Annotated in this window: 49 protein-coding genes and 7 pseudogenes (1 of these 56 running past the window's edge); 24 read left to right on the top strand and 32 right to left on the bottom strand. The window is 59.4% G+C overall.

All coding sequences use genetic code 11. The annotated features are described in order from the left end of the window. Positions 1-248 carry the 5' portion of a low affinity iron permease family protein gene (locus tag JQ633_RS33660; protein WP_211990124.1) on the bottom strand. Its footprint begins 151 nt before the window's first position, so only the first 248 of its 399 coding nucleotides appear in the window; its start codon is at positions 246-248; its stop codon lies off the left edge, out of view. A gap of 362 nt (positions 249-610) precedes the next feature. On the opposite strand from JQ633_RS33660, the gene JQ633_RS33655 reads away from it, so the two are divergent. From JQ633_RS33655 to JQ633_RS33640, 4 genes are read left to right on the top strand one after another with little or no spacing between them, the layout of a single operon-like run. Further along, positions 611-1,192 (top strand): phosphatase PAP2 family protein, encoded by a 582-nt coding sequence (locus JQ633_RS33655; protein ID WP_211990123.1) that lies wholly within the window; start codon positions 611-613, stop codon positions 1,190-1,192. Continuing rightward, positions 1,179-1,784 (top strand): cupin domain-containing protein, encoded by a 606-nt coding sequence (locus tag JQ633_RS33650; protein WP_211990122.1) that lies wholly within the window; start codon positions 1,179-1,181, stop codon positions 1,782-1,784. Before JQ633_RS33655 ends, JQ633_RS33650 begins: the two co-directional genes overlap by 14 nt. Then, positions 1,781-2,128: a DUF3147 family protein gene (locus JQ633_RS33645; protein WP_211990121.1), complete on the top strand. Its 348-nt coding sequence runs from the start codon at positions 1,781-1,783 to the stop codon at positions 2,126-2,128. The genes JQ633_RS33650 and JQ633_RS33645 overlap by 4 nt, the downstream gene beginning before the upstream one ends. After that, positions 2,125-2,601 (top strand): DUF3147 family protein, encoded by a 477-nt coding sequence (locus JQ633_RS33640; protein ID WP_211990120.1) that lies wholly within the window; start codon positions 2,125-2,127, stop codon positions 2,599-2,601. The genes JQ633_RS33645 and JQ633_RS33640 overlap by 4 nt, the downstream gene beginning before the upstream one ends. 25 nt (positions 2,602-2,626) lie before the next feature. Here JQ633_RS33640 and JQ633_RS33635 read toward each other — a convergent pair whose 3' ends face one another. After that, positions 2,627-3,142, bottom strand: a complete 516-nt coding sequence (locus tag JQ633_RS33635; protein WP_211990119.1) for a ferritin-like domain-containing protein — start codon at positions 3,140-3,142, stop codon at positions 2,627-2,629. A gap of 88 nt (positions 3,143-3,230) precedes the next feature. On the opposite strand from JQ633_RS33635, the gene JQ633_RS33630 reads away from it, so the two are divergent. Both JQ633_RS33630 and JQ633_RS33625 read left to right on the top strand, forming a co-directional pair. Next, positions 3,231-3,383, top strand: coding sequence for a hypothetical protein (locus JQ633_RS33630; protein ID WP_211990118.1), 153 nt, complete (start codon positions 3,231-3,233; stop codon positions 3,381-3,383). Between the two features lie 106 nt (positions 3,384-3,489). Further along, positions 3,490-4,342, top strand: a pseudogene (locus tag JQ633_RS33625) (ROK family protein). Between the two features lie 45 nt (positions 4,343-4,387). Here the strand turns inward: JQ633_RS33625 and JQ633_RS33620 are convergent. From JQ633_RS33620 to JQ633_RS33605, 3 genes and pseudogenes are all read right to left on the bottom strand, one after another. Further along, a pseudogene (locus JQ633_RS33620) lies at positions 4,388-4,582 on the bottom strand (DUF6496 domain-containing protein); the annotation flags it as partial. 723 nt (positions 4,583-5,305) lie between these two features. Then, positions 5,306-5,581, bottom strand: coding sequence for a hypothetical protein (locus tag JQ633_RS33610; protein WP_211990115.1), 276 nt, complete (start codon positions 5,579-5,581; stop codon positions 5,306-5,308). Between the two features lie 905 nt (positions 5,582-6,486). Then, complete coding sequence (locus tag JQ633_RS33605) at positions 6,487-7,791, bottom strand: Nramp family divalent metal transporter (RefSeq protein WP_349631663.1); 1,305 nt, start codon at positions 7,789-7,791, stop codon at positions 6,487-6,489. Between the two features lie 170 nt (positions 7,792-7,961). Between JQ633_RS33605 and JQ633_RS33600 the strand changes: the two genes are divergently transcribed. The 3 genes from JQ633_RS33600 to JQ633_RS33590 all read left to right on the top strand — a co-directional run bounded on the left by JQ633_RS33600 (position 7,962) and on the right by JQ633_RS33590 (position 14,010). After that, entirely contained in the window at positions 7,962-9,338 is a 1,377-nt protein-coding gene (locus JQ633_RS33600) for a carbohydrate porin (protein ID WP_211990114.1), read from the top strand. 2,114 nt (positions 9,339-11,452) lie between these two features. After that, the gene (locus JQ633_RS33595) at positions 11,453-12,958 is read left to right on the top strand and encodes an FAD-dependent oxidoreductase (RefSeq protein WP_211990113.1); all 1,506 of its coding nucleotides are present in this window, start codon (positions 11,453-11,455) and stop codon (positions 12,956-12,958) included. Between the two features lie 5 nt (positions 12,959-12,963). Beyond that, positions 12,964-14,010, top strand: a complete 1,047-nt coding sequence (locus JQ633_RS33590) for an ATP-dependent DNA ligase (RefSeq protein WP_211990112.1) — start codon at positions 12,964-12,966, stop codon at positions 14,008-14,010. A 49-nt stretch (positions 14,011-14,059) separates the two neighbouring features. Here the strand turns inward: JQ633_RS33590 and JQ633_RS33585 are convergent, their stop codons facing one another. Beyond that, a complete protein-coding gene (locus tag JQ633_RS33585) occupies positions 14,060-14,968 on the bottom strand; it encodes a DUF305 domain-containing protein (protein ID WP_249159847.1) in 909 nt (302 codons plus the stop codon). 509 nt (positions 14,969-15,477) lie between these two features. After that, positions 15,478-15,684: a DUF2188 domain-containing protein gene (locus JQ633_RS35310; protein WP_249159857.1), complete on the bottom strand. Its 207-nt coding sequence runs from the start codon at positions 15,682-15,684 to the stop codon at positions 15,478-15,480. A 69-nt stretch (positions 15,685-15,753) separates the two neighbouring features. On the opposite strand from JQ633_RS35310, the gene JQ633_RS33580 reads away from it, so the two are divergent. Both JQ633_RS33580 and JQ633_RS33575 read left to right on the top strand, forming a co-directional pair. Further along, a complete protein-coding gene (locus tag JQ633_RS33580) occupies positions 15,754-16,149 on the top strand; it encodes a hypothetical protein (RefSeq protein ID WP_211990111.1) in 396 nt (131 codons plus the stop codon). A 183-nt stretch (positions 16,150-16,332) separates the two neighbouring features. Beyond that, positions 16,333-17,613, top strand: coding sequence for a DUF892 family protein (locus JQ633_RS33575; protein ID WP_211990110.1), 1,281 nt, complete (start codon positions 16,333-16,335; stop codon positions 17,611-17,613). 215 nt (positions 17,614-17,828) lie between these two features. Here the strand turns inward: JQ633_RS33575 and JQ633_RS35635 are convergent, their stop codons facing one another. The 10 genes and pseudogenes from JQ633_RS35635 to JQ633_RS33530 form a co-directional block, all read right to left on the bottom strand. After that, positions 17,829-18,674: a hypothetical protein gene (locus tag JQ633_RS35635; protein WP_433995716.1), complete on the bottom strand. Its 846-nt coding sequence runs from the start codon at positions 18,672-18,674 to the stop codon at positions 17,829-17,831. Then, complete coding sequence (locus JQ633_RS33565; protein ID WP_211990109.1) at positions 18,619-19,248, bottom strand: hypothetical protein; 630 nt, start codon at positions 19,246-19,248, stop codon at positions 18,619-18,621. The genes JQ633_RS35635 and JQ633_RS33565 overlap by 56 nt, the downstream gene beginning before the upstream one ends. A gap of 14 nt (positions 19,249-19,262) precedes the next feature. Next, a complete protein-coding gene (locus JQ633_RS33560; RefSeq protein WP_211990108.1) occupies positions 19,263-19,583 on the bottom strand; it encodes a PepSY domain-containing protein in 321 nt (106 codons plus the stop codon). A 1,564-nt stretch (positions 19,584-21,147) separates the two neighbouring features. Continuing rightward, positions 21,148-21,225 (bottom strand): hypothetical protein, encoded by a 78-nt coding sequence (locus JQ633_RS35630; RefSeq protein ID WP_433995718.1) that lies wholly within the window; start codon positions 21,223-21,225, stop codon positions 21,148-21,150. A gap of 352 nt (positions 21,226-21,577) precedes the next feature. Then, positions 21,578-21,772 (bottom strand): annotated as a pseudogene (locus JQ633_RS35625) (recombinase family protein); the annotation flags it as partial. Between the two features lie 5 nt (positions 21,773-21,777). Next, positions 21,778-22,134: pseudogene (locus tag JQ633_RS35305) on the bottom strand (SOS response-associated peptidase); the annotation flags it as partial. A 991-nt stretch (positions 22,135-23,125) separates the two neighbouring features. Beyond that, a complete protein-coding gene (locus JQ633_RS33545; RefSeq protein WP_211990107.1) occupies positions 23,126-23,383 on the bottom strand; it encodes a hypothetical protein in 258 nt (85 codons plus the stop codon). 75 nt (positions 23,384-23,458) lie between these two features. After that, positions 23,459-23,944: a hypothetical protein gene (locus JQ633_RS33540; protein ID WP_211990106.1), complete on the bottom strand. Its 486-nt coding sequence runs from the start codon at positions 23,942-23,944 to the stop codon at positions 23,459-23,461. 265 nt (positions 23,945-24,209) lie between these two features. Continuing rightward, on the bottom strand, positions 24,210-24,782 hold the full coding sequence (locus tag JQ633_RS35560) for a hypothetical protein (protein WP_349631662.1): 573 nt from the start codon (positions 24,780-24,782) through the stop codon (positions 24,210-24,212). Positions 24,783-25,263: 481 nt separating this feature from the next. After that, entirely contained in the window at positions 25,264-26,442 is a 1,179-nt protein-coding gene (locus tag JQ633_RS33530; RefSeq protein ID WP_211990105.1) for a zinc-dependent alcohol dehydrogenase, read from the bottom strand. Between the two features lie 120 nt (positions 26,443-26,562). On the opposite strand from JQ633_RS33530, the gene JQ633_RS33525 reads away from it, so the two are divergent. Then, on the top strand, positions 26,563-27,348 hold the full coding sequence (locus tag JQ633_RS33525) for an SDR family NAD(P)-dependent oxidoreductase (RefSeq protein ID WP_211990104.1): 786 nt from the start codon (positions 26,563-26,565) through the stop codon (positions 27,346-27,348). Between the two features lie 245 nt (positions 27,349-27,593). Beyond that, positions 27,594-27,956 (top strand): VOC family protein, encoded by a 363-nt coding sequence (locus JQ633_RS33520; protein WP_249159845.1) that lies wholly within the window; start codon positions 27,594-27,596, stop codon positions 27,954-27,956. Between the two features lie 214 nt (positions 27,957-28,170). Here the strand turns inward: JQ633_RS33520 and JQ633_RS33515 are convergent, their stop codons facing one another. The 3 genes from JQ633_RS33515 to JQ633_RS33505 form a co-directional block, all read right to left on the bottom strand. Then, a complete protein-coding gene (locus JQ633_RS33515) occupies positions 28,171-28,677 on the bottom strand; it encodes a hypothetical protein (RefSeq protein WP_211990103.1) in 507 nt (168 codons plus the stop codon). A 786-nt stretch (positions 28,678-29,463) separates the two neighbouring features. After that, on the bottom strand, positions 29,464-29,910 hold the full coding sequence (locus JQ633_RS33510; protein WP_211990102.1) for a hypothetical protein: 447 nt from the start codon (positions 29,908-29,910) through the stop codon (positions 29,464-29,466). Between the two features lie 1,996 nt (positions 29,911-31,906). Then, on the bottom strand, positions 31,907-32,812 hold the full coding sequence (locus JQ633_RS33505) for an NAD(P)/FAD-dependent oxidoreductase (protein WP_211990101.1): 906 nt from the start codon (positions 32,810-32,812) through the stop codon (positions 31,907-31,909). Positions 32,813-35,011: 2,199 nt separating this feature from the next. Between JQ633_RS33505 and JQ633_RS33500 the strand changes: the two genes are divergently transcribed. Beyond that, positions 35,012-36,502 (top strand): ATPase domain-containing protein, encoded by a 1,491-nt coding sequence (locus JQ633_RS33500; RefSeq protein ID WP_211990100.1) that lies wholly within the window; start codon positions 35,012-35,014, stop codon positions 36,500-36,502. After that, positions 36,499-39,045 carry an ATP-binding protein gene (locus JQ633_RS33495; RefSeq protein ID WP_349631661.1) on the top strand — a complete coding sequence of 849 codons (2,547 nt, stop codon included), beginning with the start codon at positions 36,499-36,501 and terminating at the stop codon, positions 39,043-39,045. The genes JQ633_RS33500 and JQ633_RS33495 overlap by 4 nt, the downstream gene beginning before the upstream one ends. A 116-nt stretch (positions 39,046-39,161) precedes the next feature. Here JQ633_RS33495 and JQ633_RS33490 read toward each other — a convergent pair whose 3' ends face one another. Together JQ633_RS33490 and JQ633_RS33485 are read right to left on the bottom strand one after the other, a co-directional pair. Beyond that, positions 39,162-39,968 carry a class I SAM-dependent methyltransferase gene (locus JQ633_RS33490; RefSeq protein ID WP_211990099.1) on the bottom strand — a complete coding sequence of 269 codons (807 nt, stop codon included), beginning with the start codon at positions 39,966-39,968 and terminating at the stop codon, positions 39,162-39,164. A gap of 100 nt (positions 39,969-40,068) precedes the next feature. Next, on the bottom strand, positions 40,069-41,031 hold the full coding sequence (locus tag JQ633_RS33485; protein ID WP_211990098.1) for a Bug family tripartite tricarboxylate transporter substrate binding protein: 963 nt from the start codon (positions 41,029-41,031) through the stop codon (positions 40,069-40,071). A 127-nt stretch (positions 41,032-41,158) separates the two neighbouring features. Between JQ633_RS33485 and JQ633_RS33480 the strand changes: the two genes are divergently transcribed. Both JQ633_RS33480 and JQ633_RS33475 read left to right on the top strand, forming a co-directional pair. Next, complete coding sequence (locus tag JQ633_RS33480) at positions 41,159-42,115, top strand: LysR family transcriptional regulator (protein ID WP_211990097.1); 957 nt, start codon at positions 41,159-41,161, stop codon at positions 42,113-42,115. A gap of 1,546 nt (positions 42,116-43,661) precedes the next feature. Next, positions 43,662-44,246 (top strand): DUF2939 domain-containing protein, encoded by a 585-nt coding sequence (locus JQ633_RS33475; RefSeq protein ID WP_211990096.1) that lies wholly within the window; start codon positions 43,662-43,664, stop codon positions 44,244-44,246. A gap of 10 nt (positions 44,247-44,256) precedes the next feature. On the opposite strand, the gene JQ633_RS33470 is transcribed toward JQ633_RS33475, so the two are convergent. The 6 genes and pseudogenes from JQ633_RS33470 to JQ633_RS35295 all read right to left on the bottom strand — a co-directional run bounded on the left by JQ633_RS33470 (position 44,257) and on the right by JQ633_RS35295 (position 47,550). Then, positions 44,257-44,445 (bottom strand): hypothetical protein, encoded by a 189-nt coding sequence (locus tag JQ633_RS33470; RefSeq protein ID WP_211990095.1) that lies wholly within the window; start codon positions 44,443-44,445, stop codon positions 44,257-44,259. Then, positions 44,442-45,041, bottom strand: coding sequence for a DNA ligase (locus JQ633_RS33465; protein WP_211990094.1), 600 nt, complete (start codon positions 45,039-45,041; stop codon positions 44,442-44,444). The genes JQ633_RS33470 and JQ633_RS33465 overlap by 4 nt, the downstream gene beginning before the upstream one ends. Positions 45,042-45,212: 171 nt before the next feature. Next, positions 45,213-45,566 (bottom strand): hypothetical protein, encoded by a 354-nt coding sequence (locus tag JQ633_RS33460; protein ID WP_211990093.1) that lies wholly within the window; start codon positions 45,564-45,566, stop codon positions 45,213-45,215. Positions 45,567-46,554: 988 nt separating this feature from the next. After that, a complete protein-coding gene (locus tag JQ633_RS33455) occupies positions 46,555-46,818 on the bottom strand; it encodes a hypothetical protein (RefSeq protein WP_211990092.1) in 264 nt (87 codons plus the stop codon). Next, entirely contained in the window at positions 46,802-47,038 is a 237-nt protein-coding gene (locus JQ633_RS33450; protein WP_211990091.1) for a hypothetical protein, read from the bottom strand. The genes JQ633_RS33455 and JQ633_RS33450 overlap by 17 nt, the downstream gene beginning before the upstream one ends. Before the next feature lie 105 nt (positions 47,039-47,143). Beyond that, positions 47,144-47,550: pseudogene (locus tag JQ633_RS35295) on the bottom strand (hypothetical protein). Positions 47,551-48,126: 576 nt separating this feature from the next. Between JQ633_RS35295 and JQ633_RS33445 the strand changes: the two are divergent. From JQ633_RS33445 to JQ633_RS33430, 4 genes are all read left to right on the top strand, one after another. After that, the gene (locus tag JQ633_RS33445; RefSeq protein ID WP_211990090.1) at positions 48,127-48,579 is read left to right on the top strand and encodes an Hsp20 family protein; all 453 of its coding nucleotides are present in this window, start codon (positions 48,127-48,129) and stop codon (positions 48,577-48,579) included. Between the two features lie 82 nt (positions 48,580-48,661). After that, positions 48,662-48,985 (top strand): hypothetical protein, encoded by a 324-nt coding sequence (locus JQ633_RS33440; RefSeq protein WP_211990089.1) that lies wholly within the window; start codon positions 48,662-48,664, stop codon positions 48,983-48,985. 10 nt (positions 48,986-48,995) lie between these two features. Then, complete coding sequence (locus JQ633_RS33435) at positions 48,996-49,325, top strand: hypothetical protein (RefSeq protein WP_211990088.1); 330 nt, start codon at positions 48,996-48,998, stop codon at positions 49,323-49,325. Further along, the gene (locus tag JQ633_RS33430) at positions 49,318-49,491 is read left to right on the top strand and encodes a hypothetical protein (protein WP_211990087.1); all 174 of its coding nucleotides are present in this window, start codon (positions 49,318-49,320) and stop codon (positions 49,489-49,491) included. Before JQ633_RS33435 ends, JQ633_RS33430 begins: the two co-directional genes overlap by 8 nt. 461 nt (positions 49,492-49,952) lie before the next feature. Here JQ633_RS33430 and JQ633_RS33425 read toward each other — a convergent pair whose 3' ends face one another. Then, positions 49,953-50,180, bottom strand: a complete 228-nt coding sequence (locus JQ633_RS33425; RefSeq protein ID WP_211990086.1) for a hypothetical protein — start codon at positions 50,178-50,180, stop codon at positions 49,953-49,955. Positions 50,181-50,257: 77 nt separating this feature from the next. On the opposite strand from JQ633_RS33425, the gene JQ633_RS33420 reads away from it, so the two are divergent. Continuing rightward, on the top strand, positions 50,258-50,797 hold the full coding sequence (locus tag JQ633_RS33420; protein ID WP_211990085.1) for a hypothetical protein: 540 nt from the start codon (positions 50,258-50,260) through the stop codon (positions 50,795-50,797). 1,860 nt (positions 50,798-52,657) lie between these two features. Next, positions 52,658-52,918: pseudogene (locus tag JQ633_RS35620) on the top strand (response regulator); the annotation flags it as partial. Here the strand turns inward: JQ633_RS35620 and JQ633_RS35615 are convergent. Continuing rightward, positions 52,903-53,508, bottom strand: coding sequence for a tyrosine-type recombinase/integrase (locus JQ633_RS35615; protein ID WP_433995717.1), 606 nt, complete (start codon positions 53,506-53,508; stop codon positions 52,903-52,905). The pseudogene JQ633_RS35620 and the gene JQ633_RS35615 sit on opposite strands and share 16 nt — an antisense overlap. A 322-nt stretch (positions 53,509-53,830) precedes the next feature. Between JQ633_RS35615 and JQ633_RS33400 the strand changes: the two genes are divergently transcribed. Beyond that, entirely contained in the window at positions 53,831-54,037 is a 207-nt protein-coding gene (locus JQ633_RS33400; RefSeq protein WP_211990083.1) for a hypothetical protein, read from the top strand. A 2,761-nt stretch (positions 54,038-56,798) separates the two neighbouring features. Here JQ633_RS33400 and JQ633_RS33395 read toward each other — a convergent pair. Both JQ633_RS33395 and JQ633_RS33390 read right to left on the bottom strand, forming a co-directional pair. After that, the gene (locus tag JQ633_RS33395; RefSeq protein ID WP_211990082.1) at positions 56,799-57,032 is read right to left on the bottom strand and encodes a DUF6894 family protein; all 234 of its coding nucleotides are present in this window, start codon (positions 57,030-57,032) and stop codon (positions 56,799-56,801) included. Between the two features lie 80 nt (positions 57,033-57,112). Then, positions 57,113-57,526 (bottom strand): annotated as a pseudogene (locus JQ633_RS33390) (hypothetical protein). Positions 57,527-57,671: the final 145 nt, after the last annotated feature.

Genomic DNA, 57,671 nt, shown 5'->3' with positions numbered 1-57,671 from the left:
GTTGCCTGGATGAGGAACACCATCAGGAAGGTGACGATGGTCGTGCCGGTATTGATTACCAGCTGCCACGTGTCGCTGAAGTTGAAGAGTGGACCTGTCACGGCCCAAATGACCACGACCGCGACAGCGAGCAAAAAGGTCGCCGGCCGACCGGAAATCCGCGAGGTCGCTACGGCCAGACGGGCGAACCAGCCGCCTTTGGATTGCGAGGTCGACGAAGCATTCCCGATAGGCAGGTTGGCGCGCATGCTATTTGGCTCCTTGACGCTATTGGGCTCGGTTTTGAGCTTTGGATCGGTCGAAAGGATCTTTGCGCCGGCCTGAGCGGGGGCTTGCTCGGTTCTACGCCGGAATTCGCGTGAACTGCGCTGGAGTCCTTCCGCCGATCAGCAGGTAAGCCGCGACGAGACATGCCATGATCGCTAACCCCCCGCTATCAGCCAACGCGATTTTCGCTTCTTCCGCACGGCCCTCCATACGCACCTTCCAATGCTGGTCGGCGGCGAGGGTTCCTTGGGGATGAACTTGGCTCCTGCTCGAACGTTATGACCGCAACTGCAATTCGAACGAGGCGCTGCGGGCACCGCAGAACGCCGCTGCGGACGAGGTGATGGCTCTTTTGACCGTGAAGCCGACGAGGGCGGACGTGGAGATCGCGCGATCCGTGGCCCGCAACACCACCCGCCGCGCGGAGACGGTCTCGCGCGGGCTCACCTGGGGCGCCGATGAGAAAATCCTTCTGGCCTTGGCGGTCGCAGGCTGGATCGCTTCCCGAGGGCGGTCCGAGCGGCTCCAGCGCGCGGGCAATCAAGCACTTCTCGTCACGGTCGCCGCCTCCCTACTGCCGCACGGCATGAAGTCTATCTTCGATCAGACCCGCCCCGACCGGAAGACGGTGCTCGGCCACGTGCACGGCGTCCCGTTCTCCGGCAAGCGCAAAGACGCCTTCCCGTCGGGACACGCTCTGCACATGGGCGCACTCGCGTCCGCAGCGGGCACGCTGGCGCCCGGACCGCGACGAGCTATCCGGCTGCTCGCGGTCGGCCTTTCGCTGACAAGGATCGTAGTGCTGGCGCACTGGGCAAGCGACGTCGCCGCGGGCTTCGCGCTTGGCGCCTTCATCGAACGTCTGTTGAGGTTCTGGACCGGCTATCCGCTGCGATCGAAGGAGGAAGGTGATGCCAATCCTTGAGGAATTGAAGGAGTACATGCAGCGTACAACTGGATTGGGCCGTCCGGGCAAGCGCAAAGCCGCGAACTTGGTGCGGCCAAGCAAGCCACACCCAGTCCGGTTCAAGGACGACGGACTCGTGCCCAACCATCCGCGCTGGCCGTTCGTCATCTACAAGGGTGCCGTGGATCTTGGCGACGGGCATGATCCCGCGGCCGTCATAGAGGGCCTCTTCGAGGCTAACGGCTGGAGCGACACCTGGCGCGACGGAATCTACGACTACGTCCACTACCATTCCCGGACTCACGAGGTGTTGGGCATAGCCCGCGGCAGAGGACGCGTGCGTTTTGGTGGCAGCAAGGGCCGGATATTCATGCTCAAGGCCGGCGATGTCGCGGTCTTGCCGGCCGGAACCGGTCATCAATGGCTCGCGGCGGACGAAGACTTTCTGGTCGTCGGCGCCTATCCCTCGAGCGGCACCTACGACGAGTGCACGACGATCGAGGACCGCCCGCGAGCGCTGAAGACGATCCCCAAGGTGCCGGTGCCGCGCAAGGATCCGGTGTACGGCGCGGGCGGCCCTCTTTTGAAGCTTTGGAAGAAGCCGAAATGACCGAGTACGTGATCCGCTTCCTGGTCGGCGGCGCCGTGGTGTCGGCGTTCGCTATGCTTGGAGACGTCCTGCGGCCAAAGAGGTTCGCCGGCCTGTTCGGGGCGGCGCCGTCGGTTGCTCTCGCGACGCTCGGCATCGCAATCTACCAGCATGGGCAAGCCTATGCGGCATCGCAGAGCCTTTCGATGATGGCCGGCACCGTCGCGCTTGCTGTCTACAGCATCGTCGTTTGTCAACTGCTGATCCGGGCGCGCATGCGGGCGCTGTCGGCCACGCTACTATCGATCGTCGTCTGGTCGGCGGCCGCCTTCGGACTTTGGTCGCTCGCGGGAGGGCCGGGATGACCACGCCGATCCACGTTTCGTTGTCCTCGTTGCGGGAGGGCCGCTGGTACGAGTACGTGATCCGGTTCGCGCTCGGCGGAGCAGCAACGGTCTTCACCGGTCTCGTCAGCAGCAGGTACGGGGCCTCGGTTGGCGGACTCTTCCTGGCGCTGCCCGCGATTTTCTGCGCCAGCGCAACTCTGATCGAAAAGCACGAAATCCGACGAAAGCGGAAGGCTGGGTTGCCTGGCCAACGTAGAGGGCGGGAGGCTGCCGCGCTGGATGCTGCCGGCGCGGCGCTCGGGGCCTTCGGCATGCTGGCTTTCGCAGTCGTGTTCTGGCTGCTGGTAGAGGCCAGCGTCGCCGGCGCCTTCTCGGCGGCGTCGCTGGCTTGGCTCGTCGTCTCGGTGGCGGCTTGGTTCGTGCGGCGAAGGCTGCGGGTGGCCCGGCGGCCGCGTCAAGCGGGGAAAACGAGCGATCTCGCGAAGCCGTGAAGACGCTCGTTCTGAGGCCGAGCGATCAAGCCGCGGGGGCGGCCTTGGCGTTGACGCCCTTACGCAGCGCGACCGTGTTGAGCTTGGTGTTCGCCGCCTTCTCCTCGTTCAGATTGGTGGTGAGGAAGCGGACGATCTCGTCGTGGCCGAGCTCCTCCGCCCATGCGATCAGCGTGCCGTAACGGCAAATTTCGTAATGCTCGACAGCCTGCGCGTTGGCGACGATGGCGGCGTCCAGAACAGACTTGTCCTCAACATCGCCCGCGGTCTCGTCCGCTTCCTTGATGATGCCGTCGATGGCCGGGCACTTCGTGCCGCTCGGTTCCTCGCCCAGTTTGGCGAAAGCCTTCTCGAGCCGCTCGACCTGCTTGTTGGTTTCCTCCAGATGATTCTTGAGGCTCGCGACCAAGACGCGGTTGGTGGCTTTGTCGATCATCTTCGGCAGCGCTTTGAGGATCTGCTGCTCGGCGTAGTAAATGTCCTGCAGCCCGTGGATCAGCAGGTCGTCCATGGTTTTGATGTCCTTGGTGAACAGTCCCATAAGCGAATTCTCCTTTCACAATGATGGCGAAGGAACGCGGAGACGCCGCCGCCGTTCCCGTCTGCGACAACCGGACCGGAGACGTCGAATGGAAAAGACCGAAACATTTGCCGCGCTGCTTGGGCGGGCGGCCCTGGACGTATGGGGCGACATGCCCTGGGACATTCAGGAGGCTCTGTTCGAAACGGCCATGAAGGGACGAGCCGCCGAGCGCGAGGAGCTCGCGCGTCTTCTTCACTAGCGACATCCGCGCACGCTGCATCCTGCAAAGCCGGCATAGGAACTGTGGCTCTGTCTGCGCGGTTTACCTGACGAGCCGCGCATCGGCGGCTTGTTCAGAGTACAGAATGTCTGAGACGGTCACGACTACCGGCATGGCCGCCCACGGCGCCTCCCGCCTTCCTTCGGTGGAGATTGACAGCTTCAATATCGAGTTGAAGGATGACGGAGGATTCATCGGCGACCGCGAGAGCAAAAGCGCCTTCCGCGACATCCTTGAGAAGTGGCGCAAGCCGCTGCGCAAGACCGGTGAGGATCCTTTCGGGAAGGAGCCGTCGGAGAAGGTCGGCAAAAAGCTGCTAGACGCCATCCTGGTGGGCGACGATACCGAAGCGCCATCCCGACGACGCCGGCCTGATCGGGGCGCTGCATCTGGCGCCGTCATGGATCTACGAGGGCCAGGATTCCATCCTCGCCGTTGACATCGGCGGCACCAACATTCGCTGCGGCGTTGTGGAGGCCTGCCGCAAGAAGGCCGAGGACCTGTCTAAGGCGTGTGTCTGGAAGTCCGAGCTCTGGCGTCATGCCGACGATGAGCCGAGCCGGGAGCAAGCGGTGAAGCATCTCGTGAAGATGCTGAAGGATCGGATCGCGAAAGCCGACAAGGAAGGATTGAAGCTCGCGCCCTTGATCGGTGTCGCCTGCCCCGGCGTCATCAAGGCGGATGGCTCGATCGAGAAGGGCGCTCAGAACTTGCCGGGCAATTGGGAGAGCAGCAAGTTCAATCTGCCGGCGAGCTTGGTCGAAGCCGTCCCCCAGATCGGGGGCCACGACACGGCAGTGATCATGCACAACGACGGCGTGGTGCAGGGGCTTTCGGAAATGCCTTTCATGCAGGACGTCAGGCGCTGGGGTGTGCTGACAATCGGGACGGGGCTAGGCAACGCCCGCTTCACCAACCGGGGCAACGGCAAAGTTTAAGGCGAAGCGCGGTTCAGCCTGCTTTGCCGCTCTCCTTCATTTCTTCTTCTTCGGGACTTTCTTGCCTTTCTTGCGCGCCTTCGAAAGTCCGATTGCGATCGCCTGTTTTCGGCTCTTGACCTTGCCGCCCTTACCGCCCGGACCGCTCTTCGCCTTGCCTTTCTTATAGCGCCGCATTTCGCTTTTCACGTCGCTGCCCGAACTCTTGGAATATTTCCGTTTTTTCGCTTTTCGAGCCATCTTCTTTCCTTCGTCCAGTGCTTGCCATCACCCCAAGACCGGCTGTTTAAAAATGGAGCCGTAAGGCATTTGTTCCTCCTCAGAAACGGCGTGATGAATGTTCCCAGAGGTCGGCTTCCGCAGGTAGGAACTGCAATCGCCTGGCCCCGTTTCCACGGAGAAAGAAGGTAAAGGCGTTATGCGGTGGCATCGAAGGCGAAACTTGCCAAAGGAAAGGAGAGGCCGCACGAAGCGGGACCGGTGCTTGGCGGACGATGACCCCGAGGACCTCCTTGAGGACTGGATGGCGGCCCCGGGAGACTCGGCTGCACTTCTGTAATCTCCGATGTTCCCGAAGCGCGAATACGAACGACGCATCGCGAGCATCTGTCTCGCGGAGCTTCAACCAGCGCCGGCGGTCCAAGCGCAACGCTTCTGGCCTGGCTCGCGCCTACGAGCTGTGGGGAATGCTGGCAAGCCGGAAGGTCGCGATAAGGAGTTTTGGCGCCTAGCGGAGCAACAGCTCTTCAACTTGGATAAGGGTTCGCCTCTTCGGACACTGACACGCTGTGACGAATTGCAATTGCCCCAGCGGTGACCGCCTCAAGCCCGTCTGAGAATTTGCCGCACCTTGCCTAGACGGTGGAAGCGCGGCTGCATGCGCGGTGCCGGCTTGAGATGTGGTTGTAACAATTCAAGCGATACCAAAGCGCTACAAGAGGCCATTGTCAGCGACCATGCTTTTTAGCCGCCTTTCCTGCGTCGGTTGTAAGGCGAGCGATTGACTGGCTTAAGCGAGATACCTTCTCGCTGCGCCTTGCTGGCGATCGAGCTGGGTGGCCGCTCCATCTTAAGGCTAATGACGCCAGTTGGCGTGTTCGCCTTTGCCAGCGTGCGAAGCTGCTCTACTTCCTTGTCGGTCCACGGTTGACGCAAGCGGCGCTTATACGTGGGATTTTTCTTGCGCGGCCCCTTCTTGCCGATGGGTGATCCCGTCCGCTTCCATGCTGCTTGTGCCATGTTTGATCCTCCTTGACCTATCAAGGTTCAAATCAGCATCTTTGTTCCGAAACCAGCAAGCTTTCGGACGTTAAGCGGCTTACAGGGTGTGCGCTACGAAGCCAATGCACAAGCCAGGCTGCTCGGAGCCGAGCGCGATGTGGAATGTCCTTCCGGAGAAGGGCCGCTTGCCCGAAGCTCAGATCCCATCCCGATGAATACTAGGCTTCGCCCGCAGGAGAAGGAGGCGACAGAGAAGCGTGTTGAGCGCTGAATAAAATCGTTCGTGTCAGACGGGCCCCGATTAACAGAGAAGCTGAAAATAGCATTCGCGCCTTGAAGGAATGTGCCTTGCGTGGCGGAACTTTCTCGCCTCCAAGCGCGTTCACGCGCCACAACAGGAGGATATCATGGGCTTTGGAAAAGGCGCATTGCTGTGGCTGCTGGGAGTGCCCCTCCCGATAATTTTGCTGCTTGCTCTGTTCTGGCATCACTAGCGTGGCGTATTCGTCTCATGTCAGCGCTAAGGCTCTCGGCCTAGCCGAGAGCCTTGCCATTTGGAAAAGCCGGTCGAGTAGGCAGATCCCGATAAAGCGTGCGGAGTTGGCAGTCACTACGTGATGAGTGCCGATCCACCCGTCGGGTTGCACCTTCAGAACGACCGTCGCAGTAAAAGCGCCTTATCTGATGGCTGATTCCCGACCGGTCTGGGGCAGAGATGGTGCACCGGACTTTAGCTCATACGCGGTCATGCACCCGCCTTACGCCGGCTGGCGACGCGGATCAGACAGGCGGTCGCCTCGCCCTCTAGCCGCGTGAGAAAAGATGCCAACCCCACAACCTCGCCGGCTTGAGATTTTTCGCGCCCGCTTCCGTTGCTCATTGCCAATCATTCAGCAAAAACGAGCTCGATTGGAGCGGGGATGCTATTCCCAACCCGCCACCGAAACGGCCATACCGACAATGCAGAAAGCCATGGCCGCCGTCGCAAGCCAGCCCAGCCAGTAGACCGGCCCGCGGACCACGAGATCGCCCATCACGGACCTCCGGCGCACCAGCAACATCATGATGGTCATGATCGGCGCGGCTAAAACGCCATTGATCACCGCGCTCCAGTATAACGCCTTGATCGGGTCTATCGCGGTGAAGTTGAGCGCAACACCAAGAGCGACTGAAATTGTTAGTACGCTGTAGAAGGCAGCGGCTTCCTTGGGCTTTCGCGACAATCCAACGGGCCATTTTCGTCCTTCGCCGATCGCATAGGCAGTCGAGCCTGCCAGCACCGGGATCGCGAGAAGTCCCGTCCCGATGATACCGAGTGCGAAGATCAGCTCTGCGAGCGCACCCGCTACAGGCCTTAGCGCTTCGGCCGCCTGTGCGGAAGATTCGATATCGGTCTTACCAGATGCGTGCAGGGTCGCAGCCGTTGTCATGATGATCGCGATGGCGATGAGATTGGACACGGCCATTCCGACTAGCGTGTCGATCCGGATCCGCTTGATTTCCTCCTGCTCCTTGTGTGGCTCTCGCTTCAACGGCTTTTTGTCCGGATCGATCCGTTGCTCCTCGGCTTCCTGCGACGACTGCCAGATGAAAAGATAAGGTGAAATTGTTGTCCCGAGGATCGCGACCAATGTCGTCAGAAACGTGCCGCCCCACTGAACCTTGGGAATCAACAGGCCCCTTAATGCCTCGTCCCACGGTACTTTCGCCAGAAAAAGCGCGATGACATAAGCGAACAGCACGAGTGTCAACCATTTCAGAATCGACACGTAGCGTTCGTACTTGAAGAAAATCTGCGCGATCACCGACACCCCACCGAAGGCTACGACGTAGAGCGTGCCCGGTCCGCCGATGAGAAGCTTGAGGGCGTCGCCCATCGCGCCGAGGTCGGCGGCGACGTTGATGGTATTGGCAATGAACAGCAGCACGATCAGGGACCAGATGACCGGTACCGGGTAATTGCGACAGACGTTGCCCGCGATACCGTGGCCAGTCACGCGTCCGATCCGGCCCGATATCTCCTGGATTGCGACCATCAGGGGATAGGTAATCAGCATGGTCCAGCCGATGCCGAACCCGAGTTGCGCCCCGGCCTGGCTATACGTGCCGATGCCCGAGGGGTCATCGTCAGAAGCTCCGGTGATCAGGCCTGGACCCAGGCGCTGTAGAAATCCGTCGTGATCTTCGTCTTCGACGGACCGATTGCCTGCGTTCTCATTCCCCGTCACCCGATTTCTCCAAGTTGTTCCGAGACCAATTTCCGGAACCGACAACGCGTTCGCAAGCGGACGGGTCCTATTGTGCAGGTTTGGACACAAAGTTCGCTTTCCGATGTTGATCTGAGTAATTGTCGGACCGCGCAAAACCTGCATCATGTGGTGATGGTCGGATACGTCACATGCGCCGCTGGTTGATCCTACTCGCGTTGCTGCTATGCGGTAGTGCTATCGCGCAGGAGGACAAGAAAACCGACGATCTCAAGCCTGCTGACCCCGATACGGGCGAAAGCACAGTGCAGGAGACGACGCTCGGGCTTTTGCCGAACCCGCTCGAAAAGCGCGGCGTCAAGTTTGCCGTCACCTATATCGGTGAGGTCCTTGGTAATCCAACCGGCGGCGCGAAACAGACTGCCATCTACGAGGACCGGACCAACTTTGCGGTCGATGTCGATTTCGAAAGACTGGTCGGCCTCAAGCAGGTGACCTTCCACGCCAATATATTTCAGATCGACGCGGGCGGTCTTTCACGTGGCGCGCTTTTCAATTTCATGGATGTCAGCGGCATCGAGGCGCTGCCGACAACCCGCCTCTACGAGGTCTGGTTCGAGAAGAAATGGGGCGAGAAACTCGCTTTGAGAGCGGGCCAGCTTGCCGCCGACACGGAGTTCATGACGGCGAAATACACCGACGTTTTCACCAACGCCTCGCTCGGCTGGCCGGCAGGCCTGTCGCTCGATCTTCCCGGCGGTGGGCCATCCCCGCCACTAGCCGCCATGGGGGCGCGACTGCGAACCGACGTGACCGACAATCTCACGCTCATCGCAGCCGCGTTCGACGGCAACGCTGCGGGTCCCGGCACGGATGATCCGCAGTTGCGCGATCGGTTTGGCGTGAATTTTCGGGTGAACGATCCACCCTTGTTTTTGTCCGAGGCGCAATTTCAATGGAATGCGAAAAAAGGTGATCCAGGGCTGGATGGGAAGCTCAAGCTTGGCGGCTGGCGCCACTTCGGCGGCTTCTCAGACCAGCATTTGGACACGGCGGGCGTCTCCCTTGCCGCGCCGGCGAGTACAGGTATCGCTGCGAACCATGTCGGCGACTTCGGTCTCTATGCTTCCCTTGAGCAGAAGCTCTATCGCCTGGGAGATAACGAGGATCGCGGCATCGGCGTATTTGCGCGAGCGTCATACAGTCCGCCCGATCGCAATCTGATCGATCTTTACGCCGATGGCGGCGTTGAATTCATCGGCCTTATGGATAGGCGGCCGCACGACAAGTTCGGCGTTGCGGCAGCCTACGCTCACGTCTCTCCGCGTGCCCAGCTGCTCGACCGCGACTTTCAATCCATCCATGGCCCCCCTTGGCCGCTGCGCACGTCGGAAGCGCTGCTGACTGCGGTCTATCAATATGAAGTTCGGGCGGGCATGACCCTTCAACCCAATGTCCAGTTCATCCGTCATCCAGGCGGCGGCGCGACCGATCCGCTTGGGTCGTCGCCCGGCAAACATCTAAAGGCCGCCACCGTCGTTGGGCTACGCAGCGTGGTGAAGTTTTGAGCTGCCTTCGGGGAAGACAATTTTGGGTGAAACCAGTGTTCGTCGAGAAAAGATCGACTGGCGCAAATCAACAATCGACTCTTATGTACAAACAGACGCTATGTGGCGGTTAACAACGAATGAGGCAAGGCCGACACCACTATCTCGTCTGATGTCGCCTTTTGGATGTTGGCGTTTGAATCTTGCACGATCCAGAGGTCGATTATCCTGATGGATCTACGGGGCGTCACGGGGCCCATCGGTCCCGCTCCAAATTGGCACCCGACTCGGGTCACGGCTTTCTTCAGCTTCGGCGCCGTGCAAGTCCGATTTCCGCGCAAGCTGCGGTTCACGAAAAGTGGCTCCGACACTGGGGCTCGGCGGTCACGAACCATCCCTGAGCGAAAGGCGAAGTTCCTAACTTCACAGCTCGTTGGCGACTGGCCGTCCCTGCTGGAGCCCGACGCGACCAACTTGCTAGGCAAGTTTGCGTTGCCCGCTGCGCCATCGGAATTGAAGGAACGGAGCTTGGCTCTCTGTCACGGAACCTAGCTTGATGCTCAAGGGTCAAGAGAAACGGGGATAACGGGGATAACAAGGGAAACTCTCGGCCAAAACCAGCACTTGTTAGCGCAATCGACTCCGAATGAGCAAAATCTTCGTTCTTCGCTGATTTTTATTTGTTGGGACTATAGTCAATCTTTTGCTGAATGGTCACGTTATGACTATCCTCAATGAACGGACGTCCGCAAATCTCGACGTTGTACTCGACGAAGCCTGTCGTGTACTTCCGAACAATGGCGGAGATCACGAGAGCCGCAAGTTCGTCGCCATGCGGCTACTTCGCTCCGCACAGCGCGGGCAGACGGCGCTCGGCGCGCTTGAGGCGGTGGCGCGGCGGGCCATGCATAGCCTTACGCGGAAACACAAGGCTTCGCTATCCCGGTCATTGTGACGTTTGCGTCACCACGCATTCGACCGATGCACCTACAGTGGCGGTCCGGGAGAGCTGATGTTTGATGTCTACCTAAACGAAAAAAAACGGCCTTTTGATCGTTGCGCGGGGCTGCCCCGTTCCAGAAAAGGAACGTGGCTCCTGGCGGAAGAAGCGCTCAGTACGATCAGTGAGCGATCGGATACGGGCTGACATCCGCGTCATTGGATTTCACCGCCGAAACCTGGCAGCTCGCCCAAAGTCCATCGCAGAGACCGGCTACACATCGTGAACCTTCGACAGTTGCCCATGGTCCGCTCGAGCGCGGATAGCCGGGACACACGTCGCAAGTATTCTTGTTTGACGTCGTTTGCCGAAGCCGTGCTGTGCTCCTCGTTTATCTGCCTGGGCCAGGCCAAGGCTTCGGGGGTCCCAGCCCCCTTGATACGGTTCGATAACGGCGTGGGCACGCCCGGCATCGTCTTGATCAAGCTCGAGGCGAAACGCCTAACGTATTGGAAGGGGCGCGAAGAGGGCGAGATCTTGCTCTGAGCGGATCACCGTGTCGCGAAAAAGAGTGAGTGAGCCGTCTTTTGGAGTGGCTTTTCCGCAATCGGGCCACGGATGCCATCAGGGCCGCGCAGCGCCCAATTTGCTCCTGGGGATCGCAATTGTGGTCGGCCTTTCTGCTTGGATCTGATCCGGGGCCGGTAAGCTGGCAACGCTTTGACGGTCGTCCTCAAAGGAGGTCTTTCTCTGGGCTGTCGATGAGATAATCCGGAGCGTGAATCCCTGCCGGCGGTGTCTTGGAGTGACGGTCGTTGGATGCGAGCTCGCCACGGTTCTTTGGTGAGTACGCAATGAAGTTGAGTAAGTTGACGGAAGCCGCCGTCTTAAGGCTCCCCGCAGAACGGGTTCCTTATTTCGGCTTGTCGCGGTACGGGACCTTCGTAAGCACCATTGGCTTATGGCTAGGTCCTTCGAACTGCCCAAACACCCCTAGAAGCTGTGGCCGACCATTCTGGAAACAGGGTTTCCGCTTAGGCCGCTTGAATCCACTTCATTTGACGTCGAGCGCACAGTCAGCGCCTCCCGCCGCAAGCAGTGGTCGTCTGCGTGGTTGAATCGCGCATTTCCAAACCCGCTTCCCTTTGGAACGTTGCCGTTTGCGGAAACGTTTCCACGTGTTTGGAGGAACTCCATGACCAGCACGTCGCTCTGGATGACTGTTGAAGTCGCGCCCGATGCAGATGTACTCGATGGCGCTCAGGAGTGTGATGTCGCCGTGATCGGCTCGGGGATCGCGGGGATATCAACGGCGTATGAGCTTTGTCAGCACGGCCAATCCGTCATCGTCGTTGACCGCGGCCGCATTTGTGGCGGCATGACGTCGAGGACGTCGGCTCATCTCGCTCCCTTGTGCGACGATCTCGTCACCGAGATGGTGACGATCAGGGGACATGAAGCGACGAAGCTCTTTTGCGAGAGCCAAGCTGCTGCCGTTGACCGTATCGAGCAAATCCAGAAAAGAGAGAAGATCGACTGCGATTTTCGCAGGCTGGACGGTTACCTCTTCCAAGGTCGGGAGATGCCGTCAGATACGATCGATCAAGAAATGGATGCGGTCCGCCAGATCGGCGTTCCCGTTCACCGACTGGTGGGCGTGCCTCTCAAAGGGGCCGACGACCGTCATGCTCTGCGATATCCCCGGCAGGCTACGTTTCATCCCCTTAAGTATCTAGCCGGGGTGGCAAAGGCCTGCATTGAGAAGGGCGTGATCTTCTACCGTGACAGTCCGGTAGAGGAGGTGACTGAGGACGACGCTCTCGTTACGGTCAAAGCCGCGCGCGGCATCATTCGAGCCAAACATGCCGTTGTCGCAACCAACTCTTCGATATCAGACCGGTTTGCAATCCACACTAAGACGGCTCCCTACCGGACGTATGTCATCACCTTCGAAATCAAGCGCGGCGCGCTGCCTGACGCTCTCTATTGGGACACGGAAGATCCGTACCACTATGTCCGCTTGCAACCCGGCGCAGCCAATACCGACTATGTGCTTGTCGGAGGCGAAGATCATAAAAGCGGTGAGGCGGACGATGCGAATGCACGCTTTTCCAGGCTCGAAGTCTGGGCCCGCAGCATGATCTCCGACCTCGGCAAAGAGACGCACCGCTGGTCTGGGCAGGTGCTCGATACGATCGATTACGCTGGCTTCGTCGGAAGGGATCCAGGCGGCAAGAACAGTTACGTTGCAATGGGTGATTCCGGACAAGGCCTTACACACGGTGTAGCCGGCGCGATGTTGAATACGAGCCTCGTGTTAGGTAAGGATCACCCCTGGACGGAAATCTATGAGCCCGGCCGGGTTACCCTCAAGGCCGCGAAGAATTTTCTCACTGAAAACGTCACCGCACTGAAAAACTTTGCAGAGTATGTGGCGCCTGGCGAGATCAAATCACTCGACCAGCTGAAGCCCGGCAAAGGCGCGATTTTCCGGCGTGGGCTGGAAAAGCTTGCTGCTTTTAGAGATGAGACGGGCACCCTGCACTTGAGATCAGCGAGCTGCACCCATGTGGGGTGTCATTTGCACTGGAATAGCTTTGAAACGTGCTGGGACTGCCCATGTCATGGGTCGATGTTCGATGTCGACGGACAACCAATCAACGCTCCCGCCGTCGGCCCGCTCGCTCGCGTCAAAGACTAAGCGGCATGAAAAGCCGTCCTACTATCGAGGCCATGGAGGCCCTTTCGGTCGAAGCAATTCCGATCGGCGAGCAATGGTTGTACGAACCGAAATGGGACGGATTCCGCTGCCTTTTGAAGCGGGACGGCCGGCAAGTCGATCTCCAATCGAAATCCGGGCAGAAGCTCAACCGTTACTTTCCCGAAATCATAGCCGGCGCGCTGACGATCCGCGCAACGAGTTTTGTCCTGGATGGCGAACTCGTCGTTCAGACGGGCGGTCAGTTTTCATTCGATGGGCTGTTGCAGCGCATTCATCCAGCGGCAAGCCGCGTGAAGAAGTTGGCGGCTGAAACTCCGGCCTTGTTCCTCGCATTCGACTTACTGAAAAGCAAAAGCGATCTGGCGAGCAAGCCTCTCTTCAAGCGAAGGCCAGCTTTGGAGGACTTCGCTGCTCGTTTCTTCTCCAAGACAAATCTGTTTCGCCTTTCGCCCGCCAGCACGAAGTTGAGGGACGCGCAACGGTGGCTGGCGGCCGCGGGCGGTGGAAGCGACGGCGTCATTGCTAAACGGCTCGACCTCGCCTACCAAGCCGGCAATCGAGAGGGTATGCAAAAAATAAAGCGCTACCGAAGTGCGGACTGCGTGATCGCCGGATTTCGCTATGGTGCAAGCCGCCAGGCGAGGCGGCAGGTTGTCGGCTCGCTTCTCCTTGGACTTTACGATGACGACGGATTGTTGCACCATGTCGGGTATTCGTCAGGCATCAAAGCTCAAAACAAGCCCGCTTTGACCGACAAGCTTGAAGCGATAAAGCAAGCGCAGAGCTTTACAGGGAATGCTCCGGGCGGTCCCAGCCGCTGGTCGACAAAGCGTTCGTCTGAATGGCAGCCGATCAAGCCAAAATTTGTGGTCGAAGTGTCCTACGATCATTTCACTGGCGGTCGCTTTCGTCATGGAACTTCGATCATGAGGTGGCGACCGGACAAGAAGCCTCGTCAATGCACGTTCGAACAGGTGAGACAAAAGTCCGGTTCCGCTCTTTTATCCGAGCTCCGGGTGGATGGAGGTTAGTCTCAAAGGATGGCTGCGAGCGACAGATCGGCGTGTCATTAATTGGGCTCTAGCGTCGACATGAAAAGCTGGCTGGCATACTTCGATCCGGCATGTTGGTATTGTCGCCCAGCATGTTTTGAATTCCAAGCATCACAGCGGTTAATCCATTGGCGCAGTTCATCAAGGCGATTTCGCCCTGCTGCGCGTGACGAATGGCATGCGCCATGGCGCGCAAGCGCGGATCGCTGCCGTTCCGAAGCTGGTCGTCGGCCATTTCGACGGCGCCGGCGTGATGGATGGTCATCAATTGGACGAAGAGCGAGTCGAATTCGGCGGAGGAGATCTCCTGAATAAGAGAAATTTGTTCGTCATCGAGCAGACCGGGCATGGTGGCCCGTTCGCGCGGCGAACAGTTTTGCATCGGCGAGCCAAACCAGCTTAGCCAGTAGCGGTCTAGAAGTCGCTTTTCGCCGCGTTGGCTCGCCGCCACGAGTTTCGCAAGCGCTCGAAGATGCGGATCCGTGGCCCTTTCCGCCGCCATCGAAGCCAGCTGAATACCCTGTGCGTGGCGCGTCGACATATGCCGGATGAATGTTTGATCAACTTCCGCCTCACGCCCGAGCCACGGAATTTCACGATCATAGATTGCGAAAAGTGCAAGCGCGCCCAAGCAAGCGAGACCTAGCGCTGTGCCCAGGGTCCAGACTTGAAGTGTTCTGCTCGCGTTCAACGTCGGGCGGGGAGAGCGACGCAGCCAAGCATAGAAAGGATACATCGAGGCCGATGTAAAATGGACCAGAAAGCCGATCCAATATGGCTGCTGGAGCGTGAAGATGGGCTGCCAGAACGGAAACATCGGAACAAGCACCAGCCACTCGACCGCCGAGGTAAAAATGGCCCAGGGAAGCGCTATGAGCGCCAGCGAGAGGGGATGTAGCCGCGCCGTCCATCGCCCGAGAACTCCGAAGAAAAGCATCGCCCACGAGAAGTCGGCCCATTGGTGAAAGGCGATGCCGATGCTGATAGCGGCGGCAGTCGGCTCGGACGTGAGCGCCCAATCCCCGGACAGGGATGGCTGCGACCACCATCCAATCGACCGCGGCGTCGGGCCCGATCCGTGCCGCGGATAATTGGCTGACGATGGTCGAGAACGTACTGCTGATCAAGCCGAGGTAGACTGCCGCCTTCCATCGTACATAGAGTGGATCACTGCTCCAAGCGGTGGCGCCAACGGAACCGTCCGAACACTGTTCAGGCCGATGCAGTGTGTTCGGCAAGATGCCCGGTCCTTGGATGGTGCTGATGAGGATAGCCGGCTAACTCCTGTCGGAGCGTTTTCTCTCTTCAGCGTCTTTGAAAATGCGCTGCTGACCGAACCGCATCAGATCCGCCCATCCCCGTAAGACCGTAGGCCAGAGTGTTGCCGGCAAAACCGTCCGATCGTCCAATAGCGGTCTCCGAAACAGCGAGCCGCGGGTTCACAGCTCACCCCGAATTGGCCGCACCGACTGCATTCTCACTCTCAGGAACGGTGACTCTTACGGCGTGCCCCTGTCGCATGGCCAGAGAAGCAGCCGCGACTGCGGCTTCGAAGGCTGCTTCTTTAGTCTCATATGTGTTCCGGCTGACGCCATCATGCTCGACGTGCCAGGAGCCGTCGCGGCCGACAATATCGTAAGCTGCCAAACCCAACATCGTGCTCCGTCAGGCGTCCGGCGTGGCCCTGGGGGCCAGTGTGCTGCTTACAAGATCGGATCTGGAATGGCTGTCGTTCGAGCCCTTCTCCGACCCACCATCCTTTTCCTCACGCGTGCTCTGTTTGAGCTCTTGGGCATGCTCCTCGCCCGGCGTTGGATCGAATGTGTCCGCCATAGTGAAATCCTTTCTGCTCAACGAACGCATCAAGCATCTGACCGTTCCTTCATCATGCAGGTACGCTTGATGATGAAAGATGCCGTTCCTGCTTTCGCTGGCCTGCAGGGTGAAGCAGCCCAATTTGCGCGAGAGGGCCGGCGCAAAGAGTTCACGCAATTTCGGGCGTTTGCCACCCTGAAAAGGCGGATCGACACCCGCCGCTCCGATCCATCGACGTTTGTGGCGTCCGGCTGGGCGTTGAACGGGTCGCCCACAAGCCCGGAATTTGAAAAGCTCACTTGAGAAAGCGTTGGCCATTTGCCACGCTTGAAAATTCCCCAAAGAGTGAGGGGAAGCGTTAAGGCACAACCACGACTATGTCCGCCTCGGCAAATCAGTGCATGATATGCGAGGCACCAGTTAGGAACGATACCAATCGCCCGCTCGTTCGAGATGATCTTTCCTCTCAGGTTGAGTGGCCTCGAAATGTACCATCACGTTAAGAAGCTGATGTTCACTGTTCGCGTCGATGAGCCGGATCCCCGCTTAGGCAATATGCTTCTCGAACAATTTGGAGGCGCTAACGGCGAACTTGCCGCCGCCATGCAGTACTCGATCCAGGGACTGAATTGTGAGGATCCGGACCGTAAGGATCTTCTGATGGATATCGGCACGGAAGAGCTAAGCCATCTCGAGATCGTAGGAACCCTGGCTCGCATGCACCTCAAGCCCTCGAAGTTCGACCGGGAGGCCGCTGAGGCCGACCCCTTGATCGCAATCGCTGGTGGAGGCGGCGTCAATCTGTTCAATTCGCAAGGTAACGCCTGGACGGCGGACTATCTGAAGATCACCGGTGAGCTGGACGTGGATCTGAGGAGCAATATCGCCGCCGAAGCTCGGGCCAAGATCGTCTATGAGCGTCTGATCAATTTCTGCGATGACGCCGGCACCAAGGACGCCTTGCAGTTCCTCATGACTCGCGAGATTACCCACATGAAAGCTTTCGGGCTCGCGCTTGAGAGCATGGGCAAGCCCTCTCTGAGTATTGGACGCATCGCGCCGACACCTGGCCTCGTCGACCAATTCTTTAACGATTCCACCGGGACCGGCGATCATGGCGAGATCGATGCACGCGGTCCGTGGAACGAGGGCGGGGACTGGGTCTTCACGGAATCGCCCGCCATTCAAGGTAGCGATGTCGGTCCGACGAGCGCGATCGTCACCGAGAGCTCGCCGCCGACAGACGAAGCCGGACTGGGCGACCTGCTCATCGACGAACTGCGGGATATCCTACACGCGGAAAAACAGTTGACCAAGGCGCTGCCCAAGATGGCAGAAGCTGCCCGCTTCGATCAGTTGCGCGAACTCTTTGAACAGCATTTGACGGAGACCGAAAGCCAGATCGAGCGTATCAACGAATGTTTCCAGCTGCTAGGCAGGGCAGGCCGCACCAAGCCTTGCAAAGGCATGATGGGCCTGGTTGAGGAGGGGCAGGATATCATCGCTGAGGGTGAAAAGAAGGAGGACGCCGCCGCCGATCTGGCTCTCATAGGTGCGGCTCAACGCGTCGAACATTACGAGATTGCTGGCTACACCACGGCTCGCAGTCTTGCACAGCAGCTGCGCCACAGTGCGATCGTCAGCTTACTGTCCAAGTCTTTGGCAGAGGAACAGAATGCTGATCAGATGTTGAATCAGGTCGCTCGCTCGCTGATGTCGGTGGCAAAAATGCCGGTTGCAATAGAGCAGGCCGAGCCGCCGGGCTAACTCTCTTGCTCTCGTCGCAAGTCGTCGCATCATTTATGTGAATTTGCGAAGGGACCGCCGGGGGCTTTTGACGGATCCCGCCGTATCGCGCTCGCTCGGTGGCCTCAACCTTATCGTGAATATGTCATGTCCGATGGTGTTTCTCGGAACCCCGTGAAGCCCGAAAGGTAACGAGCGACCGTCTCGACAAAGGTTCAGTCAATCGCTTGGTATAACTAGTTGGCGAGCGAGAGGCTTATTCGCGTCACGACCCCGTCCCATTGACGCTCCTCAGCAGCGGGATAATTGATCAGCACGCAGTTCATGTACTCGCGAGTGCGGTTGCAGCGGTTGTACCAGGTTCTTCCATCGCGGATACTCGATACCGCAAAAAAGCGCGATGTCACGCGCCTATACTGAATGTTCGCAGGCGGATGCATTTTCGAGAGGAAGGCGGCGGGTGAATCGTTCGCAACATTGGGAACGGACGTCACAGTCAAATCAGCGCGGTGGTCGTTAGTCACGAAACGCCGGCCCGCCCCATCTCCAAGGATGCCTGCGTCCTCAGTGAAAATCGAGACAGGTATATCAACGCTGGCACCAGTGCTTGGGATTACGTATCGACGCCATTCCGCAGTTCCCGCTACGGCGATCGCCGGGATCATGCCAAGAGCTAAGGCCGCGAGGAAGCATTCTCGTCGCATGTTTGTTCTCCGAGAAAGTGAAAGCTCAATTGGCCTAACTCTTGTTCGTTCCAATGCGAGCGTGCTCCGTGGCTGATCGAGCGTGCGGATCGAATCTTCGTCACGGACGGCTTGAAATTGCTTGCTGCCGGCGATCTGCTTTTTCTTTTCGAGATTCGAACGGCTCGGTTCATGCCGGGGTGTCGAGCGATGGTACGAGGCTCCGAGACGAAACGTTCTTCGCGGGCGGGCAGGGCTCTGGTTCAGCGAAAAAGGCTCCGGTCGCTTGAGGAGAGCAGACGCGCCGGAGCCTTCCCAGGCGAGATGGCAAGCCGAGCCGCTTTTAGCGCCCCAACCCCGTTCCTTCGCCGTACAGTTCCCGTTCGCGCTGTATCTCATCGCTGCTCAACGGCTGCGCCGCGGGATCGAAGCGCTTCCAACCCGATTGTTGCCACGCCGCTGTACGCCTGCCCATATCGACTGCGGACTGGTTGAGAACAGCTTCGGCACGTCCTCGATCCTGCTCGCTGACGCGAACTGAAACGAGCGTGCCACCGCGACGAACGCCCTCGGCATATCGCGAAGCCTCCTCCTCCGGAACGCCTGCCTGCGTCAACGCGCCGATGATTCCGCCTGTTGCCGCGCCCGCAGCAGCGCCAGCTGCCGTAGAGATGAGCCAGCCAGCGGCAACGACCGGCCCTAAACCGGGGATCGCCAGCAAGCCGAGCCCCGCGAGCAGACCTGCGGCTCCGCCCAGGCCGGCGCCGATGCCTGCACCTGTACCGGCTCCTTCCGCTCGATCGTCGACACCGTCACGGTCGCGATCGACCTTGCCGTCTCGGCCGTACCGTCCTTCGCCGTTATTGGCGACGACGCTAATGTCTGATGAAGGAATGCCGTTCTGCTCCAATTGGCTAACGACCCGTTCGGCGTCTGCATAGTTGTCGTAGAGGCGAGAAACTGTCGTGCTCATAGGGTCTTCCTTTCTTAGTTCGCTGGGTTCACGTTGCCCTGGAAGTCCAGGCTGACTTCGATCTGCTTGTCTCCCTTTTTGGCTTTGCCTCTCCAGACGCCGCTGTCGTCCTTCTTGAGATCGGAGACATCGGAATAGCCGGCGGCTTCGATCCTCGATTTTGCCTGTCCCTCGGTGAAGCTGTTGCGGCCAGCGACCGGTGCGTTTGAGTTGTTCTCACTGGAGCTGTTAACGGCGTTGTTGTTCGGACCGCTTTGCGCCGGCGGCGTCTGCGCCGAGACCGACGCTGTAGACAAGGAAGCTGCAAGGGCTACAAATGCGAAAACTCGCAACATGTTTTTGTCCTCCGTAAGGTGTTGCGGGAGGCAAATGCTCGTAGAGACCGTTAGTTGCTATTCAGCGGCTTCGCGAATGCCGCACCCGCGGAGACTTCGGCAGCTATTCATCTGGTAGTGCCGAACTCCGCGATCTTGGGCCGAGCACGAGCGGACATTCGCGGCTGAGCTTTGCTTCTAGTGTCAGACCGTGTGGTGTTCCGCCTTACGGCGATTGTAGTCACTACCAGCTCGAGCGCTCGCTTCAGAGGAGGCGGCAAGCTAGGTCTGAATGTCTGTCGCCGGTCGTCACGCGAAGGAGGTAAACTCATGTCGCTCTATGCATCGGCGGCAAGCCGTCCAAGAAAGTATCGGGTCTATAGAAAGTATCAAAGGTAAAGACCGGCGCGACGCTCGTTCGCCGCGCCGGTCCTCATGACTCACTTCTTTATGTGATCTTTCGACATAGAACCCTCTCTCGACTTCGGGTCGTTGAGAGTAGCTCCAGGGTTTGCTGACCTTGGGCTGCTCGACGCTCCCTGACCGCTGGTCGTTGCGGGAGAATCTCCGCCACCACCACCGCTGCCACCACTTCCGCCGCCAGCTCCTCCGCCGGCGCCGCCGCCCCCGCCAGCGCCTTGTGCTGTTGCTGCAGCAACCGATCCGAAGATGAAAGCGGCAGCCAACGCGATCTTTGCAATTCTCATTGAGTGGCTCCTTCCATGATAAGAGGCTGGGCAACCAGCTCCACGGGCAGGTGTTCCTAATAGCGGTTGCGCACGTCGAGGCTGGTTGCAGCATGCCTCTTGCGGTCCGTTTTTGACCGGTCGAGCGACCGGCTTACTACTGCGGTCGCATTATTATCACGCGTTAATAATTCACCGGCAGGGCCGTGACGTTCGTCATGACGGCCCGCAGGGCGTCGTCCATTGTCGGGCAGCGATAGGCCGCGAACCGCGACCGGGAAGTGGCCGTCAGGCTGATCCGCTTCTTGGCCATTTGCTCAAGGAGCAGCAGGAAGTAGTCAATGGCCTCTCTGTTCGTGCCTGATCCAGTCTGAACGCCAGAATGAGCCCGGCCGGCTCGACGATCCGTCGATGGACCAGCCACGTGGGTGCGCGGGTCGGCGCAATGTTGTAGCGCGCCCTGCTAAGCGAAACAGCGAGCCTGCGGTCAATGGTCATCACCTTCGATTCGACACCGAACGTTCCGGCGCCGAGTGCTCGAATGCGGGTGGCGAGATCTGAGGCCTGCCTCAACAACTCGGCGTCGGATTGTTGCCGCGCGTCTAGGTAATCGAATCGCGCTCGGAGTTGACGTAGCCGAGCCGGCGGAAGGCTTCGCGCAGGCTGCCGAACCTAAGGGCGGGCTCGGCATGCCGTCCGTCGCCGCCATGATCGAGATCGAAACGCTCAGCTTCCCGTAGGCTGCCAGGGCCTCGCGCAACTTCTTCAGCAACTGCTCATCTGACAATCTGACATATTGCTCCTTCAGCAACTGCTGAGCGCGACGGAAGATGCTCTCATCGATCATCGCTCGAACAGACCCATAGCCCTGACGCAGATTTCGGGCAGATTCTTCTTCATCACCTGCCTAAGCCGGTATTTCGATCATAAACGCTGTTACCGATGTAGATCTCGTTGGCGAGGATGTTGCGGATCATCGTGTCGGACCAGGGGCGTTCCGCGATGGTTGGGCACCTGTTCGTTGTTGAGCAGGCGCGCGATCGACGCCTGTGACCGGCGGTGAACCACGTATTCCCGGAAGATCTGCGCGACGATGCGCTGCTCGGTCTCCGGTCCGGGCCGGCCCAGGACGCGGTCCGTCTGCAGGTGCTTGCGCTGGCCCTTGCCCAAAATGCCTCTCGAAACCCGATCTTCGTCGACCAGCTCACGCTGCAGTCCATAGCCGACGGCGCCGCCCTGTTTGAAAGCAAGGCTGGCGAGGCGGCAGGCGCCGGCGAGCACCTTGACCGAAAGCTTCCGCGGATATTCCGCCGCCATCGCCCGCTTGAGATTCTTCACGATGCTCGCGCTGACGCTGCCATCGTTGTCGAACTCCTCGGCGCAGTAGCAAACCTTGATGCCCACTTGACGGCAGATGAATTCGTAATAGGTGCTTTCGTCGACGTCCTGGAACCGTCCCCAGCGGCTAACGTCATAGACGAGGATGTGGTCGAAATTCGCCCGGTCTTGCTGGACGTCGTCGATCAGCTCAGTGGCCGATCGTCGTCGAGCGCGAACCAGATGACATTCTTCTTCTTTGTCTTAGGGTTTGGCTCCGGCGCGTACTCCGCGAAGCTGTTAAATGGCATCAGGCAGCGGCTCTCGGGCTTCAGCCAGCCGCGCCAGTGCGGCGAGGACGTGTTACGGATGTTGGTGACCGGCGTGCCGTCCGTGCGCGGCGGGGTGGCATGCCCCAGCGCATCAGCCCCAGTTCGAGATCATCGCCGGCGTTGCAGATCACCGGGGCAGGGTAGTCGGGGAAGACGCCCGGCATCGGCGCGAGGTTGCCGACGTAGCGGTTGACGACCCTGAACAGGTTCAGGATCGCGGGCCTAGTTCGTCGTGATCGAATGCCGCTTTGAGGGCGCTTAGACCAGCCGCAGGATGAACTGGCGCCGGTCGCCGATGTGTCGATCGACGAAGCCCCTGTACGCCCGATTGCACGTCGATCAGCTGGAGGTCCCAGCGGCGCTGCAGCTCGCGGGCGACGTCCTCGGATACGTCTTCGGACCAGCGCTCTGTCGTATTGAAGGCCACGACCCTGATCGGATCATGGTACTCGCCGGAAAGCATGGCGTGGATGACGGTTTCGAGGTCGGTGGTCTCGAGATGGACCTCACGCCAGGCGCGGCCGGTCGGGCCAAAATCATCGACGACTAGATACACGGCCTGATCGGTTCCGGGCAGAGCGGCCGGCATCCAGCTGGCCTGATGCATACGCAACTCCGCAACCAGGGGGGCCCGCCAGAAGACAGGCATCGGGGGGTGAGGAGTAGCATCAAGCCCGCAGCGCCGAGGGATGCGCCATCGTCATGGGGACAATCGCTCCCGATTCACATATGCAAATGCGCCTCTCCCTTCGAAAGCGCAGCCTGTCGTTGCCTGCTTGGTCTCGACAACGGGGTGGGCAGACGGCCCCAGCATAGGCTCCACGCGCCCCCAAAAATGCTGGGGCCGCTTTATGCAGAGGTCGGCTCCGGGTAGTCGATCAGTAATTGTGGCGGGGTTCCGCTCTGGTGCGTTGACTGTCGACAGCGCATACTCTGCCAATGGCCCGCTCCGCCGCTGTGCATCTGGTCCGCGTCCGGACGGATGACAATACGTTCCGGATTTGGGTGTGTGCCACCTCCCCGGAGGAGGCGGTCTTGAGGGTTCTGAACTCGATCCCGGAAGGATGGACCGTTGTCCTGACCGGTGCGCGCCTCAGGAAGCGTGAGGTGGAGGTGCTGGCAATTCAGGCCGGCGAGGTGCGAGAGCTATTTAAAGATGGTGCCGAGGCGCCCCAGAGACCCCAACCAGCGCGCCAAGCGAAGCATTGAGAAATCTTTCTGTCAGTTTTCAAAATGACCGCTGCCTGCCGGCCTGCTTCATGCGGAGATAGGTTCCGCTCTCGTGCGCCGCGAGCCAATCGCGCTCAATCGACAGCTTCAGCCCCGCGCAATATTCGGCCGGCGTGCTTTGTCCTCGAACAGAAGCGGGCCTTGATCCGATGTAGATTCGGCCGTCCTGCACCGGTTCGAAGGCGCGGGCATGCTCCATCAGGCGGCGAGCGGCTTGTTCCGGATCGGCGTATTTGCGGTTGGTGGCGTGTTTCATCGACGAATTCCATCGGGCAGTTGTGCGGCGTAGATGTGCGGGGCACGGCGCCAAATCTCGGCGGACACGTGGCGATCAAACAACGCGCCGCAGGCACATCGCATTGGCGACGATGGCTGTTGAGAAGGCTGTAGCTCGGCGCGCGCCCATATGGTTGCTTGCGCTCGTTCCATTCCTGCTGATCGCGCTCTCGATAGAAGCCGCACTTCCATTCCCACTGGTCGAGTGGTTCGGTACGCCGACGCGCTGTCCAATCGAGCCGACGCGCACGCCGCCGTCGTAAGAGATGTTCCACTTCTCCCCGGCGAAACCGGTGTCGCGGCGCCGCGTCAAGCCGGTGATGACCAGCTCTTTCGCGGGACGCCAGGTGCAGCAGCTCGGCGGTCGCTTGCTTGCCTTGCCGCATTTGACGCAGCGCAATCGCGCGGCGAGATCGTGCACGCAGATGGTGGCGGCGTGGGGGGCGGCGAGCTCGACCGAACGCGGCGCCTTGCAGCGCGAGCAGCGGATCTCGAGCCATGGATAGCCGGCGTTGATGGCTTGGCCGATCTCTCGCGGCACGAAGTCGTCGGGAATCCGTGAGGGTCGGTAACCAGGAATGCGAGGGGAGTCTCACGGTATTGCGTTTTTTGCACCAAGGGATGACCAGATCGACGCTCGACCTCGATAGGTATTCTGGATGCAGAATCAGTCGATTGAAGCAAGCCACGAATCGCCGATGGTTCTGGTCAGCTCGCTCCAGAGGTCCGAGGGGAGATCCGGAACAGCTAGGCGGACGCTATAGCGATCCGCCGCCAGGTCGTGGAACCACTCCGCTGCCGCGAAGTCAAATCCAAAGCGATCCCAAGGTGACGTAAACGCCGTGGACGGGCTGCAATTGCGACGGCAAGCCCCGCAGTTTCGCGGCGAAATACCGAGAGGCAAAGCGACCATTTTGCAGAATTGATGTCGCACGCCTTTTTGTCAAAAGGCGGTAGGGCAATGTGCCAACATAAGGCGGAAAGTGGGCCGGCAGGGCAGCGTTGCCCAACAGCCTGATAGCGTCGCTTGTTTCATTGAGAAGCGCTTCGAGACTAGAGGAGGCCAAACCCTTTGTGGCGCATTCATTGCGGATAAACGTAACGGAGCCGAGCCGCCCATACTCCGCGCCCAATGAATCCAGCTTGTTGTGACTTCTAACCAAAATTAAGGGTATCGCCCAGCGACGCGACCACCGAACGACCTGCTCAATGCGACCTGAGCTGTTGGTAAAGCAGGTCGTATCGAAGATGATGAGGTCGAAGAGTGGCCTTGTGGAATTCACGGCATCGCGGAAGTCGCGGGATGAGATGCACGAATCCAGCAGCAAAATCCGGCGACTGTCACTCTGGATGCTTAAATTGTCGATCGACCCAACCACGAGCCGTAACTGACGAGCATAGTTGTGGATCCAGCTCCAGTGTTTCCCCGTAAGAACCTTTTAATGCAATGACCTCCGCGCTTCCGAGCGATTTGCAGTATGCAAACAGAAGCGAAGCAATCGCGGCCATGCCGGACGCCGTATAAATCGATTGCCGAACGAGCTCCTCATCGAGCTCATAGAATGACGGTCCCTCCACGGTAAGGTCCGCGCGTTGATAGTCGTACCGGAACTTGAAGGGGCCGCTGGTTGGACGATGGCCCAAGCCGTCTCTGTGGCGTTCCATTCCTGGAGTTCATGGTCGGCCCTGAGAGCCGCGGTCAATTCGAATTTCTTGCGAATGACCTCAGTGATCGAATTCGGGCGATCCACCAACAACGGTGCAGTCAGACAGCTGTTCAAAAGGTTCAGTTCTTCGAACTTTCGCTCAAAATATTTGTCAGTGCTCTCCATTTTGATCCGCTCGGATAGGCCCAAGCCGTCAGGGTCCGAAAGGCTTCATCACGATTTTGATGCAACCGTCCTTCTTGTCGCGGAAAGTTTTGTAAAGCTCCGGTCCCTCCTCGAGCGTTGCGCGATGGGTAATGACGAAAGATGGATCAATCTGACCCTTCTGAATGCGCTCCATTAGCCTCGGCATATAACGCTGAACCGGTGTCTGGGCCATCCGGAATGTGAGGCCGCGATTAATCGCGCTGCCCATAGGAATCTTGTCCAGATAACCGCCGTAGACGCCGACGATGGACACCGTACCGAAATTTCGGCAACATTCGATCGCCTGACGAAGGACGTGCGGCCGGTCTGTCCCCATGAACGTCGCGACCTTGATCCGGTCGATCACAGAACCAATGCTGGCCATCGTTTCAGGTTCGGTTCCTACGGCATCGATGCAGGCGTCGGCGCCGCGGCCGCCGGTCAATTCCTGGATGCGATCGAAGATGTCGTCCTTCTTGAAGTCGAGCACCGTTGCCCCCGTCTGCGCAGCGAGCGCCAGGCGTTCCGGAATGGTGTCGATCGCCAGCACGCGCTCGGCGCCCAGCAAAAACGCGCTCTTGATCGCGAATTGCCCTACAGGGCCGCAACCCCACACCGCCACTGTCTCGCCGCCGTTGATGTTGCAGAACTCGGCAGCCATGTAGCCGGTTGGAAAGATGTCCGACAAGAACAAGACCTGTTCGTCGGTAAGGTCTTCCGGAACTTGGTAAGGTCCAACATCGGCATAGGGCACCCGCAAGTATTCCGCCTGACCGCCGGCAAAGCCGCCGAGCATGTGCGAGTAGCCGAACAACCCGGCCGGAGAGTGGCCCCACATCTTCTCAGCCATTCTGGCATTCGGGTTAGACCGCTCGCACCCAGAATAGAAGCCACGCTTGCAGAAGAAGCATTCACCGCAGGAGATCGTGAACGGCACCACGACCCGGTCGCCAACCTTGAGCTTGGTATTGTCCTTGCCGAGCTCGACGACCTCGCCCATCGTCTCATGGCCCACCACATCGCCTTTCTCCATGCTCGGCATCACGCCATCGAGGAGGTGCAGGTCCGATCCGCAGATGGCACAGGCGGTCACCTTGATGATGGCGTCGCGCCCGTGCTCGATCTTCGGATCCGGTACGGTCTCGCACCGAATGTCGCCTTTGCCGTGCCAAGTGAGAGCTTTCATGGGGAAACTCCAGCCGGGGGATGACGGCTAATCGAGACTGTGCCTCGAAGTTCCTAATGCGTAGGAACGGCCGATCCCCAACGCGATTAAACACGCACATCCGAGACAACGGAGAGAGAGATGGACCGGCAATTTGCAATCGTGACCGGAGCCTCGACAGGCATCGGTTTAGAGTTTGCGCGGATTTGCGCACGCGAAGGATTTGACTTGCTAATTGCTGCGGATGAGGTGGCAATTGAAGCAGCGGCCACCAACTTACGACGTGAGCCCGGCGCGGGTTCCGTGGAGGCACTTCACGTCGACCTCGCAACGCAAGAAGGCGTCGACCAGCTTCACGCGGCTGCCAAGGGCCGTCAGATCGATGTACTGATGGCGAATGCCGGGCGCGGACTTGGCCATGCGTTTCTGGATCAGGACCTCGCCGCGATATGCAATGTAATCGACACGAATGTAACCGGAACGACCAGCCTGTTGCATAAGGTCGGCAACGACATGCGTCGGTGGAATCAGGGACGTATTCTGATCACGGGCTCGATTGCTGGCTTTACGCCTGGCAGCTTTCAGGCAGTCTACAATGCGTCGAAGGCTTATCTGAATTCACTGTCGTTTGCGCTTCGTGAGGAGCTTCGTGGCACCAAGGTTACCGTAACCTGCCTCATGCCGGGCGCGACCGAAACCGAGTTCTTCAAGCGAGCCGCCATGCTCGACACCAAGGTGGGTTCCGAGGAAAAAGACGATCCTGCCATGGTCGCGCGCCATGGCTTTGACGCCATGATGAATGGCGAGGGCGATGTCGTCACCGGCCTCAAGAATAAGGTCCAGTCCGCGGTGGCGAACGTGACGCCGGCGGAGACGCTCGCGAAACAGCATCGGAAAATGGCGGAGCCGGGCTCCGCAAAGCATTAGCAGTCGGATAGGAGAGATTGTCAGGCTTCTGAAATCAATGCTGGTCAACGGCGCTGCGGCAGTGAGCTCTACCCTCGCGCTTTGAACATCGTCGCGCAGCGTCGGATTCAAACCGAGTCGACAGCGGTAGAACAATCGAAAACCAAGTCAGGCGCGCGGATAAGAACAGTGAGATCGGACGAACCCAAGAGAAGCCGACTGATTGGTGTCAGTCGCTTCTCGTGCCCCTTTTGAGGACCGTGCGCATGATCCATCATGTATCTATAGGAACGAATGACGTGCATCGGGCGCGTTTATTCTATGATCCGTTAATGGCATTGATTGGCTTTCGCGTCCTCAAGTCCTCGGATCAGTCCGTTCACTATGGTGCATCCGGTATTGTCTTTAGTCTCGGTACGCCGGAGAATGGTGAGCCTGCCAGACCTGGCAACGGGGTCCACGTTGCATTCCAAGCGCCCTACCGAGAAACAGTGAGACGCTTCCATGCGGAAGCGGTGGCGAACGGCGGAACGGACGATGGGGCGCCGGGCATCCGGAAAAAATACAATGCAAATTTTATTATGGAGCCTTTGTGCGCGATCTCGACGGCAATAAGATCGAAGCAGTGACCTACACAGCCCGTGAGAGCTTCGGTCTTTGCAGAATTAAGATGTTCTTGCACGTTTGAAACTGGACCGACGCGGATGTCTCACAGTCGACATCCGCATGATCGGTGTACTTTCGCAGAATCCGACCAGGCGCTAGGCGGCGACGAAGCGTGCGTTGCAGTAGCACATTCTCGTGCTTGGTCATTTTGGACTGGGCGGTAACCAACCTGACGGCCTAGTTCGGCGCTTCAGGATCTGTCGAAGACTCGATTGTAAGGGGCGTCTTGACTGCCTTCGCGCCAGCTGGGTCGACCACAAGGCTGTCGAACTCCATTTTAGAGGATGCTTTGATCACGGGATCGGCGGGCAATGCGTCGACGGGTGCGTACCACGGTGCCTTCTCGATCGCTCCGCCCTCCAGCGCCTTCGCCATCAATTGGCCGATCTCAGACCCGCTCAGCGGGACGAGACTTCCGTCTTCGTGCTTGTAGAGTTGAGGACAGAAGTAGAGGGCGTGGATCCGCGGATCATAGCCGTCCAAAACGAGAAAGAATTCCGGCTTACGAAAAAGTCTCCGCTTCTTCACCAACTGCCGGTCCTGTGTAGTGAGGGCAACGCGCAGTTTTTCGCGTTCGTGCCCGACGATGGTGGCCGCTTCAAGAAGAATGAGCCAGTCCTTGGTGTTTGCGTTGTCCTCGTGGACAGGGACCAGAGTACCTTGCTGCCTTCCAAAGATGCTCATGCGCTCCATCCACATTATTAAGGCCGACACGCGTTCGAGCCGGGACTGCAGGCGACGCGTTCGCACCAAGAGAGTCTTCTGGCTGCTCGCTCCACCCACGCGCCGCACGCACCGCAGGTCGATCCGGGGACCATTGTGCGCACAGACAGCTCGGAGCGGCCGTCCGCTTCCTGGATGGTACACACTACAAATCCCGAAAGTCCATCGTCGATCACCTCAGGCGTAGAGCCGTTCTTGAAGGCGACGACCGGTCATCATGGGCGAGACGCGCTTGATTGCGAAGATTGAAGTGAGCCAATCAACACGGGGAGATATGATTTTCGTTTTGCACGGAAGAAATTGAATTCGCCGCCTAGGACCGCAAATGGAGCCCTCGCTTACTCCTGCCAGCAGAGCCCACCGACATCGCCAAGGTAATGGGACGCGTCAAACAGTTATCCCCTCCACCACACGACACAGCATGGTCGATCGCGAGTAGTCGTATGGTTCGGCAGGAGGTCTGCAGCTTTATACCTGTGAACCACCGAGTCGCAATTGTCTTGTGTCTCTCGCTAGTCCGACTGTTTCGCCGAACGGGCCGTCCAGTCGGGACGAGCCGTTTCTGATCGCCGATTGATTAGTGCATGTGAAGCAGCCAGTATCCAGCACCGCCAATAATAATCAGCGTAGGAGCTCCCCACAGCAACAACGGGCATTTTGGTACTCCAGAAAAGCCTACTGCTCGGTGCAGACCTTGGTGGTTTTCACCGCGAATTCAGTTCTTCGCCTGTCCGGGGCTGAAATGGATTAGGCGGACTGAAACCGGCGTCTGCTGGCCCGCGACCTGCTTTCTTTATGCCGGGGCCACTTTTTTGTTAGCCGAGCTGAAACGAAACAGACCGCCAACTGAGGCGTCATGAGCGACCGTAGTTCGTGGGCTATCCTGCTCTTTTTGTTGCTGTTGCTGGCTGCAGGCATTTGCGCCGTCATCTTATTCCCATCCAATATCGCGCCGTATGCCTCCCACCGCTCGCCAGTGAATCGCATCATTTGCACTTGGTCGATCGGATGAAAATCCGTCTCGGTGTTTTTCACGCGAATGCCGGGAATCAAACCATCAATTTCCAAATCGAGGTTGGCGACCACCTTCATGACATTGTCCCGAGTAAGATTGTTGCCGCAGCGCTTGAGTACCTCGACCGGCGCGTTCGTACGCGTGATTGCCGGTCCACGGCTGATCTTGGTGAAGTTCACACACCCACCGCAGTGTCGCGGAGGATGCAGACCGCGTTCATGACAGCGACCTCATCTGGTTGAAAAGTTCCGCGATCTCGGTCACGCGCAGCTTCATTCTGCGCGGCATATGCTGAAGCAGCATGTGTCGAGTGCCGGCGGCGATCTGTTCGCGTCACGAAACATCGCGTTCAGCAAGGTAGGACTGCAATCGGCAACGAACTGACGGGCAGCCTGGCCGGATCTCGACCGGCTTTGCGCGTTATGGGCATAGCCAGAAGATAGGAATTGCGGGCCTATCTGGCGAATCGCCGATTCACATAAGCAAATGCGGTGTTCGCCAGAAGGCGCATCATCGCGGGACCTGCTTGGTCTCGACGACAGGGAGGCAGACGGCCCTAGCATTGGCCTCCACGGCCACCAACAAGATGCTAGGGCGGCTCTATGCAAACAGGTCGGCGCCGGCCTGCTTCATCCCACTGGAAGGGTAATCCGGGTGCGCAGTCGGTACTACCAGCCCAGTGACGATAGCGTTCCTATGGCGCTCCTGCCGGACGGCTCCGGCGGGTCGGCGAGCACCTGCGCGTTAGGGCCGTTTCTTTCACATAAGCAAATGCTGGAACTGCAAAACGAGCGCACGCTCCAACCATGTCGCCCTGCAATCTGCGCAATGAGTTTTTCAAGCAAGCACGCGACGCCGAAGACGCCAGCCGCATCCATGAAAGCCTGAGTTCGCCCGCTCTGCAAGCGCCTAACCGAAGGTGGTCGATTAGGAACTCCGAGTTTACCGGTGCGATTGTCTATGGTTCTCATTCAATGAGCTCCGGTCATAAATTCAAGACTAACTGTTCTCACAGGCTGCGCAGCGTTCCTCCTCAGTTACGGCATCGCAGTGGCGGGCCCCTGCACTATGGCAAACAAGGACGCTGGCTCGGGCCCAACCCCGGGCGCCGCCTCGCAGTCAGAGACCACGGCACGGCCGCGCGCGGAAATGAGCATCCGCCGACCGCGTCCATGAACAAGGCGGCAGGCAATGAGGCGACATCCTCGCAGGACGCGCAGCGGCAAACGCAGGGGATGCCGACGGCCGCGCAAGAGGCGCAGGGCGCAAAGGTGGCGACTGGAAACGACTGCTAGGTCTCTCAACAATCTGCAGGAAGGGCGCCATAGCCGCCTTTCTTGCGACGACCAGTGAGTTCAGAATTTCGCTCTCGCGCGAAAGTGTGGCGGAAAGAGTCGCAACAACACCCTTCTCAGCTTATCTCACGCTGACTCATTGCGCTCGATAGCCCAAAGCCTGGCAATCTTCGGCAGCGCCGTGACGTCGGCAGAGAAACGTGGCCAAACGGCGGCCTGCTTCTCTCGTCCGCTCTGCGAGAACGGAAACTTGCTGCTAAAGCGGGCGTTTTGCTCCTTTGGAAGGCCGATGAGAGCAAATCGATTTGGACGGATATTGATGTGATGCCGGCGGCGGGGCCACTGGCGGAGGACAAAGAATGCGACGTCGCCGCGTCGGTCGCCTGCAGCCGGGTCCGGGACGGAGGAATTACGTACTCGTCGATGGTGAGGATCATAAGAGTGGTGAGGCGGACGACGCTGACGACCGTTTCCAGAAACTCGAGAGCTAGTCGCGCGGGCTCATTTCCGGCCCTTGGTAAGGTCACGCATTGCTGGTCGGGTCGTCGTCGTGGAGGTTATGGCGGCAAAGCTCGCACCAGACTACTGGCGTTCGTTGCCCACGCGGCTGCAGCGCGAGCTTTCGCAGGAGGAGATCGTGATTCGCGCCCAGGAAATTGTAAGCCTGTAAATAGCCGTAATGGACGTGCCGCATACGGTTGACGGCTTTGCCGGTCGCTTCGCTTGCCTGGATGGCCGACGGAGGGCTTGAAAGCAAAACATCCCTGATCGTGCACAACGTCATTCTGCTTGGGATCAAATATCCTCGGCGCCTTTCGCTGGTTTCCCCGGGCCGAAAAGGAGATGCGCTAGGCGCCAGGAGAGGGCGGGAAGGCGACGGCTAGTCGCAGAGCCCGTCGCGCCTGAGAAAGGCCTTATTGATGGCGACCGCGCCTTTCGCGCCTTCGCCAACGGCGACCGCCACGAGCAGAACGTCGCGCGACGCATCGCCCGCGACATACACGCCTGGTACGCTGGTCTCCTCCGTTGCCGGGTCGGTGATGATGCCTCCCTTTTCGTCACGCTTGCAGCCGAGGTGTGTTGAAAGATCGGACGCTTGGCGGCAGCCCGTCGAGAAAAACAGACCGGAGCACGCAAGACCGGATCCGCTCTCAAAGTGGATCCTTGCAAGCGCGCCCCCCGGGCCCTCCAGCGACTGGATACGCTCCTTGCGCAGCGTGATCTCGTGCTGCCTGAGCCGAGTGACCGCTTGCTCGCTGACTTCCGTTCCGTCGCTGCAGCACACAACGTCCTTGACCCAGTGCTTAATCATCACGGCAAGATCCGCGCCCTTATCACCCTTGCCGTAGGCAACAACCCGTTTGCCGGTGTATTCGTAGCCGTCGCAATAGAGACAGTGATGGACCGAGATGCCGTAAAGGGCCTCTATACCCGCAAGCTCGGGGAGCTCGTCGATAAGCCCTGTCGCCAGGAGAACTTTTGCGGCAATGCCGGTCGTCCCATCGGCACAGGCAAACTTGAAAGCGCCATCGGACGGATCGATTTTTGTTACACGGGTCCGGCGGAGCAAGACCGTCTCATGGCCGGCTACCTCTTCCCGTGCGTTCTGCAGGAATTGCGCAGGCGAGCGGGCGTTGGATCCGAGTAGCCCGTGGATCTCTGGCGAGGCGCTGTTGCGTTGCTGGCGGTCATCGCAAAGCAAAACGTTTCGGCGGGACCTCCCCAAGATCAAAGCTGCGCTCAAACCGGCGGGGCCGCCCCCGACTACAATTACGTCCACGACCATGGCGCTGCTCTAGCATTCGACAGTGTACCACCGGCAACAGGGAACCTCCCCTGGCCGTTCCCGCGTTAGGTGTCCCGGCAAATGAAAAATGCCACATGCAAAACATCACGCTGAAGAATACGGATTTAACGCCGAGCAGTGCGAGCGGAGGCGGTTGCGCCGAGAAAAGCAGCGCGAAAGCAATATCGGACGGGCGGAAAAGATGCATAAGGTCAGGTTCAGTCGGAGCGGGGCCCTTCGAAGCTCAGTTCGACACGATTTGCCCGTATTGGTTGCTCCGGTTGCCGCTACTGGAAGGCGGGATTCGCTTTTACGTAGGCGAGCCGCAGCCGGAGTGGTTCAAGTACTATTCAAGCGTATTCGACACAGTTGAAAGTGAACATTCGTTCCTCGGCCGGCGAATCTTTTGATACGCGCTACGTCGGCGGCTGGAGGCCGGGAGACTGTAGCCATTCGGTAAGGTGAGCGCCGGTCTCGGCTTGGCGGGCTCGCTTCAATAGCGCCTCCCTCTCGACGCCCGGTGGAAGATGTTGGGCCCGGTTGCGAAAGTCCGCGGCGCGCTTGGCAAGCCGCTCTTCTAAGGTTTCCGTCTGGACGACGTGGCGTCGGATTTGTCCCATGGCTCAATCCATTCAGTCCTGCCCGGAACGGTAGGCTAACCATGGAGAACCCGTAAGGTTCCGTGTCTCAACCGGCCCACGCTCTGTTGACGCCGATCGCCGACGTATCGATCGACAAAGCCTTGCAGGGCGGATGGCAGCTCGATCGCCTGGACGTCACCGCGGCGCTGCAGCTCACGTGCGATATCCCGCAATAGCTCGGTCTGGGAAACGGCATTCCCCGTTCGCGCGCCCTCACTCAAACCAAAGGTACAGCCAGATGGTCAGAGCTGACGTAAAATATACCACAAAACCGCTTTCTGCGCTCTTCCGCGACCCGCTCCTCCGTGCAGCCTTTGCTGCCGCCGAGGACGACGGTCTGACCGGCGAACTGGTCGAAACTGATCACCCCCCCCCACGCTCAACGGTGGCGCCGCGGAAACGATCCCGGCTACCGGCCGGCGCGTGCTTGTGGAGGCGTGATCCATGAAGCACGTTGCAACACCGTCAGGCGAGCCCATGGAAACCCCATCGTTCGCCGCGCTCGCCGTCGCCGTTCACCCCGCGTGGCATCAGGCCATTATACGACTCGCCAATGCCACTGAGCGAGTGGCCTTCCGGCTTGAAGTGCTTGAGGCGCGCCGATCAATGGCGGTTTCGAAAAGCACGCCCGTCAGCTCATCAAGGATCTTGTCGACTTCCTCGACCAGATCGAACCCGACCCGGACCTCGAGGAGAGCGACATCTGCGAGCCCATCGGGGACGAGGAGCTCAGCCTAGGCAGTCTCGATCGAGCGATCGACCAGGATCGCTGGGGAGCCGGCGGAGCCCATTGCTGGGGCATCGGAGATATTGACCGGGAGCTAGACGCTGCCGACGACGAGCCCTCCCTCGGCTGGACTGACGAAGAGCCGGCATTGGGGCGGTATGCTGGAGCAGCTCGTCGGACGGTCGACCTTGAGCATCAGTGCGATGCGCATCCAGCGCCGGCAAATTAGAACACTCAGGCGGGTGCATGTTTATTATCATTGATTCACATATTTGAATTGCGAATTCCGAATGCCTTTGGAATCATAAAACCACTGGGCAGGCGTTTTCATTAAGGACAATTTTTTAAGGCCCAGAGGGCTCGCCCGATTACCGAGAGCGGCGGCTCGATCAGCGTGGGACGGCCTCAGCACTGCCTAACGGGGTGCTGGGGCCGTTTTTTTCTGCCTGTCCCGGCACCACGAACCAACGCCCGGTCAGCAGTATTCAACTGGTGATGTCCGTTACGCCCCGAATCCGGACATCAGGCGCGGACGAATACATATTCTCTCAGCTAAAGCTGTTATCGTCGGACGCGCAGGTATGTCGTTGGGGCCATTAGCAGCCTGCGTAATCACAGTCTCCTCTCGTCCGGAGTTAAAGACGGAACTCAACCCAGGGCCGTCGCGTTTGTGACTTCGGAAGGTTGGCTTATTTCCAGCCTTCCAATTAGACAGCCAATTCCCGTTTTTCCGGGTATTTTCGACTAGGTTTCGTTCCCGCTGAGTGGCCCGTGCGTTTGCGTTGGCGAAAGCGCATGTCAGCGGAAAAATAGCAGGGATCGGATAATCGAGTGTCACAACAGCTTGAGCGCCAAGCAAGAACAGACGTCGAAGGGTTGGATGATGTCCTTGGAGGAGGACTTGAGCGTGGGCGCGCATTCCTCCTCGAGGGAGCACCGGGCACGGGCAAGACAACAGTCGCGACGCAGTTCATGATCGCTGGAGCTATGGCCGGCGAATCCTGCCTTTACATCACCTTATCCGAGACCGAGGACGAGCTTCGCGCCGGTGCCGCTTCGCACGGTTGGGAGTTATCGGGCGTTCGAGTGTTCGAACTAATTCCTCCCGAGAACCTTCTCGATGAGAATCAGCAACAGAGCCTACTCTATTCCTCCGACTTAGAGCTCGGCGAGACGACGAAGCGCATCTTCGAGGCATTCGAGCGCGTGAAGCCCCAGAGAGTTGTGCTCGATAGCCTCTCAGAGATCAGGCTGCTCGCCCAGAGCTCGCTCCGCTACCGTCGCCAAATCCTGAGTCTCAAGCATTTCTTTGCACAAGCTAACGCAACCGTTCTCCTGCTCGACGATCTTACCACCGACATGAATGACAAAACGGTGCATTCGGTTGCCTACGGAGTGATCCGTCTCGAAGAAATCGCGCCCGAGTACGGTGCCGAGCGACGACGGATGCGCGTCGTCAAATACCGTGGGCGACGGTTTCGCGGGGGTTTCCACGACTTCACCATTGTGAAGGGAGGCGTTCGGGTCTTTCCACGGCTCATTTCGGCCGAGCACAAGGCCGCTTACTCGCGTGATGTTCTCAGAACCGAGTCTGGCGAACTAGACACTCTTCTTGGGGGCGGGGTCGAGCGTGGCTCGAGCGTTCTTGTCCTTGGCCCAGCCGGAACCGGCAAGTCTCTACTTGCGCTCACCTTCGTCCAAGGGGCCGTAAATCGCGGCGAGCGTGCGGCCATGTTCATTTTCGACGAGGAGCTTGGCATCCTATTCGAACGCGCGAAAGGCCTTAACATCGACCTTCAGGCGATAGTCGATGGCGGCAAGCTCGTCATAGAGCAAATCGATGCGGCTGAGCTGACACCTGGCGAGTTCTCATCGCGCGTGCGACGCTGCGTCGAGGTTCACGGCGCTCGAACGGTGGTGATCGACAGCCTCAACGGTTACCAAGCCGCCATGCCCGGCGAGCACGCACTGGTGCTCCACATGCACGAGCTCTTGCAGTACCTGAACCGGCAAGGCGCGACGACCTTTCTCATCGTCGCCCAGCACGGGCTTGTCGGCGACATGCGGGTGCCCGTGGATGTCACCTATCTGGCCGATACGGTGATCTTGCTGCGCTACTTTGAGGCTCTCGGTCGCGTGCGCCGAGCAATTTCGATTGTTAAGAAGCGCACGAGTTCGCACGAGGACACGATCCGAGAGTTCCGCATCGGCTCGCGGGGCTTCACGTTGGGCGATCCGCTGACGAACTTTCAGGGCGTTTTGGGCGGCGTACCCGCGTTGGTCGGTAAAGGGCCGGACCTGCTCAAGCCGGAGGAAGCGTGAAGCGCAGCACCGTCTCGGAGCGAGCCCTCGTCCTCGCGCCCCGCGGCCGGGACGCCGACCTTGCGTCCGCGATCATGCGCGGCGCAGGTCTTTCCGCGGATATCTGCCCGTCGCTTCCTGCCCTAATTGCGGGACTGAATGCGGGCGCCGCCTATGTGGTGGTCACCGAGGAGGCATTGGCCACGGCCGATCTAGGGCCGCTCAGCGCCTGGCTTGCCGAACAGGAAGACTGGTCGGACCTGCCATTCGTGCTGCTTACGACCGGCGGTGGCGGACTGGAGCGGAATCCGGCGGCGCGGCGTTTTCTGGAACTGCTGGGTAATGTCACGTTTCTAGAGCGTCCCTTTCACCCGACGACCCTCGTGAGCCTCGGACGTTCGGCGCTGCGTAGCCGACTTCGGCAGTATGAGGCCCGCGCAAGGCTCGAAGCCCTGCGAGCAAGCGAGGAGGGTCTGCGGCTCGTCGTCGACAGCGCCGAGGAATATGCCATCATCACTACTGACCCCGAAAGAACCGTGACGAGCTGGTCGGTGGGGGCCGAGGCCACCTTCGGCTGGCCGGCTGCCGAAATAATGGGCCGCTCGGCTGACACAATCTTCACGCCTGAGGACCGCGTAGTTGGGCAGCCCGATGCCGAGATTGCCAAAGCACGCAAGGAGGGCTTCGCCCCTGACGAGCGCTGGCATCAGCGCGCCGACGGGTCGCGCGTGTTTCTGCGCGGATCGATGCGGCCCCTGCCACGTGACGATCTGGGGCGTGAGCGAGGGTTCATCAAGATCGCGCGCGACGAGACTGACCGACGGTTAGCCGAGGCGCGCCGCATCGCTCTCCTCGAGCTGTCTGATCGCATTCGCGACATCGAGGACCCGGCCGAACTCTCCTACGCAGCGGCCGAGATACTGGGGCGCACGCTCGGCGTTAGCCGGGCAGGCTACGGCACGATCGACAAGGCAGCCGAGACGATCACCATCGAGCGTGACTGGAACGCCCCCGGCATCAGGAGCCTCGCCGGCGTGCTGCAGTTTCGCGACTATGGCTCGTATATCGAAGATCTCAAGCGTGGCGAGACGGTGGTGTTTTCGGATGCCGAAAAGGACCCGCGCACCGCCGCGACCGCCGATGCCCTAAAGGCAATCAGCGCACAGTCCATCGTAAACATGCCTGTGACTGAACAGGGCGGGTTCGTCGCGCTGCTCTACCTTAATCACGCCACCGCACGCGAGTGGACGCCCGGCGAACTCGATTTGATCCGCGAAGTAGCTGAACGCACTCGAACGGCCGTCGAGCGCAGGCGTGCGGAGCAAGAGGTGCGGGAACTCGCAGCCTCGCTGGAACGGCGCGTCACGGAGCGTACCGCCGAGCTGATGCAGGCCGAGGAGGCCTTGCGTCAAGCGCAGAAGATGGAGGCAGTGGGCCAGCTGACCGGAGGCGTAGCCCACGATTTCAACAACCTGCTCACCATCATCAAAAGCTCCACCGACCTCTTGCGGCGCCCCGGTCTCTCCGAGGAGCGCCGGCGGCGCTATGTGGACGCGATCTCCGATACCGTGGATCGAGCATCGAGGCTGACCGGTCAGCTTCTCGCGTTCGCACGGCGCCAAGCGCTCAAGCCGGAGGTGTTCGACGCATCCGAACGCGTGAAGGCCGTTAGTGACATGCTGCGCACGATCGTGGGATCGCGCATCCGCATCGACACGAAACTCTCGCGCGAAAGCTGCCTCGTCGAGGCGGATGCCAGTCAGTTCGAGACGGCGCTGGTCAACATGGCTGTGAACGCGCGCGACGCGATGAATGGCGAGGGCTCTCTGCAGATTTGTATTAAGGAGATTGCTGGCATGCCCCCCGTCCGCGGGCACGCCGGAATCTCTAGCCCTTTCGTGGCCGTGTCGCTGACCGACACAGGCTCAGGCATCCCGGAGGAGAAGCTGGCACATGTCTTCGAGCCGTTCTTCACCACGAAGGAAGTGGGTAAAGGGACGGGCCTAGGGCTTAGCCAAGTTTACGGCTTCGCCAAACAATCGGGCGGCGACGTGGCGGTTGAAAGCGAGGTCGGCCGGGGCACCACATTTATCCTCTATCTGCCTCGGGCCGCGCGCGAAGCAGCCGCCCATAAAGAGCAGCCCGAGATCGACGCCAATCCAGGCGACGCACTGTCCGAGCACGACCGCGGGCGCCGTGTTCTCGTAGTGGAGGACAACGTCGAAGTCGGACGGTTCTCGAGTCAGATCCTGGCGGACCTCGGCTACGACACTATTCTTGCAACGAACGCGAATGAGGCGCTCAAGCTCCTAGACGAGGCGGGGAGATTCGACGTGGTGTTCTCTGACGTGATCATGCCTGGAATGAACGGGATAGACCTTGGTCGAGAGATACGACGCCGCTATCCGAAAGTGCCGGTGGTGCTGACCTCGGGTTACAGCGAAGTTCTTGCTCAAGAGGGGCGGCATGGATTCGATCTCATCCAGAAGCCTTACGCGGCGGAGGAGTTATCGCGAGTGCTGCGCCGCTTGACGGGCACTAAGCGTATTCCGGAAACCCCGTAGACGACCATGGCTTACCTGCGCACGGCCCAGCGGCCCTTTGCCAGCAGTCGACCGTTGGATCTTGCGAGACGCGGCGTTTTTGGACGGCGTGGGGCCATTGGGCGACATTAAGCTGCCTAAGCTGCCTGAGATGCCGACGCCGACACAAGCCACAACCCCACATGCAGCCCCCTTCCATCCGCGCCGAGCTTGGCGGCGAGCGCGTTGCGAACCGCCTCGATAGCGCGCGCTCGTTGCTTGTCCGAGGCCTTCTCAAGGAGGGCGGGCAGCGGGCCCGCCTGCGTGATGAATGCCATGCTTTGCGCAACGTCCCTCCCATGGAAAGGCACATCCGTGGCGTCAAGCACAATGTCGTGGAACCCGGCCTCGGCGAGGACACCATGCAAGCGATCTTTGTTGGCAAACGAAAACATCCCTGGCGCCGTGGGGTCCGCCGGCGGTTGTGGCGGCACGTGCGGCCGCGCAGCTTCAATCGGGACATGAAACCACGGCGACTCCGGCAAGGTCCGAAAACACACGAATACGAGTCGGCCGTCCTCTTTCATGCCGCTGCGGATATTTGCGAAGGCCTTGACTGCATTATCGAAGAACATGACGCCAAAACGCGAATACACGAGATCAGCCCAGCCCGGCTCGAAACCATATGTCGTCGCATCGGCCAGGGCGCAGGTCACGTTGCCAAGTTCCGCACCGGTGCTACGGTCCCTGGCGAAGTCGAGCATTGCCGCCGAGACATCGACGCCCAACACGGCGCCTGATGGTCCAACGATTTTGGCCAATGCCAAAAGTGTATCACCGGTGCCGCATCCGACATCGATCACATGCTCACCGCGCTTCGGCCCTGCGGCTGCCAAGCTGAGGCTCGTGACCGCCGTGAAGACGTCGCTGATCACGGCCTGCTGCGAAATCCAGGAGCGCCCCATGGTACCGTTCCAGAATTCTGCTCCACGGGAGTTTGGTGCTGGCATGGGGCGAATGTCCTGATGCTGCAGGCCGTAATCCTCGACGCAAACTGCGAGGTCTTCACTCCGGCCTCAATCCGACGGCTTTCACCAGATCTGCATTGACGGCGATGTCCTTCAGAACATACGCATGAAATTCGTCCGGAGTCATCACCATCGGATCGAAGCCCAGTGCGGCCAATTTATCCCGTACCTTCGGCTCCTGCATTGCCTTGAGCGTCTCGCGGTGCAGCTTGTCGACGATCTCACGCGGCGTCTTTGCCGGCAGGAAGAGGCCGAACCATGTGGGATACTCGGCGTTCTTGAAACCGGCTTCCTCGGTGGTCGGCACTTCGGGTAGCGCGGCGGAGCGCTTGGAGCCGTTCACCGCAAGCGCTGAGAGCTTGCCGTCCCGGATGTAGGGCAGGGCAACCCCAATTGCCACGAGATAAAAATCGACCCTTCCCGCGATCACTTCGGTCATCGCTTCCGGACCACCCTTGAACGGAATATGCACGGCCTGCACGCCAGCACCGAGCCGGAATCGTTCCGCGCTCAAATGCGAAGCCGTACCGGCGCCGAGCGAAGCAAAGTTGAACGAGCCTGGCTTCGCACGCGCAGCAGTGACGAAATCGTTCGCTGTTTTGAAGCCTCGCCCTGGCGGAACGACAAGGACGAAAGGTGTGCTGCCAAGGGGTGCGACTGCCGCAAAATCTCGCACCGGATCATAGCTGAGGTTGGCATAGAGCGAAGGCGCAATCGCGTGCGCGGACGAATTGACGAGGATTGTGTAACCGTCGGGGTCCGCCTTGGCGACGAGGCCGGTACCGATCGTGGTCCCTGCGCCGGGACGATTCTCCACGATGACGCTCTGACCGAGTTGCACCGCCAATTGCTCGAACACGATGCGTGGCACGATGTCGACTAGGCTGCCGGCCGCGACGGGGACGATCACCTTCAAGGATTTTGTCGGCCAAGTCTGAGCTTGGGCATCCAAGGTTGCGAGGCCAAGAACAGGCAGTAAGATCATCCAGATACGCTTCATGGCTTCCTCGCGTCTGTGACAAGCCCGCCGCGTGGCGTCTCGCCCGGACAGCTGTGCGGCAGATGGCGTCACCCGTCCAATACATAAGGGGTCTGTCAATTCATGCCGTTTCGGCATAGAGAAGTTCATGGACCTCCGTCGCGCACGCACTTTTGTGACAGTCGCCGAGCTCGGGACAGTCTCCAAGGCAGCGCTACGCCTTCGCGTGGCCCAACCTGCGCTGTCTCGGCAGATCGCCGAGCTTGAGCTGGAGCTTGGTTTCAAACTCTTCGATCGCGTCGGACGTCGCCTCGTTCTGACCGGTGAGGGCGAGCAATTGCTCAGCGACTGTCGCGGTCTTTTGAACCACGCCAGCGCTGTCGACGAGCGGGCGCAGCTGCTCCGGAGCGGGCATACCGGCATCCTCAGGGTTGCCGGCTCGCCACAAATGATCGAAAGCATCTTTTCGGAGTTCCTGCACCGCTACGCTGAACGCTACCCCCATGTGCAGGTGAAATTGATCGAGGCGATTGGGTCAGGCACGCTGGCAATGCTCGAACGTGGCGAGGTTCACCTGGGTCAGCACATGGCCCATGCGGTGCAGCCGGGCGACCGGCGCTTCGCAAACCTCCCATTGGAGCCGGTCGAATTACTCGCTGCCTGCCACCCATCGCTGGCGATCGGTCAAGGCGGAGCAATCGATATCAAGCGTCTCGCGTCTTACCCTTTGCTTTTGGAAGACACCGGGTTCGTATTTCGACAGACCTTCGACGCCGCTTGCCGCCTTGCGGGGCTGGAACCGAACATCAAATTTGAAAGCCGGGCGCCCCACACTCTGCTCGCAATGGCTGAAGCTGGCCACGGTGTGGCAATCATTCCGTCGGCCTTGCGAACGCATCGATACAAGTTACGAATTGTCGGCGTGGCCCACCAGGGCAAACCGCTGCGGCAGCCGTTGGCAATCTTTTGGGACAAGCGGCGTTTGCTGCCGCGCTACGCCACAGCCTTCTGCCAGATGTTCGCCGAGCATGTTAGCGAAGTCTTCCCGGTCACGCGGCCGTCCGAATTCAAAGCAAGCACCACGCGCATAAAACGAAGCCGCTAAAGCTCCTGCTTAAGCACCGATGCCGGTGGTACCTCCACTGATGAGAGCGACTTTCCTGCAAGTTTAGCCATAAGAGAATCCTGACTGATGCTTCTGTGCTCGATAAATAGGTGGCCGCTTGATTTTTGCGCGTCGCGTCTAAGGCAGCAGCGGCGAATTAGGGGGACTTCCGGGTTGGGTCAAAAGCCGCCAACCGCCACCGAACTGGGGACGTCCGTTTCTCCTCGACGAGCCGAGGTTCCAGACGGTCACTAGGTCAGGTCCGATCTCGCCTCGTTCGCAGGCGAAAGCGAAGATGCCTTCGGCTCGGCGCGCGAGCAATCGCTGAAGGTGCACCTTGCGTTCGACATCGGAAGGCCCGAAGTCTCGCCGTCCATCACTAGGATGTCGAACGCCTAGTCGTTGCCGCCCTTTGGTGATCAGCCGCACGCGATCGCCGTTACGCTCGACGCGGAGGCGATAGCCGTCGTACTTGATCTCGTGAAAACAATGTCCCATAGATAGGTGTTCCGGGCCGGTTTCACAGGTGCAGTAGCGCGTAGGCAAGAATCGCCGCGGACAGTAGGCCTGTCAAAACGTACATCAACGCTGTGCGGTCAAACATTTGGCGCACCGTAGTTCGCGAAACGGCGGCGCCAGCGACGCCTCCATGGGAGGAATGGCGTTTCGGGGCCTCGATTTGAAGACCCTTGTCTCCAGCAGTCGTTAACATGGGTCTGAAAAACTTAGCAATCCTAGGATTAACGACCGACCTTCGAAAAGACGCCGCCAACTGAGCGGCAGCGCTTCCGGATGCAATTAGAGCTTTTTAGAGTGCAGCATGCTCAATAGGGCCGCGATAACGTCCAAAGCGAGTTGATCTGTGGTGCGGCAGGAAAGCTCCGTGTAGCGCGCAATATCCTTGTCCAGTTCAAGGCACCGCTCGCACATTAGTCATCCCATGTGCGCTGTCCACACGACCGGCATTCGAACATGCGGACGTGTTTTCCGGTGTGGATATTCAGCATGGTCCTGATTAGGTCGGGCGGCTTACCGAAGCGACAAAGTTGAACCGGCTGACCTTCGATTTCCTGAAATCTCTGCCCAACTGCGGCCATGGACCCAGCTCCTGCAAGCAAACCCATAAGTTGCAAACTGAGCAATTGTTCCCATCGGAACAAAGAATCTTCGATCTTAAACTCGGGCGAGGACAGTCGTTCGCTCATGTGCTCAGCGGTGTCGGTCTGCGCGATCTCCGTCGCGCTCAAGGGAGGGGCGCGCGGGCGAGACCTCGCGGTTGGGGGCCGAAGGATGAGGTCTCGCCTTATTTGCGTTAGTTTCCCAGCTAACCAGCCGAGATTCGCATCGAACGCTTTTGCTGGTATTCAGTCAACCGTGTACTCGCTTCTGGCTTCATTCAGGCCCCGCGGCGCGGGAACATTGACGGCGAGTACAGTCGCTCGTGAGCAAGCTGGGCCGGGATGGCGTAGGAACTGTCGGCTATTAAGTCGCTTGCACCCTATAAACCGCAGGTTAAGTGTTACTGCGTTGAAAGGGGTTCGTTTCGATGCGATGGTTTGTTGGAGCGGTCCTAGCCATTTTGATCGGGCTAGGTGCTTACGTCGCGTCAGCGGTGGTGTCACTGAATGGTCTCGTCCAGGCGGCGCGTGCCGGCGACGGCACTGAAGTCCTTGCTCGCACCGATATTGACCGCTTACGAAGGTCCGTGGTCGATCAAGTTGTCGCGGCTTATCTCAAGCAGCTAGGGCGCGACCGTCCCGTGAAACCTCTTGAGCGGTTGGCGGCGAACACCTATGGGGCGTCGGTTGCCGACGCCATGATCGCGAAGTTGCTCACCAAAGACAATCTGACCTCGATATTGAGCAAAGGCGTAATCCGCGCTGGAAGCGGCGAGGCCGATATAGGGCGGCTTATGGAAATCGACACCTCCAAAATCTTCGAGACTTTGCAGCGCATATCGATCGTAAAACCGGTGGAATTCTTAGTACTCCTTGGGCGCGCAGAGAGCGCAGGGGGCTTCAACATGCATTTCGAGGGATCTGGTTGGAAGCTTTCCGGCGTCTTGTTGCCGGAGGCAGCAGTGCGGGAGTTGGCTCAAGAACTCGTCAGCAGCAGGTCGGCAAAGGGCTGAGGCTTCGGGTTCAAGAGGCGCGCACTATCTGACCTGACTCTTCTTTGTGCTTTGCAACAGCGGCGTTGACCTTCTCGCGATCCTGCCGATCGACCTCCGGCAACCTCACGATCGGCCTCCAGATCGCAACGTTGATCGTGTGGTCGTCGTCTAGCGACTTGTTTGCCCATTCCTGCCGTTGGTCGAATGCGTCTTTCACGAGAACGAGTCCTTCACCCGATTGAAGGCGAGGTGCGTCCGGTTTTTGACCTTTATCCAATGCGGGCTTCGGCCGCTGCGGTAGGGACGATCCGAGCGCTTCGACACTAACCCTTCAAGGCCGAATTCGCAGGCTTTCCGGAAAAGGTCCGGGCCTATTTCCCCTTGCTCATAGTCAGAGGCAAAGATGCCCTCCGGCCGCCGTGCCAGAAGCCGCTGGAGGTGCACCTTGCGCATCGACAGGGGCAAATCCCGAAGGTCGTCGCCGTCCATCACCAGGATATCGAAGGCCAGCATCTCCACCTCGGCATTGTGCTTGCCGGAGTGCAGGGCGTTGAAATCGGAGTAGCCTTCAACGCCGCGGATGATTGCCTCGCCGTCGATCCCGAACCGCTTCTGGCGGTTCTTCTGGGCGTTCTCGACGATCCACGGGTAGCGCTTGGTCCAGTCGTTGCCACCCTTGGTGATCAGCCGCACGCGATCGCCGTCGCGCTCGTGGCGCAAGCGGTAGCCGTCGTATTTGATCTCGTGAAACCAGTCGGGGCCTGCCGGGACGGCTTTTCCCATCGTGGGCAGGCAGAAATCGAATTTCGTCATGCTCGGGAGATAGGTATCAAAGGCGGATTCTGCGAATCCTATGGCTCGTCCCGTTCCTCAAATCGCCCGTTGAGGTCCTGATCGTATCGTTGATGTACGCGACGGCGCCAAAGCAGCGCGTAGACGATTGCTAGGAACACCGCTCCGGCTAAAATCCACCCAAACATTCGATCAGTCCCAAACGAGCCGCAGCGTGAGCTGGCGCCGGCCGCCGGTGTGGCGCTCGATGAAGGCTTCAAGCGCGGACGGGACATCGATCGCCTCGAGGTCGCAGCGGCGCTGGATTTCGTGGGCGATGTCCTCGGAGACGTCCTCGCTCCAGCCCTCGGCGGTGTTGAAGCCGATCACCCGGATCAGGCTGGTGAACTCGCCGGCCAGCATCTCCCGGATCACGGTCTCGAGTTCGGTCGCCTCAATGTCCGCCTCCCGCCAGGCGCGGCCGATCGGGCCGAAATCATCGGCGACCACGTAGACAGTCTGATCGGTTGAAGGAACGATCGAAGGGGTCCAATTGGACCGACGCATGAACAACTCCAGGCGACGAAGCCCTTTTGGAGGCCGGCAGCGAGGCCCCATGGGCTGTGTGGGGGAAATCGGGGCCTCGCCTTACGCCGGATCTCGAACCCTTGGGGAAGGTGCCGAGGGGCGGAATTGAAGAGCCTTTCACCGGGGGTGTCGTTAACCTGCGTTAGCGAGGGTGGGACTCTTCCGCGACAGTTTAAGAAACTCGACACTTCGGGAAGACCTAGCAATGCGCGATGCCCCCTCAATGCACTGCTTGCGTATCATCGTCCCAAGTGCGCTGCCCGCACGATTGGCACTCGAACATGCGGACGTGTGTTCCGGTGTGGATGTTCAGCATGGTTCTAACTAGGTCGGGCTGCTTACCACACCGACACAGCTTGACTGGCTGACTTTCGATTTCCTGAATTCTCTGCCCGATTGCACCCATGACCTCACCTGCCAAGTGAATCGCAGGCTTAAGTTACAAAGTGAACATTTGTTCCATACCCCTTGCCCGGGGGTAATCCAAGATCGCATCGGAAGTTGCCACATTTTCCCGGTACGCTTGGAAGGCGCTCCCGCCGGAGCGCGAGTGGGGGACGGCTCCGGCCCGCAACTAGCCCCTGGCGCTGGAGCCGATCCTACCGTGCCTGCCACTGAGGCCGTGCCAATGTTCAAGTTGGATCACCTGGATGACGTCGAGTGGAGCCTTATAGGCTTTGCACTACTCGTCATTGTTGCCGGTGTGTTGGCCTTTGTAGCGCTCGGCTGACCGGCTTTCACATATGCAAATGCGGTCGCGCGATATCGCGCGCAGATTAGCTGCGGCCAGAATGGATGTTAAAGGGGGCGATGATCAGGTCAGAGCGATGGGGCTTCGAATGTCCAGAGACGGAACAAGTCTGCATCCACGGCCGGTGCACGGCGAAACTTTGTTGTAAACGGGAGAAGCAGTTAGCGACGGCAATTCGGGAGGCGGCGTCAAAGAAGGTGCCCTCGGTCCGTCAGATCAGGCGAATAAGTCCGCGCCAGCTTGCTTCATCCGCACGAAGGTTCCGCTCTCGTGACACTCGATCCATCCCTGGTTGATGGCAAACTGTAGGCCAGCCCAATACTCGGCCGGCGTGGCCATGTCCTGGTAGATCATCGGATAGTTGATCTTCTCGATGTAGATCCGGCCGTCTTGGATGGGCTCAAAGTCACGAGCATGCTCCATCAGCCGCCGCGCTGCTCTCTCGGGTTCGGCGTAAGGGCGGTCACTCTTCATCTTCATCGTCGCGTATTTCCCGATCATTGGTGATCGCTAGCCTGATGCTATCTCTGAGCTTGCGGTTGATGAGCATTTCGGCTCGTCGCTTTGCCAGCTCAGGTAGCCGGGTCCGCACGGTGCGGTGCAACACGTCGCCCTCTAGCTCAATGACGATTTCGAATTGGTCGTCATATTGGCGGGTCACGCTGAACGTGACGCCTCTGTGGTTGTAAGTCGCAGGCATGAGTCTGACTTAGCAATAAAGGCTGACCGTCTGCACCGGGAAGCTACGGGCAAACGTCCCGATCCCGGAATGGCCCCATGCGGCTCATCAATCGGTCGCCGATCGTCATCGCTCTCTCGGCCACCACGTCGAAGGCGGTTCATCGTCGAAATCTTCGTCGTCCGCAGCGCTACAAGATGGCTCCGCTTGAATGGATAGCCTTGTTGGCGGGAGCAGTCCTTACAGCGCATGTACCGCTCCAGCTCGTGGATAGGGGTCCACTTCGGCCGCCTGGCGATGTCGAGGGCGACGGTCTGATGGGTCTCGCGGCCTAGGCACTTCACGTAGCGGTAGCCGGCGTTGAGGGCGTCACCGAGCGCTGGCGAGGGTTGGGCCGGACCCTGGAAGGCGAGCATGCGGGCGTTCCAAGCCTGTCACGCAAGCCCGTCGGCACACCGGCGGGCCTCAGGGGCCCGTTCAGTAAGATGCCGGACGGTGGCGCCGAACATGTACTCGCGAGACTTAGATCCCATCGCCAATGATCGCGCTGAATCTGGCGGTCGGGAAGCCGCTAGGGCTTGTCGGCAGGGCTCGGCGCCGAGCTAGGATTTGGTCAATACGTCGGTAGTTAGAGGCCCGCAAAACCGATCACAGCGAGCGCGAGGAGCATCGCGACCGCGCCGGCCAGTGCTCTCCTATACGCCAATAGGTGGTTGGTGATCATTGCGCCGGCTATGACGTTGGGCGGAGGAAAGACGATCATCAGTTCTCTAGCCTTCGAAACGGCACACGTCAGCGTCGGTCGCGCGGAGCACTACCATCGCCAGATCCATCACTTGGAAGCCGAGATCGGCCAGCGCCTCCCCGACGCCCCTGCCGGTCCATCTCACGGACCATCGCCTCAGCAACCTTCATCGGGAAAGCAGGATGGCTGGCGAAATTTCAGCCGAAAAAATTTCTCGGACCCCCTTGAAACTTTTTTCGAGCTGACAAATTTTGTTGTCGCCGCACAAGCGGTGAGGGCGCCTCCGGGGCCCTCTTGAAAGGCGGGCGCCGGTCAGGTGTCCGGCGCCGGCTCGTACCCATCTTGCTCCAAGGAGGATTTGGCTATGAGGTATGATTGGACTCCCCTGTGGAGGTCGACCATCGGTTTCGACCGCCTTTTTGATGTTCTCGATGAGGCCCAGCGGACCGCCGAGGACAGCTATCCCCCCTACAACATCGAGCGGCTCGACGAGAACCGTTTCCAGATCGCGGTTGCGCTCGCCGGCTTCATGCCGAGCGAAGTGACACTCACTGCCGAGCAGAACGTCCTCACCCTTGAAGGCAGAAAGGCCGAGAAGGAAGGCCGGACGTTCCTGCATCGCGGCATCTCGACGCGGAACTTCAAGCGGCAGTTCACCCTCGCCGATCATGTCGAGGTGAAGGGGGCGCGCTTCGAGGACGGGCTTCTGCTCGTCGAATTGCAGCGCGAGATTCCCGAGACGATGAAGCCCCGCCGTATCGCCATCGGCGGCGCCAGCGGGAGCAACGTTTCGCAGATCGAGGCCAAGGCCGCTTAACTGAGTCGGCGGCATGGACCGATCGACGCCGCGCGGGCAATCCCGCGCGGCAGATTCCCAGCGTCTTTGAATGGAGGATCCCATGCGGACGACGCCCGCGCACGATAATGTTTTTGACTTCAACGCGCTTCTTCACCCCGGTACGGTGTTCGATCATCCGCAAGAGGTCGTCGCCGATACGAGGCTCAGTCTTTCGGAGAAGCGCGCGATCCTTGCTTCATGGGCTTCCGACGCCTCCGCCATCGCGTCGTGTCCGTCCTTGCGAGCGCCCGACGGCCTGAAGGCTCCAGTACCCATCGACGACATTCTCGAAGCGCTTTGCGCACTGGATGGAGGCGACCCCCACCATCCGCCAGGCGGCCCGACAAAGCGCTTGCGATCAGTCGATCGAGCCTTAGCAGCGTGAGGAGGCCCGCATGGATGATATCCGGTTGCCAAAACACACAATCGATAAAATCGAACGTCGCTGGTCGAGCCGTGTCAGTCAGTCGGCGGCAGGGCCGGCCGTAAGCACGGACGAGCAGCTAGCGCGACTGCGCGCGCACCGGGGCAATATCCGCCGGTATCGTCGTTTGCTCGAAACCAAACTGACGGAGGTTGAGCGCCGCTTCATCGAGACGCGGCTTGAGGAAGAGAGGATCGCGCTCGATGGCCTCGTTAGGGCCGGAATCGCGATCTCGCCCTTACTGGAGCCGACGAGACAAGCGGTACCCATCACCTCGGTGCGGGAGCACGCCCATGAGTGATGTTCGCGATTTTCTGGTCCGGAGCAGCGAAAAAATTATCGGACACTACCAGTTCTTGCTCGGTACTGCGAATTCCAGCGAAGAGCGCGAACGCTTCCGGAGCAGGATCGAACAAGAGAAGAGGCTTCTCGATTCGCTTAGAAGTCAAGAAAAGCAGGCGGCCTGATAGCGACCTATCGAGTGCAAGGCAGGCAGCCTTGCACTCTTTCAGGAGGAGTTAGGAGCACTCCGGTGTTCAAAACGATGATCAGTGCGAGGGATTTGGAACTGATCGCCTTAAGGGAAATACGTAGCTTTCCGGGAGGTGAGTACGCTGCTCATGTCGAAGTCTTCCCCTTGAATGACGAGTGGTCTCTGGCCGTTACGACGCGAGACGGCGCCGACCCTGAGCGCATTCAGTACGCTGTCAGCAGAACGATCAGCCATTTAAAGCATCGATATTGCCTGAGGGCTGATTGGTGACGATTTGCACAACACCCCGATCCGTGTCGGAAAATTCCGACGTCTCTGAGCTTGTCGGATGCTCAGCTCTGATGGAAATTGCGCCAGCAAGATCGTACCGGAGCCGGGCCGCCATGGCTTTATCAGTTCGTTTTTATCTCTTTGCCGACGATGGCGTGTATCGGATCAGTCAGCAGCTGATGCAACGGCTTCCATGGTCGTGATGCCATGCCTCAATACGCCGGCACGAAGCAGAAGGTCACCGACGTCATCATCGAGCTCGACCACGGCAAGCCGGTTCGCATTGCGAGGGCGGACGGCACTTTCCTCACCTTCGACGGCCAGGGCAAAATACACAACGATCTGATCGCATCGGCATTCGTCGCAATAGAGACGGCCGAGGCGCTCGAGCAAGCCTTGAAGCGGCCGGAAAGCAAGGATGTTGGCATTTCAGCGAAGCTGAACCGCGAAAAGTGGGAGCGGGAAAACTGGTGGAAGATCTCCGAGGAGCAGCTGCAAATCATCGCCGACGACATTTGGAAGCGGAAGCGAATTGCAGCCGCGGTCGTTCAACGAGCGCAGGGAATTCAACCGACTCGCCGAAGGTCACCTACGAAGCCAAGGATGCGATGCGCGAGATCCAGGATCGCGTTTGGCGGATCGACTGGAAGATTGAGCCGCAGACAGAGATCACCCTGAAGGGAATAGCATTCGAGGCCCGCAGACGTGCAAAGGAGGATTTTGACGATCCGGTGTGGCGGGGCATTGCCGAAGCCGCGGACCGTCGCCGGGAGATTCTGACTCGGTATCGGACGGGCGCCGGCACCTGGTACGCCTGCGTCGAATTGACACGGTGGGACATCGGACGCAGCGGCGGCGAGATCACCAAGATGGTCCACGAGCAGTGCAATTCGAAAAAGGAAGCTGAGGAGACGGCACAACGACTTCTCGCCGAGCACGCGAAATATTTCACAGTCGAAACGAGCGTGGAGGCTGGGATCGTCTGCGAGCTCGAGTGGGAAGACGATTAAAGAGGCCGCTAACTGAAGCGGCCTTTCTGCCGTTCGAGAGCACAGCGCGACCAAGCTGTATAAGACTTGGCGGCGCTGGCACTCAAGCTGGAAATCGCAATCCTCCAGCGAGGGGAATACGGGGGAGCCTCGATAAGGTTGCTAAGAAGCGGCTGCAAGCCGGGGCGGAGCCATTCGTCGCCAGGCGGCTTACTCTTCTGATGCCGATTGGTTCTACGTCAAGAAAGTGCTGATGGCGATCAGCATCACAAGCGCGATCCAGACATAGCCGGCAATGGTTCCACCCTGTGGAATGGAGAGCGCGGTGACCGGTCCGAAAATCATCGAGAGCCTGGAGCGGGGCCTTCGCGTCCTTCAGGCTTTGCAGATGCAGCCGATTCCTCGCTGCAGCAGCTCTACGTCTTCACTGGTATCTCCAAACCAAGCCTACTCCGCATCCTTCACACGCTGGCACGGTCCGGCGTGGTCACCCGGCTTGCGGATGGGCGTTACCGCATCGGCGCGACGCTTTCGCGCGCGCCATCTCGCCGAGAGCGTCGCGATCGGATCGCGGAAGCCGCCGCTCCGGTGCTCGAGCGGCTGTGTCGGCGCGTTTCGTGGCCGTCGGATCTCATGGTGTCGGCAGGAGACCACATGGAAATCCGTGAGACCACCCGTGCGCGCAGCCCGATCCTGTAGCATGAGGAGAGGGTCGGTCTGCAGGTGAACTGGTTGTTAACCGGTGTTGGACGAGCCTATCTGGCCTATTGTCCGGCAAAGGAGCGGCCGGAAATCGTCGAGATGCTGCGGACTTCGAACAAGGCCGAAGATCGTCTGGCGCGAGAGCCCGCGCGTCTGAATACGATTCTCGCGGAAGTGCGGGCACGCGGTTACGCAACGCGCGACCCCACCCATGTTGGCCGCTGGTATGGCAAGCCGCCGCACGCGGACGGCTTGATCTCAATTGCTGTTCCCTGCGCGGTGGCGCGCGCGTTCTGGGCTCGATCAACATTGTCTGGCTCAAGACCGCCTTTTCGGTGGAGAGCTTCGCCGCCCGGCATCTCGAAGAACTTCAGGACGCGGCAGCGGAAATTGTTAGTTCGGTGCGAGGTCGTAGAGCGCGCTGAGGACGGCTTTTGGTTCAGAACGATCTCTAAGGCGTCGAGCAGTAAGGACAGTGTCGGCCTGAACGGGTGCCCGGGAACTTTGCAAGAAAGTGAAGCGGTCGCGTCCCTCCGGCCGTCTGAAAAACTTCACGAAGTTTGTTGGCTCACTGGACCCTACCTCTGCGGCATTGCTTCAACCGGAAGGCCGGTGTGTGCAAGCAATCTTCGCTTCCAAGAGCAGGCGTTGCTCTAACAGAGCTTTGGGGTGAGGAACTACAAGCCATCATGCAAAGCGATGCTCACCGAGCTCGGCTACCGCGTGGTCAAGGCGCGAGATCCGGCGAGCGCGCTCTAGGCGCTAGGTCGATTAGTTTAAGCCGCGCGCCGCTCTGGCAATCGATACAAGGCTGGTCATGACCGAACGCACATCGCGCGCCAGCAAATAGCCAGCCACCCAGTCCCTATCGCCCAGATCACCATCAGCGCGAGCACCATCGCGCGAGACGGGCGCGGAAGCGTGTCTGCGACCGCGGGGTTGGTGACCAAATGGGGAGGCCAGCATGGATCTCTGCATTACGCTGCTGAGGCCGTTCGAGTGGGGGCGGGACCTCGCGACTGCCTGCAGGTCGCAGCGGCGCTCGATTCGCGCGTGGGAGGCGTCCTCGCTCCAAGTATCGAGAAGCAGCACTGCTGAAGCTAGCGCGCCAAGCTGAAGCGGGCATGGCCGAGTGGCTGCGTCCCGCAGGACTCAACATAATCCGATCTACGAAGCCGAATGCCGGCTATCGGGGGAACCTCTGGAAAACCTTGGATTATCAAAGACAGTGGTCCTGCCATGAGCCACACAGTTCTTGTTGTTGATGACGATCCTGAAGTGCTCTTTGTGCTCGTGAGCATGCTGGAAGATATTGGATGCAAGGTTATCGCCGCAAGAAGTGGGGCCGATGGTTTAGATAAGCTGGCCCGTGACGACGAGATTTCGATCCTGATTACCGACATCAACGTGCCGGGGATGGACGGTCACGAATTCGCCGAACGCGCTACGCGTCTTCGTCCCGGACTAAAAGTTTTGCAGTTGTCTGGCCGAAAGCGTCGCCGCGACGGGTTTCCGATGATCCGAAAGTCGTTCACCGAGGATGAACTGAAGCGAAGCCGCTTGCGGTCCGCCGCCTTGGTGTAAATTTCGGCCTCTTTGATGTCCTTCCAGCCAAAGATAGCCATCAGCTCGTGCGCAATCGCGCCATTGTCAGCAGCGCGCGTAGCGGCCGCCTTGCGCAGGCCGTGGGCCGATTTGTCGAGAATGCCGGCGGTGACGCAGGCATCCTTGAACGCGTTGCCGAGGCTCAGCGATCGTAGCTCACGCTCAATATCGCGCGCGTTGCCATCTACGTCGATGCCGGCCAAGCGGCGCTTGGCGAAGCCGGCTTTGACGTGCTGGTGGTACCGAACCAGAGCGCCGGCGCAGCCTCTGCGCGGATTGAGACGGCCCGGCGGCACTTCCCGCGCATTCGCTTCAACGCTGACACCACGGAAGCCGGGCGTGACGCGCTGGGCTGGTATCACGAAAAGCGCTCGAACGATGACTGGAAACTCGACCTCGGGCCGAACCACGATTGGAGCTCGCATGGCGCCGACGGCTTCGGCTTGATGTGCATTCACTACGTCCAGCCCGCCGGCCCGCCGCCGGAACGCGAGCGCTACCGTGATCGAGGCCGTCGCTATGGCGGCGGCTCTTGGCAGAGTGTCTAGATTCACCTGGAAAAGCGGCCCCAGCTGTGGGCTGGAGCCGAGTTTCCAAAGGAAGGAAGCGCGTAGGGATAACGCACGCTAGTCAAATGCCTGCTCGTGCCGTCGTTCCTATTGGCGTTACGGAGTTGCGCTTAACCTATCTAAATGCGGGGCGAGCAAGAAGACTTAGGAAAGAGAGATCCTCGGAGGGGCGCTGAGCGTGAACAGAACGCCGTTGATCATTCTTACAATTTTGAACGCTGCCGCATTCTCTGGAAAAGGCAGCGTCATTATTCTCGAATACGCGGATGAGGCAGCCGCTTTGAGAGCCGCCCAGAAGATCGCTCAGGAGACGGGACACGGCGTCTCAGTGCGCGATGAGAATGCGCGCTTGATCGGCACGATACCTGCGCCAGCAGTTCATTGAATCACATTCTTCGACTATTAGGAACGTACGATCACCGGCTTAGGTTGGGTGCGGATGGTCATCCCAAGATGGAGCAGACCGATGGCTAAGATTAAGAATGCCGGCGAGCCCGCAAAGAATGGAGAGATCTCGCGCGACGACACGAGGCGTATGCAGCACGAGGATTCAGATCGGCGAGCGCGGCTTGATCAGAAACAATCCGACAAACTTGACACTAAACGATAAGAGGAACAGAAAAATCTAAGAGTGGTCTTCTTCCTCCGGTGAGCGACGACTACTGTCAGGTCAATGGAGAGCTTGAGTCCGGATACTTCCGGCGGATCAGCTTGACCTTTCGTCGCAGGGTTATCCCTCGGAGGCGCTGTCTCACGCCTTCGTGCGATCTACCTAACGCTTTTGCGACTTCAGCGGCGTTTTTCCCTTCGCTGGTCAGTTCGATGATTTGTCGGTCTTCGACTTCAGACCATGGCCTAACCGGAGGTGCGGACATAACTGGATTCTCACAAGGCTAACTAAAGGACAGGGTGTAACACTGAGGCCAAGTTTCGTTGGAAGGCTCGAAAGCGTGCTCAACCAATCAGAAGAGCGCTAATGCCGACAACGAGCGCCACGAAGAGACCGCCGCCAAGCCTACGAAGCTGCACTCAACGCCGTCCAGGTGGTCGAACTCGAACATGGATGCAGTTTGTGCCAACACTTCGCGTTCCCGCATTTGCATAAGAGCGGCAGCGTGGTTGTCCTATCTAGGAAGAGCCCTGCGCGAGTGCTCCCGGTAGGGACGCTCTGCTAGGTGACGAAGATCCTTGCCTGGAACAGAATTGAGAGCCTAATGGGCATCGCTTTTGTTACGGCGCCAGGAGGTGGCCAAATGCGTCAATATCAGGCCTATGTCATCGGTGAAGACGGCCGCATCAGACAGCGTACGACCTATCATGCACCAACGAGAGTGAGGCCAAGGAACAGGCCTAGCCTTGGTCGATCCCAATTCGATCGAGTTATGGCAGTCAGACCGCTGGATAGCGACCTTCCAGCCCGATGCCATGAAAGCAGGAACGGCCGCCGGCTGGATCAGGAGCTTGCTTTGTCCGCCAAACTAACACTTTTCAGCAACTGCTAAACGCGCGTACGTGGGTCCAATAGTACACGACACCGACGGCATGGCTAGGAACGAAGCCCGGCTGATTCATGTTGCTGAATTGGGTTAACGGGACTGGGTCAGAGATGAGTGATACATACTTCAACGATCCGAGACACTGGCGAGAGCGTGCCGAGGAAACCCGCACTAAAGCCGAAACGTTCTGGGACGAAGAATCAAAGCAGCGGATGCTACGCATCGCTGTCGAGTGTGACCGGCTGGCAGATCAAGCAGCAGAACGCGCCCGGACCGAAGCGGCTTTGGCCCGTAGGTAAGGCTGCTCGTTTGACCCGCTGTCAGGTAAGTCGGGTCTGGTAAGTCGGCCTCGATCATCGGTGGCTGAGACCGGCGTGCTTTTGCCTTTAGGAAGGGACCTGCCGTGTCCTACTACGGTCAACCTGCGAATCGGGAAATGCAACTTTGCCATTTGGAACAAGCCGAACGGCATGTAGCGGAAGGCGAGCGGCACATTGCTGAGCAAGAGGACCGAATTGAGCGTCTTGCCCGGCACGGACACAGCCTAATTGAAGCGAAGAAGCTGTTAGAAAACTATTATTTCTGTCAGCTTCTGCACATTCAGCACCGAGACCGAATCCGCAGAGAACTAGCAGGGTAAGGCTACCAGTGTTTCGGCATCGAAGCCTAGGCCGCCAGTGTGCTGGCTGTTGCGATAAGCTTGCGGGTTTCTCTCAGATCTTGTGGACGGTTTCGAAATCGTCGCTGTTGAGTGCGACATTCAAAAAGCGTGTCGATGTGCTTGGCGCCTCGTCCTTACGCCATGAAATTGGCTCCGATTGGCCGGACAATTCATTTCCCCGCTGATGATAGCACCAAAACTCAACCCATGCGGATGATGTTTTGATGCTGAACGACGCCGGCGGCTACGGTAGCGATGGTCAGGACGAGCGCGAGGCGCCGCCCGACGATGAGGCGATTTTCCGCAAGCTCCAGAAGTGAGCCAAGACGTATTTCAACAGCAAAGGCCAGACGAAATGGCGCGGCGAAGCACGCGGAGTTGGCGTCAGCGCCCTTCTGATCGGCTGAGAGCAGCCTTCTCGTTCCTTCCCTTTGAACCTTGGCCTCAGCGTGTACCCCCTCGCTGGGGCCTTCTTTTTTGCCAGGTGCTGGCCCGACGCAATGAAAAGGCCGCCAGCTCAGACGGCCTTACTTCTGCGTCGGGGATTCCAGCGTGCGCAGTTGTCGCAGCAATTCCGCCTCGAGTTCGCGGATGTGCTCTGCGGTCGGGCCATCGGCAAACTGCTTCGCTAGCTGGCGGCAGTGCGCCAGTTGCCGCTTGATTGCCAGTTCTTCCCGATCCCGCTCCACAGCCGTTTGTTATGGCATATGCGAGGCCGTTCAAATGTGAAGCCGCCAACTTGGCGGCCTCACTGTTTCGGTGGATCGTCAGGACGTGGCTGTTCATCTTTCGATTTGCGACGGCGCGGCTTGCGTGGGAGCGGCAAGATGCTTTCGGGCTTCAAGTTGGCAATCGCCCGGTAAAGTCGGGCTCTCGCCCGTCTCGCTGCGGTGTCGAGTTTACGCATGCGTACCTCAGCTTAGGTGGCCCTCACGATATAGGCTAGTACGGCAGTTGAAGCCCCGGCGACCGCAGCCACAGTACGCCAGCTAATGCTTTGTGTTGCCTTCTTGAAAGACGAACGCGGCGTGAAATAGCCAGCCCTCTTCTGATCGAACTTCAATCGAAACGTTTGAGCGACCGTCTTCTGTTGCGGCATCCTTGGCCAGACCGGCGAGCGTTTGCGCGGCTTCGACCTTGGCAGCGCGCTCATCCGGAAGCTCAATCCCTTCCTCGTCAGGGTAAAGGCCTTTGGTGTCCCTTATGTCGAAGAAGTAGCGCATTTTGCCTTGCCCTTTCACCGCCGGTCACATCAGAAAGGCAATCCAAAGAACCAAGATTATGTTCCTGAGGGGGCGTTACGTCATCGTTCGCCAAGCCACCACGTAGAAGGCGGGTTCATCGTCGAAATCTTCGTCGTCCGCAGCGCTATAAGATGACTCCGCTTGAATGGATAGCCTTGTTAGCGGGAGCAGTCCTTACAGCGCATGTAGCGCTCGAGTTCGTGGACCGGCGTCCACTTCGGCCGCCTGACGATATCGAGCGCAACGGTCTGATGGGTCTCGCAGCCCAGGCACTTTACCTCGAGGTACCGGTAGCCGGCATTGAGCGCGTCGCCGAGCGTTGGTGACGGCTGGGCAGGTCCTTGGAAGCCTAGCATGCGGGCGTTCCAAGCCTGACAGGCCAGCCCGTCAGCGTCCCGGCGCGCCTCGGTGGCCCGCTCGGCCAAATGCCGAACGGTGCCGCCGAACATGTACTCCCGCGATTTCGATCCCATGACGCCCATGAAAGCCGGTCTCGCGCACCGCAGCAAATCGTCAATATGTAGGGGATTGCCTGGCTTACTGTTCAGCCCGGGGACATGACCGACGGGTGTTCGGGGACATAGCCGACACTTCATAGTGCAGGGATTTGGCATTTTG

The sequence above is a fragment of the Bradyrhizobium tropiciagri genome, from assembly GCF_018130505.1.
Taxonomy (GTDB): Bacteria; Pseudomonadota; Alphaproteobacteria; order Rhizobiales; family Xanthobacteraceae; genus Bradyrhizobium; species Bradyrhizobium tropiciagri_B.
Note: the sequence above shows the minus strand (reverse complement) of the source record. Positions and strands in the feature narration are given on the sequence as shown.

Bases quoted from the DNA above. Each gene is read 5' to 3' on its own strand.
- JQ633_RS33655 (WP_211990123.1), top strand. From the start codon at position 611: ATGGCTCTTTTGACCGTGAAGCCGACGAGGGCGGACGTGGAGATCGCG.
- JQ633_RS33650 (WP_211990122.1), top strand. From the start codon at position 1,179: ATGCCAATCCTTGAGGAATTGAAGGAGTACATGCAGCGTACAACTGGA.
- JQ633_RS33645 (WP_211990121.1), top strand. From the start codon at position 1,781: ATGACCGAGTACGTGATCCGCTTCCTGGTCGGCGGCGCCGTGGTGTCG.
- JQ633_RS33640 (WP_211990120.1), top strand. From the start codon at position 2,125: ATGACCACGCCGATCCACGTTTCGTTGTCCTCGTTGCGGGAGGGCCGC.
- JQ633_RS33635 (WP_211990119.1), bottom strand. From the start codon at position 3,142: ATGGGACTGTTCACCAAGGACATCAAAACCATGGACGACCTGCTGATC.
- JQ633_RS33630 (WP_211990118.1), top strand. From the start codon at position 3,231: ATGGAAAAGACCGAAACATTTGCCGCGCTGCTTGGGCGGGCGGCCCTG.
- JQ633_RS33610 (WP_211990115.1), bottom strand. From the start codon at position 5,581: ATGGCACAAGCAGCATGGAAGCGGACGGGATCACCCATCGGCAAGAAG.
- JQ633_RS33600 (WP_211990114.1), top strand. From the start codon at position 7,962: ATGCGCCGCTGGTTGATCCTACTCGCGTTGCTGCTATGCGGTAGTGCT.
- JQ633_RS33595 (WP_211990113.1), top strand. From the start codon at position 11,453: ATGACCAGCACGTCGCTCTGGATGACTGTTGAAGTCGCGCCCGATGCA.
- JQ633_RS33590 (WP_211990112.1), top strand. From the start codon at position 12,964: ATGAAAAGCCGTCCTACTATCGAGGCCATGGAGGCCCTTTCGGTCGAA.
- JQ633_RS33585 (WP_249159847.1), bottom strand. From the start codon at position 14,968: ATGCTTTTCTTCGGAGTTCTCGGGCGATGGACGGCGCGGCTACATCCC.
- JQ633_RS33580 (WP_211990111.1), top strand. From the start codon at position 15,754: ATGGCTGTCGTTCGAGCCCTTCTCCGACCCACCATCCTTTTCCTCACG.
- JQ633_RS33575 (WP_211990110.1), top strand. From the start codon at position 16,333: ATGTACCATCACGTTAAGAAGCTGATGTTCACTGTTCGCGTCGATGAG.
- JQ633_RS35635 (WP_433995716.1), bottom strand. From the start codon at position 18,674: ATGAGATACAGCGCGAACGGGAACTGTACGGCGAAGGAACGGGGTTGG.
- JQ633_RS33565 (WP_211990109.1), bottom strand. From the start codon at position 19,248: ATGAGCACGACAGTTTCTCGCCTCTACGACAACTATGCAGACGCCGAA.
- JQ633_RS33560 (WP_211990108.1), bottom strand. From the start codon at position 19,583: ATGTTGCGAGTTTTCGCATTTGTAGCCCTTGCAGCTTCCTTGTCTACA.
- JQ633_RS35630 (WP_433995718.1), bottom strand. From the start codon at position 21,225: ATGATCCGCAACATCCTCGCCAACGAGATCTACATCGGTAACAGCGTT.
- JQ633_RS33545 (WP_211990107.1), bottom strand. From the start codon at position 23,383: ATGAAACACGCCACCAACCGCAAATACGCCGATCCGGAACAAGCCGCT.
- JQ633_RS33530 (WP_211990105.1), bottom strand. From the start codon at position 26,442: ATGAAAGCTCTCACTTGGCACGGCAAAGGCGACATTCGGTGCGAGACC.
- JQ633_RS33525 (WP_211990104.1), top strand. From the start codon at position 26,563: ATGGACCGGCAATTTGCAATCGTGACCGGAGCCTCGACAGGCATCGGT.
- JQ633_RS33520 (WP_249159845.1), top strand. From the start codon at position 27,594: ATGATCCATCATGTATCTATAGGAACGAATGACGTGCATCGGGCGCGT.
- JQ633_RS33515 (WP_211990103.1), bottom strand. From the start codon at position 28,677: ATGAGCATCTTTGGAAGGCAGCAAGGTACTCTGGTCCCTGTCCACGAG.
- JQ633_RS33505 (WP_211990101.1), bottom strand. From the start codon at position 32,812: ATGGTCGTGGACGTAATTGTAGTCGGGGGCGGCCCCGCCGGTTTGAGC.
- JQ633_RS33490 (WP_211990099.1), bottom strand. From the start codon at position 39,968: ATGGGGCGCTCCTGGATTTCGCAGCAGGCCGTGATCAGCGACGTCTTC.
- JQ633_RS33485 (WP_211990098.1), bottom strand. From the start codon at position 41,031: ATGAAGCGTATCTGGATGATCTTACTGCCTGTTCTTGGCCTCGCAACC.
- JQ633_RS33480 (WP_211990097.1), top strand. From the start codon at position 41,159: ATGGACCTCCGTCGCGCACGCACTTTTGTGACAGTCGCCGAGCTCGGG.
- JQ633_RS33475 (WP_211990096.1), top strand. From the start codon at position 43,662: ATGCGATGGTTTGTTGGAGCGGTCCTAGCCATTTTGATCGGGCTAGGT.
- JQ633_RS33465 (WP_211990094.1), bottom strand. From the start codon at position 45,041: ATGACGAAATTCGATTTCTGCCTGCCCACGATGGGAAAAGCCGTCCCG.
- JQ633_RS33460 (WP_211990093.1), bottom strand. From the start codon at position 45,566: ATGCGTCGGTCCAATTGGACCCCTTCGATCGTTCCTTCAACCGATCAG.
- JQ633_RS33455 (WP_211990092.1), bottom strand. From the start codon at position 46,818: ATGAAGATGAAGAGTGACCGCCCTTACGCCGAACCCGAGAGAGCAGCG.
- JQ633_RS33450 (WP_211990091.1), bottom strand. From the start codon at position 47,038: ATGCCTGCGACTTACAACCACAGAGGCGTCACGTTCAGCGTGACCCGC.
- JQ633_RS33445 (WP_211990090.1), top strand. From the start codon at position 48,127: ATGAGGTATGATTGGACTCCCCTGTGGAGGTCGACCATCGGTTTCGAC.
- JQ633_RS33440 (WP_211990089.1), top strand. From the start codon at position 48,662: ATGCGGACGACGCCCGCGCACGATAATGTTTTTGACTTCAACGCGCTT.
- JQ633_RS33435 (WP_211990088.1), top strand. From the start codon at position 48,996: ATGGATGATATCCGGTTGCCAAAACACACAATCGATAAAATCGAACGT.
- JQ633_RS33430 (WP_211990087.1), top strand. From the start codon at position 49,318: ATGAGTGATGTTCGCGATTTTCTGGTCCGGAGCAGCGAAAAAATTATC.
- JQ633_RS35615 (WP_433995717.1), bottom strand. From the start codon at position 53,508: ATGCGAGCTCCAATCGTGGTTCGGCCCGAGGTCGAGTTTCCAGTCATC.
- JQ633_RS33395 (WP_211990082.1), bottom strand. From the start codon at position 57,032: ATGCGCTACTTCTTCGACATAAGGGACACCAAAGGCCTTTACCCTGAC.